At 58.7% G+C, this 44587-nt stretch carries 38 protein-coding genes; 8 read left to right on the forward strand and 30 right to left on the reverse strand.

The window, feature by feature from the left end:
• Positions 1–1605: non-homologous end-joining DNA ligase (ligD, locus tag VG146_21105; GenBank protein ID HEV2394856.1), on the reverse strand; the 1605-nt coding region annotated here is incomplete at its 3' end.
• Positions 1606–1624: 19 nt separating this feature from the next.
• Complete coding sequence (locus VG146_21110; protein ID HEV2394857.1) at positions 1625–2329, reverse strand: DUF72 domain-containing protein; 705 nt, start codon at positions 2327–2329, stop codon at positions 1625–1627.
• A gap of 247 nt (positions 2330–2576) precedes the next feature.
• Here VG146_21110 and VG146_21115 point away from each other — a divergent pair, with 247 nt between their 5' ends.
• On the forward strand, positions 2577–3143 hold the full coding sequence (locus tag VG146_21115) for an NADPH-dependent FMN reductase (protein HEV2394858.1): 567 nt from the start codon (positions 2577–2579) through the stop codon (positions 3141–3143).
• A 14-nt stretch (positions 3144–3157) separates the two neighbouring features.
• On the opposite strand, the gene VG146_21120 is transcribed toward VG146_21115, so the two are convergent.
• The 26 genes from VG146_21120 to VG146_21245 all read right to left on the reverse strand — a co-directional run bounded on the left by VG146_21120 (position 3158) and on the right by VG146_21245 (position 31775).
• Positions 3158–3730 (reverse strand): hypothetical protein, encoded by a 573-nt coding sequence (locus tag VG146_21120; protein HEV2394859.1) that lies wholly within the window; start codon positions 3728–3730, stop codon positions 3158–3160.
• Positions 3731–4073: 343 nt separating this feature from the next.
• Positions 4074–5573: an efflux transporter outer membrane subunit gene (locus tag VG146_21125; GenBank protein ID HEV2394860.1), complete on the reverse strand. Its 1500-nt coding sequence runs from the start codon at positions 5571–5573 to the stop codon at positions 4074–4076.
• Positions 5570–8755 carry a multidrug efflux RND transporter permease subunit gene (locus tag VG146_21130; protein ID HEV2394861.1) on the reverse strand — a complete coding sequence of 1062 codons (3186 nt, stop codon included), beginning with the start codon at positions 8753–8755 and terminating at the stop codon, positions 5570–5572. The genes VG146_21125 and VG146_21130 overlap by 4 nt, the downstream gene beginning before the upstream one ends.
• A 12-nt stretch (positions 8756–8767) precedes the next feature.
• Positions 8768–9985, reverse strand: a complete 1218-nt coding sequence (locus tag VG146_21135) for an efflux RND transporter periplasmic adaptor subunit (GenBank protein ID HEV2394862.1) — start codon at positions 9983–9985, stop codon at positions 8768–8770.
• Positions 9986–10014: 29 nt separating this feature from the next.
• Entirely contained in the window at positions 10015–10722 is a 708-nt protein-coding gene (locus tag VG146_21140; protein HEV2394863.1) for a TetR/AcrR family transcriptional regulator, read from the reverse strand.
• Between the two features lie 267 nt (positions 10723–10989).
• Positions 10990–12417 (reverse strand): NAD(P)-dependent oxidoreductase, encoded by a 1428-nt coding sequence (locus VG146_21145; GenBank protein ID HEV2394864.1) that lies wholly within the window; start codon positions 12415–12417, stop codon positions 10990–10992.
• 20 nt (positions 12418–12437) lie between these two features.
• Positions 12438–13934, reverse strand: a complete 1497-nt coding sequence (locus VG146_21150) for an NADH-quinone oxidoreductase subunit N (GenBank protein ID HEV2394865.1) — start codon at positions 13932–13934, stop codon at positions 12438–12440.
• 148 nt (positions 13935–14082) lie between these two features.
• Entirely contained in the window at positions 14083–15585 is a 1503-nt protein-coding gene (locus VG146_21155; protein ID HEV2394866.1) for an NADH-quinone oxidoreductase subunit M, read from the reverse strand.
• A gap of 3 nt (positions 15586–15588) precedes the next feature.
• Positions 15589–17382 (reverse strand): Na(+)/H(+) antiporter subunit D, encoded by a 1794-nt coding sequence (locus VG146_21160; GenBank protein HEV2394867.1) that lies wholly within the window; start codon positions 17380–17382, stop codon positions 15589–15591.
• Between the two features lie 6 nt (positions 17383–17388).
• Entirely contained in the window at positions 17389–17700 is a 312-nt protein-coding gene (locus tag VG146_21165; GenBank protein HEV2394868.1) for a hypothetical protein, read from the reverse strand.
• Complete coding sequence (locus VG146_21170; protein HEV2394869.1) at positions 17697–19172, reverse strand: monovalent cation/H+ antiporter subunit D family protein; 1476 nt, start codon at positions 19170–19172, stop codon at positions 17697–17699. The genes VG146_21165 and VG146_21170 overlap by 4 nt, the downstream gene beginning before the upstream one ends.
• A 2-nt stretch (positions 19173–19174) precedes the next feature.
• Positions 19175–19501 (reverse strand): NADH-quinone oxidoreductase subunit NuoK, encoded by a 327-nt coding sequence (gene nuoK / locus VG146_21175; GenBank protein HEV2394870.1) that lies wholly within the window; start codon positions 19499–19501, stop codon positions 19175–19177.
• 191 nt (positions 19502–19692) lie between these two features.
• Complete coding sequence (locus VG146_21180) at positions 19693–20226, reverse strand: NADH-quinone oxidoreductase subunit J (GenBank protein ID HEV2394871.1); 534 nt, start codon at positions 20224–20226, stop codon at positions 19693–19695.
• Positions 20223–20771 carry an NADH-quinone oxidoreductase subunit I gene (locus tag VG146_21185; GenBank protein HEV2394872.1) on the reverse strand — a complete coding sequence of 183 codons (549 nt, stop codon included), beginning with the start codon at positions 20769–20771 and terminating at the stop codon, positions 20223–20225. The genes VG146_21180 and VG146_21185 overlap by 4 nt, the downstream gene beginning before the upstream one ends.
• Positions 20768–21781 (reverse strand): NADH-quinone oxidoreductase subunit NuoH, encoded by a 1014-nt coding sequence (gene nuoH, locus VG146_21190; GenBank protein HEV2394873.1) that lies wholly within the window; start codon positions 21779–21781, stop codon positions 20768–20770. The genes VG146_21185 and nuoH overlap by 4 nt, the downstream gene beginning before the upstream one ends.
• A gap of 18 nt (positions 21782–21799) precedes the next feature.
• Positions 21800–22936: an NADH-quinone oxidoreductase subunit D gene (locus VG146_21195; protein ID HEV2394874.1), complete on the reverse strand. Its 1137-nt coding sequence runs from the start codon at positions 22934–22936 to the stop codon at positions 21800–21802.
• Positions 22933–23499 (reverse strand): NADH-quinone oxidoreductase subunit C, encoded by a 567-nt coding sequence (locus VG146_21200; GenBank protein ID HEV2394875.1) that lies wholly within the window; start codon positions 23497–23499, stop codon positions 22933–22935. Before VG146_21200 ends, VG146_21195 begins: the two co-directional genes overlap by 4 nt.
• Before the next feature lie 50 nt (positions 23500–23549).
• Positions 23550–24062, reverse strand: coding sequence for an NADH-quinone oxidoreductase subunit NuoB (nuoB, locus tag VG146_21205; protein HEV2394876.1), 513 nt, complete (start codon positions 24060–24062; stop codon positions 23550–23552).
• Positions 24035–24442, reverse strand: a complete 408-nt coding sequence (locus VG146_21210; GenBank protein HEV2394877.1) for an NADH-quinone oxidoreductase subunit A — start codon at positions 24440–24442, stop codon at positions 24035–24037. Before VG146_21210 ends, nuoB begins: the two co-directional genes overlap by 28 nt.
• Before the next feature lie 123 nt (positions 24443–24565).
• Positions 24566–25240 carry a DNA repair protein RecO gene (recO, locus tag VG146_21215; protein HEV2394878.1) on the reverse strand — a complete coding sequence of 225 codons (675 nt, stop codon included), beginning with the start codon at positions 25238–25240 and terminating at the stop codon, positions 24566–24568.
• Complete coding sequence (locus VG146_21220; protein HEV2394879.1) at positions 25237–25935, reverse strand: DUF502 domain-containing protein; 699 nt, start codon at positions 25933–25935, stop codon at positions 25237–25239. Before VG146_21220 ends, recO begins: the two co-directional genes overlap by 4 nt.
• Positions 25936–25980: 45 nt before the next feature.
• Entirely contained in the window at positions 25981–26472 is a 492-nt protein-coding gene (ybeY, locus tag VG146_21225) for an rRNA maturation RNase YbeY (GenBank protein ID HEV2394880.1), read from the reverse strand.
• A complete protein-coding gene (locus tag VG146_21230; protein HEV2394881.1) occupies positions 26469–27452 on the reverse strand; it encodes a PhoH family protein in 984 nt (327 codons plus the stop codon). The genes ybeY and VG146_21230 overlap by 4 nt, the downstream gene beginning before the upstream one ends.
• A gap of 26 nt (positions 27453–27478) precedes the next feature.
• Complete coding sequence (locus tag VG146_21235) at positions 27479–27982, reverse strand: HIT domain-containing protein (GenBank protein HEV2394882.1); 504 nt, start codon at positions 27980–27982, stop codon at positions 27479–27481.
• Between the two features lie 114 nt (positions 27983–28096).
• Positions 28097–29287, reverse strand: a complete 1191-nt coding sequence (locus VG146_21240; GenBank protein HEV2394883.1) for a response regulator — start codon at positions 29285–29287, stop codon at positions 28097–28099.
• A gap of 1 nt (position 29288) precedes the next feature.
• Positions 29289–31775 (reverse strand): response regulator, encoded by a 2487-nt coding sequence (locus tag VG146_21245; protein ID HEV2394884.1) that lies wholly within the window; start codon positions 31773–31775, stop codon positions 29289–29291.
• A gap of 301 nt (positions 31776–32076) precedes the next feature.
• On the opposite strand from VG146_21245, the gene VG146_21250 reads away from it, so the two are divergent.
• The 7 genes from VG146_21250 (at position 32077) to VG146_21280 (ending at position 37621) form a co-directional block, all read left to right on the forward strand.
• Positions 32077–33117, forward strand: a complete 1041-nt coding sequence (locus VG146_21250; protein HEV2394885.1) for a thiamine pyrophosphate-dependent dehydrogenase E1 component subunit alpha — start codon at positions 32077–32079, stop codon at positions 33115–33117.
• 4 nt (positions 33118–33121) lie between these two features.
• A complete protein-coding gene (locus VG146_21255) occupies positions 33122–34087 on the forward strand; it encodes a transketolase C-terminal domain-containing protein (GenBank protein HEV2394886.1) in 966 nt (321 codons plus the stop codon).
• A 13-nt stretch (positions 34088–34100) separates the two neighbouring features.
• Positions 34101–35309, forward strand: coding sequence for a dihydrolipoamide acetyltransferase family protein (locus VG146_21260; protein ID HEV2394887.1), 1209 nt, complete (start codon positions 34101–34103; stop codon positions 35307–35309).
• An 8-nt stretch (positions 35310–35317) separates the two neighbouring features.
• Positions 35318–35719 carry a hypothetical protein gene (locus tag VG146_21265; GenBank protein HEV2394888.1) on the forward strand — a complete coding sequence of 134 codons (402 nt, stop codon included), beginning with the start codon at positions 35318–35320 and terminating at the stop codon, positions 35717–35719.
• A gap of 204 nt (positions 35720–35923) precedes the next feature.
• Positions 35924–36187 (forward strand): hypothetical protein, encoded by a 264-nt coding sequence (locus VG146_21270; GenBank protein ID HEV2394889.1) that lies wholly within the window; start codon positions 35924–35926, stop codon positions 36185–36187.
• Positions 36187–36621 (forward strand): type II toxin-antitoxin system VapC family toxin, encoded by a 435-nt coding sequence (locus VG146_21275; GenBank protein ID HEV2394890.1) that lies wholly within the window; start codon positions 36187–36189, stop codon positions 36619–36621. Before VG146_21270 ends, VG146_21275 begins: the two co-directional genes overlap by 1 nt.
• 121 nt (positions 36622–36742) lie before the next feature.
• Positions 36743–37621: a sugar phosphate isomerase/epimerase family protein gene (locus VG146_21280; GenBank protein ID HEV2394891.1), complete on the forward strand. Its 879-nt coding sequence runs from the start codon at positions 36743–36745 to the stop codon at positions 37619–37621.
• A gap of 147 nt (positions 37622–37768) precedes the next feature.
• Here the strand turns inward: VG146_21280 and VG146_21285 are convergent, their stop codons facing one another.
• On the reverse strand, positions 37769–38440 hold the full coding sequence (locus VG146_21285; protein HEV2394892.1) for a VPDSG-CTERM sorting domain-containing protein: 672 nt from the start codon (positions 38438–38440) through the stop codon (positions 37769–37771).
• Positions 38441–38466: 26 nt separating this feature from the next.
• Positions 38467–44469 (reverse strand): MBG domain-containing protein, encoded by a 6003-nt coding sequence (locus VG146_21290; protein HEV2394893.1) that lies wholly within the window; start codon positions 44467–44469, stop codon positions 38467–38469.
• Positions 44470–44587 lie beyond the last annotated feature (118 nt).

Consider the following 44587-nt stretch of genomic DNA (forward strand, 5'->3'; position numbering starts at 1 on the left):
GGTTGCCCGGAAGGCTTGCTCCGGGACCTGCAATTCGGGAAATTGTGTGGTGATATCCAGCCCGTTCCGGCCATGAATCCTTAGTTCGCCTTCATCCAGGGCGACCATGGCGCGAATGCCATCCCATTTCACTTCGTAAAGATAATCCGTCGAGGCGGGTGGTTTATCGAACGCTCGAGCCAGCATGGGCTGAACGGGGTCGCGCAGCCAATCCAGTTGGGGGGTGTCCACCCGCTCGAGGAGCCACTGGTTTTCTTTTGTGTGATGGATGCGGTATTCGGCATTCAACTCGCGGGATTGCAGGCGGAAATAAAATCCATCCTTTTTCTGTTTGCTGATTTCGTAGCGCCCTTGCGCAAATTTCCACATCATACCGCCGCCGTATTGACCTTTGGGGATGGCCCCTTCGAAATTCACGTATTCCAAAGGGTGATCCTCGACATTAACCGCCAGCCGCAGGATACCCGGCCTGGGTGGCAGACCTTTGGGCACAGCCCAGGACTTCAGCAGACCGTTTTGTTCCAAGCGCAAATCATAATGCAGGCGGGAGGCATGGTGCCGATGAACTACAAACGCGCTCCCGTCTCCAGCAATTTGAACCGGCGGCGGCTCCGGTGTTTTATCAAAGCTGCGCTTGCGGGAGTATTGGGAAAGCTGCTGAGGGGTTTTGCGCGTTCGGGCCGGCTTGAGTATTTTCAGCAAGGGTCTGGTGATTTTCTTATCGGTGTGGAGGGGGGTGGCATAAGCGTCGATTACTTCCCAGGGATCGCCGTTTTGCAAGATGCGTTGCGGCACATTGTGAATATCCAATATCTTCGGGTTTTCGACCGAGCCCAATTCTTCCCAAGTCAGCGGGGTGGAAGCCGGTGCGCCGGCGAGTCCGCGCAGGCTGTATGCCGAGATAATGGTTTGCGATTGCCGATTGCGATAAATATCCAGGAGTACTTTGCCTTTTCGGTATTCTTTCTTTATCTGCAAGGTCACGATTGAAGCGTGAGAATCCGCAAATGGCTGGGCGACGGCCTTGGCTGCTTCAAAGACCTTTTGGAATTCCCATTTCGGCTCAATCGGGGTGACCACATGCACGCCCTTGCGGCCGGTGGTCTTTACGAAGGCATGATACCCGAATGGCTCGAGGTGTTCTTTGAATTCGAGCGCCAGTGCGGCAACGTCCTGAAACCTAAAATCCTCCGGCGGATCGAGGTCATACACGATGTAGTCAGGTGTGTCAAAATGCGGGGCGCGCGCGTGCATTTGGTGCAATTCGATGCAGGCCAGGTTTGCCAGCCAAACAAGCGAAGCTTCTTCGGTTGCAATAATGTAATCCTTTTTCTCATCCCCGAGTATCACATGGTCCAGCCAATCGGGCGCCCAATTCGGACGGTTCTTTTGAAAGAACGATTCTCCATCTATCCCGTCCGGAAACCGCACCAGCGAAAGGGGCCGCCCTTTGACGTGGGCCAGGATTGTGGGCGCAATCTTAAGATAATACTCGACCAAGTGCGCCTTGACGATGCCCTCGCCCGGGTAAAGAACCTTTGTCAGATTGGACAGTTCCAGTTTCCGTTTCCCGATCTGGGCTATTTGAGAGGAGGGTGGCGACATTGAGAACCAGAGTTTACGATCAATCCAATGCGGTCTGCTCAAGGAACCTCCGGGCCATTTCGGGCCCCTTGCCTTCCTCCTCATGTTTGAAGAAAACGAAGGCCTCCCGCCACTGCTGCTGTTTGACTCGTTTGGCCCATGCCTTCAGCGCCGCATCGCCGTAATCAGGACGCCGCAATCGCATGTAACCCCAGTCCGCCGTTGATACAAAGGGAATCTCCAGGTCATTTTCCGCCTCGGCGATGCAGAGCACGGCCTGATGCTGATGCAATAGATCGAAAATCTCAGGGTCGAACCAGGATTGGTGGCGGAACTCGAAAGCGGCCCCCGGTTGGCGCGGCAGCAGCCCCAGAAAATCGCGGAACCGGGGCAAATCCTTCTTTAGGTAGGGGGGCAACTGAAACAGCAGCGGTCCCAATCGTTCCTTCAGTGCCGCGGCCACTTTGAGCAGATACGCCACTGAATCGCCGGCGTCCTTAAGCCGCTGCATGTGAGTAATCCGCTGCGGAGCTTTAAGCACAAATTTGAAATCTGAAGGCACTTCGCTCCCCCATGCCTCCAAGACGGATTCCTTGGGCATCCGGTAGAACGTGTTGTTGATTTCGACAGCTCGAAATCGCGCGCCATAAAAGCGGAGCATTTGCTTTTCAGGCAAGTCCTCTGGGTAAAACGTCCCCTTCCACTCCTTATAAGAGTAACCGCTGGTGCCGACGTAGAGGTTCACAGGTGTTGATGCCTTTAAAGCCTTGCGTGAGCTCCGGTTATGCCCTGCCTTAATGCGCTGGGGGAACTCACCATGCCCAGGAAAATATTACGCCTCGCTCGAATTGTCCACACCAAGTCTATGCTTGCGTGCTTGCGCTCCCGCAATGAGTGCAGATGTAGAAGAGTCAGGAAGTCAGGAAATTCGGCTTGCACGGCAGCATTTCCCGCCTACTTTAATGGAACAAGAAAACCCAAACAGGAACTGATTGCTGTACATCCCTATAATCGCCGGGAGCACGCGCCGTGATCGGCAAAGCATCAAGGTAGCGCGTTTTGTTTTCGCGCGATTGAAGGTGCGCCAGGGAGTTGAGACGGAATTGCTGGACCTGCTTGACTTCGATTTCCCGATTATGGAGGAACGGCTGCATCGGCGCAGCGACCCACCACCGCGCTTGAGGGAGTTTGGTGAAAAAATTGGCCGCGCCGATTCGTTCGTCATCGTCACGCCCGAGTACAACAATGGTTATCCCGGCGTTCTCAAGAATGCGCTCGATTACCTGCTTCCCGAGTATGAGCGCAAGCCGGTCGGCATTGTGACCGCTTCAGCGGGCGGCTTCGGCGGCATCAATTGCCTGGCACAGCTCCGGTTAGTGACTCTTGGGATGGGCGCTTTCCCAATACCTGAAAACCTCGCGGTGTCGCATGTTCAAGACAGTTTTCGTGAGGATGGCACCCCAAATGACTCTGCCTATGAAAAACGCGCTGCTGTTTTTCTGGACGAGGTCGTGTGGTTTGCCGAAGCTATTGCCGACCGCAAAGCCAAAGGGACTTGAGCCTGCTTTGTAAACTATCGCGGCTCCAGGGCCGCTTCCGGAATGAGCTTCGTTATCGTGACCTCCCGCAGGTAGTACCTGCTGTTATTCGTCGAGTCCGAGTCAAAGGAGAAATGGTACGCCCAACTGCCGACGAATTCGTCATCGGCAATATTCCATGTGAGTGTGCGCCATTTGTCTGCGCCCGGACCCGAATTCCACCCGATGCCCTTGCGCCCTGCAGCAGATTCGTATTTCAAGTTAAAGCCGGGGTGATCGGCAGCCGATATCTTTCGCACGATAGCTCTGATTTGGATGGGGGTGTGGGTATAAGATAGGAAATTCGGATCTACGGCAAATGCGATCCCCGGGGTTTTGCTGCAGTCGCGAGCGGTGACTCCGTCAACGGTCACCTCCGGGAGCGCATCCGGATTAAGCAGGTGCAGTCCTTTGGCGACTTCAGGCTTATCCATCACAATCGAGACGGACGAGGCACTGCTGTAATCGCCGACCCGCTCACGTTGAGCCGATTGGCCGCAGCGGTATTGAGAATTGAATCCATTAGGGACCATCTCCACGTTGCCGGAGAGGGTTCGATTTGTTCCCAAGACGGGAAGATCCGGACCCACTTAGCACCGGCAGCGGCCATCTTAGGCATCCAAGCGCCGTAACGGCCCGAAGCTTCGGCTGAAGAGCCGACGCCAAAGGGGCTGGGGTCGTCAGGGCCGGCAAAAGCCGAAGAATTGGTGGCGATGAGCAGAAGGCACAGCGCATTGAGAGCTTGTTTTAAAATCCCGCGGGGTCCTTTTTTGCAGCATTGGGTCTTTCGAATCATGCTTCATCACGAAGCCTGAGAATGCCTGGATTGTCAATGCGGGGCGGCTCTCAGGACGACGAGGAGAGAAGTCTCGCCATTTTTAAAACAGCTCCGAGACATTCCGGCAGCGGGATCTATCGGGGCTGGCGCTGGGCGATTTGCTTGGGTTGCTCGATTTCCCAACCGCCGCCCAGAGCTTTATAGATGGCCACAAGACTGGTAGCGGTGCGGGTCTCGCTTTGGGCTAACTGCGCCTCGTCTTCGAGTTGAGTCCGTTCGGCATCCAGGACCGGAAGAAACTCGGCTATGCCGCTTTCGTAACGCTGGCGAGCCAGGGCCACGGCTTGCGTTGCCGAATCCACGGACTGGCGCAGGTACTCACGCCGGGCCTGTTCGCGACCGAAATCAACCAGCGCGTTTTCTGTTTCTTCAAGCGCGGTTAGCACGGTTTTTTGATAAAAAGCAAGCTCGGCGTCGGCCTGGGCGTGAGAGGCTCGAATCCGGGCGCGCACGTGTCCAAAGTCGAGCGCCGCCCAGGTAATTTGAGGACCGAAGGCGTAGGAATCTGTCGCGGGTTTGCCGAGCCGGCCAATGGTGTTTGCCGAGAAACCCAGATTCCCATTGAATGTGACGCGCGGGAACAGGTCTGCCGTGGCAATACCGATACGGGCGGTGGCTGCAGCCAGCGCGCTTTCCGCCGCGCGAATGTCCGGGCGCCTTCGAAGCAGACTGGCTGGGTCGCCGATGTTAGCCAGGGCCGGCAACGCGGGAATCGGGGCTGGCTCTGAAAGCTCGGGCGCCAGGGCCTGCGGTTGTTGTCCGGTCAGGACACTGAGCCGGTGAATGGAATGTTTAATCGCCCCCTCGAGTGATGGGATACTGGCCAGAGTCGAGTTCAACTCCGCCCGGGCACGAGCGGTGTCGAGTTCGGTAGCGCGGCCCGCCTTAAATTTCGCTTCCGCCACATCCAAGGTCTCTTGCTGGTTGGCGGCGTTGCGGCGCGCAACGGCCAATTGATTCTGTCCACCGCGCAATTCGAAATAATTCCTCGCCAGCTCGGAAATCATGGTGACCAGCACGTCCTGCCGATTCGCTATGGTTCCGCGCAGTTCGGCATTGCTGGCTTGAATTGAACGCCGGACTCTGCCGAAAATATCCAGTTCCCATGTAGCATCAAAGCCGACGCTGTAGAGATCGAGTTCGCGTTGGGAGCGGGAGAGAGGGAACGGGGTGGTTTCCTCACTAAAAACGGATTTCGAGTAACTACCAGTCGCGTTGATGACGGGCAATTCGTCGGCAATGGCGCCCATGCGCAGAGCGCGGGCCGCCTGCACGCGCGCGGTGGCGATGCGCAAATCCTGGTTGGCGCTGAGCGCGTGCTCCACCAGTCCGTCCAGTTGGGCATCCTTGAACCCGTGCCACCAATCGACCGCGATTCGGCCAGAACTAAGATTAGTCTGCTCCCCATTGGCGAACCCGGAATCCACCGTGGTTTGAGGTGGATGGAAATTGGGTCCAAACGCGCAACCGCCGAGGGCAAGCGATAAGGAGGCCAGGAGGCCAAAGGATTTGGAGAACAGAACGCGAAAGGCCGAAAAGTCAGCACGTGGACGAAAGGGTTTCAACTCGTTCATATAGCGGGCAGCGTGTTTTCGGGCACGGTTTGCGTGCTCGATTTGGTTTTGTGTTCCAGGAGGCGGCGGATGGTGACATAAAACACCGGGGTGAGCACTACGCCGAAGAAGGTGACCCCCAGCATTCCGAAAAAGACAGCAGTCCCGATTGATACCCGCATTTCTGCCCCGGCGCCGTGCGAAAGCATCAGCGGGATGACGCCAAAGGTAAAGGCAAACGATGTCATCAGGATTGGACGCAAGCGCAGGCGTGAGGCCTCGATGGCCGCTTCGGTTCTATTGCGGCCAGCATCCTGGAGTTGTTTGGCAAATTCAACGATGAGAATGGCGTTTTTACAGGCTAATCCCATCAAGACCACTAGTCCAATTTGGGTGAAGAGATTGTTATCGAGCCTGCGAAGCCACACTCCCCCAATAGCGAAGAGCAGGCACATCGGCACGATGAGAATAATGGCCAGGGGCAGCGACCAGCTTTCGTATTGGGCGGCCAGCACCAGAAACATCATCAGCACACACAACGGGAAGATGTAGAGAGCCGTGTTGCCGGCCAGGATTTGCAGGAGGGTTAATTCAGTCCATTCGATGGTCATGCCGCGCGGGAGCACCCGGTCGGCCAGGCTCTTCATGAGTTGGATAGCGTCGCCGGTGCTCACGCCGGGTGGCGTGCTGCCGGTGATCTCAGCGGTCGGGAACATATTGTAATGGCCAACCAGGACCGGGGCATTGATATCCTTGATTTTAACCAGAGTTCCCAATGGCACCATCTCGCCGCGGGCATTGCGTGTCTTGAGGTTCTTTACGTCGTCGGGCCTGGCGCGGAATGGGGCGTCGGCTTGGGCCGTGACGTGGTACGGGCGGCCATAGAGGGTGAAGTCGTTTACGTAAAGGGAGCCCAGATAAATGGAGAGGGTATCCCACACGGTGTCCAAGGGCACCTGCATCGACTCGGCCTTGGCCCGATCGACATCGAGATAAACCTGCGGCACACTGGCGCGGAAAGTCGAGAGGGCACCGGAAATCCGCGAGTCACGGGCGGCGGCGCCGGCCAGTTGGTAGGTGGCTGTCTGTAGCGCGCTGTAGCCGAGATCGCTGCGGTCCTCGACTTGCAATTTGAATCCGCCAAGAATTCCAAGCCCGTCCACTGGCGGGGTGCCGAAAACCCCCACATAGGCCTCCTGGATATCGGCTGCTGCGATCGTATGCCTTAGATTATTAATAATTACATCGGCGGTGAGTCCCTCCTGGACCCGTTCTTCAAATGGACTCAGGCGAATGAACATGCTCGAGGCATTCGCACTGTTGCCCAGCGAAACCAGCGACAGACCGGCGAACTCGGACACCGCCGCGATACCTTTAGTGTGTTGGACCAAATCCAGCACCCGCTTGCTGACCGCCTCAGTGCGTTGAAGCGAGGCGCCATCGGGAAGCTGGAGGTAACAAAAAATGCTGCCCTTATCCTGTGAGGGGATGAAGCCGGTGGGCACATGCTGAAAACCGAACCAGGTCAACGCCAGCAAGCCTGCGTAAAGAACCATGGTAACGCCGCAATGACGCAGCACCCTCGAAAGCGCCCGGACGTACCCAGCCCGCCCGCCCTCGAAAAGGCGGTTGAACCCGCGAAAGAGCCAATCCACCGAGGCGTGCATGGCGCGTCCGATGAAATCCTTTGGGGCGTGATGAGGCTGGAGCAACAAGGCCGCCAGAGCCGGGCTGAGCGTGAGCGAGTTGAAGGCGGAGATGAGCGTTGAAACTGCGATAGTTAGGGCAAATTGCTGGTAGAATTTACCCGTGATTCCGCTGATGAACGCTGTGGGGATAAACACCGCGCTCAGTACCAACGCGATTGCCACGACCGCCCCGCTCACTTCGTCCATCGCCTTGTGGGTTGCGGCAACCGGCGAGAGCCCTTCGGCGATATGGCGCTCGACATTCTCGACTACCACGATGGCGTCATCCACAACGATCCCGATCGCCAGCACCAGGCCGAACAAAGAGAGATTATTGATGGAAAATCCAAACGCGGTCATCGCCGCAAACGTCCCTATGAGCGAGACGGGAACCGATATCAGGGGGATCAGGGAAGCCCGCCAATTCTGCAGGAACAACACCACAACAAAAACTACCAGGATGATTGCAACAATCAGGGTATGAAGGACCGCCCGGATGGATTCCCGGATGAAGGCGGAGGTGTCGTAGGCAATGCGGTAATCGAGGCCATCAGGGAAGTCCTTCTTCAGCTCGCGCATGGCCGCCTCGATGGCATTGGCCGTCTCAATGGCGTTCGAGCCGGGTTGCTGGAACAGGGCAATCGCTGCAGCCGGCCGTCCATCAAGCTTGCTGTCGATGCTGTAATCGTTGGCGGCCAACTCAACACGGGCCACATCACGAAGCCTGGTGATTTGGCCGTCTGGCTGGGCCTTGAGCACGATGTCTTCGAATTCAGCGGGTGTGACAAGGCGGCCTTTGGTCCGGACAGCCAGTTGGAAGAGGTTGCCTGGCGGCTGGGGCGCCTGACCAACGAGACCCGCCGCCACTTCGATATTCTGCCTGCGAATAGCCGAGACAATGTCGCTGGCTGTCAGGCTCCGCGCCGAGGCCTTGTTCGGATCGATCCAAATGCGCATGCAATAGTCGCGCGCGCCGAAGATGATCGAATCACCGACGCCCGGCAACCGCGCGAGCACGTCCCGCACGTGGAGGTAGGCGTAATTACTCAAATAAACAGGGTCGTACTTGCCCGAGGGAGAAATCAGGCTGACCAGCATGGCAATGGTCGGGGAGCGTTTGCGCGTGATCACACCCAACGTTCTCACCTCCTCAGGCAGCCGCGGCAAGGCGCCATCAACCCGGTTTTGGACCAGCACCTGGGCTGTGTTCGGGTCGGTCCCCACTTTGAACGTCACTGAAAGGCGCATCGACCCATCGCTGCTGCATTGTGCCGACATGTAAAGCATGTTCTCGACGCCGTTGATTTGCTCTTCGAGCGGAGTCGCCACCGTATCGGCGACCGTTTCGGCATTGGCCCCGGGATACGTGGCCTGGACGAAAATAGTTGGGGGCGTGATTTCCGGATACTGGGCGACAGGCAATGTGAACAGGCCGATCACACCCAGCAGAACGATGAAGATGGACAAGACCGACGCGAAGACAGGCCGGCGGATGAAGAAATGGGAGAATTTCACTGGGGCCTCGCTTCAGGATTTGCGGTTCGGTTCACCGGTTGCGGGTTGGTGACCTTCCTGGCTGCCACCCGATGCGCCGGCCCTGACAGCCGGCTCCTGTCCCTTTCCTTCCACATCCACTTTGGCCCCGGGCCGGAGCATTAACAGCCCGTTGATTACAACTTGATCGTCCGGCGCCAAGCCCTTCGTGACTGCCCGTAGTGAACCATAGTTGCGGCCCGTCGAGATAGGACGCGCCTGAACGGTGCCCTCATTGCCGACAATATAAACGTATTTGTATCCCTGGTCGGACAATACGGCCACGTCCGGGATGAGCATCGCCGGTTCCGGGGCGCCGGCCAGCACCCGCAGGGTAGCAAACATTCCCGGCACCAGAGTTCGGTCCGCATTTGGAAAAACGGCGCGCAGCCGAATTGTGCCGGTCTGCGGGTTGACCTGGTTATCAAAAAAGTCGAGCCGCCCACGATGAGTGAAAGTCTCCTCGTCAGCCAATTGCAGGTCGCAGAGGGCGCCACCGCCCTGTTCGTCGGAGTTAGTAGCCTGCTTCATTTTGGCGCGGTATTTCAGAAAGGCCCCTTCGTCCACATCAAAGTAGCAGTAGATCGGGTCCATCGAGACGATGGTGGCCAGGACCGTCGCGCCGCTGTTGCCCTGCAGTTGAACGAGATTGCCGACCGTTACGAGGCGGCGGCCAATTTTGCCGCTGACCGGGGCTGTAATACGGGTGTAATCCAGGTTGAGCTGAGCGGTCGATTCTGCTGCGCGCGATGCAGCCAAGGCCGCCTCGCTTTCGCGCACGGCCTTGTTCCGGCTGTCGTACTCCTCCTCGGAAATCGCTTTGGTTCCACGCAAACTTTCTGCACGGCGCAGGTCGCTCCGGGCTAATTCCAGACGAGTTTCGGCCTGCTGCCTCTCGGCAGAAGCGCGGTCCAGGTCCGCCTGGTAGGGCTTGGGGTCAATCACGAACAGCAGGTCACCCGCCTTGACCTCGGTCCCATCTTCGAAATGGATGGATTCCAGGTAACCCGAAACACGCGGGCGCAATTCGACGGTCTCAACGGCCTCAATGTGGCCCGGATACTCATCCCAATTGGTGACGACCTCGGTGCGGGGATGGCTCACAGTGACTTTGGAAGGCGGTGGACTGGCCGGCGGCTTGTTTGGCGCGCACGCGCTCAGAAGCGGGGCCAAGCTGCCGATGATCAAGGCGTGAACGATAAAATTTCTCATAAATTTGTTTCGGTTGACGTGGCTGGCGATCAAGATTTTCGGATTTGGAGTTTCGAGGCGTGCAAAACCCTGGGCCGTCTGGGGCGAGCTTCCCCGCTTGTCTCCGCGCAAAAGCCCGGCGAGAAGAATCGGATCATCTCCGCGAGCACCCGCTCGGTATCGACGGGATTGCAAGCGCCGTGGGTCTCCTGTTCGAGTTTGTGCGGGTTGCACAGGATGAACGCCAGCGCGCCCCACACAAATTCCAGGCGCCAGCGCAGATTGGCTTCCGGCACGCGCGGCAGACTCGCCCGAAGCGCCTTGAGAAAGGCTTCCCGCACATCCGCATGCTGGCTGCGAAGAATCTTCTGTGTCTCCGGGTCCGGCTCCGTCACGATGCGCCCCAGCAGCCGCCTCACTGCCTGGGGACCGGGGGAGGACTTTACCGCAAGGCGCAATGGCGGCAGGAGCATCGCTTCGAGTATCTGCTCCACCATGAGCGGCCGGCCTGCTGCGGCGCCTTCGAGCCTCCGCAGCAGTTCGAGGTGCTCTGCCCGCAGCGGACCAAAGCGCCGCTTGAGCACCGCTTCCATTAAACCGTTTTTGGATTGGAAGTAATAGTAAACCGTCGCCAGATTCACCTGCGCCTCCAGCACAATGTGGCGCAACGACGCCCCGGCAAAGCCATGCTCGGCAAAGGCCTGTTCAGCGGCATCCAGGATTCGCTCTCGCCGGCATTGTTCGGCTGCGGGTGTCATTTCATGTTAAACGCTCGTTTAAAACGAACGTTTGACCATACTCACTACCACAGTCCTCGTCAAGGGTTCTTGTCCGCGCGAAGGGTCGTAAACTGCGTCAGTCCTCTGTCGCTTTGGAGGGTTGCCTAGGACTCTGTTTACCAAATTGCGACCGTTTGGAGGGTTATCTTTTCGTTGCCGAGTTGACCGGAGGGTCGGCGCCGCCGGCTCAAGCAAGCCGATCTCTGGCTGCAGGTGGCGGGATTCCCCGTGGCCACCCACATCCGCTCACGGGCTGGGCGGAGAGGTTTGAGCCAGATAAGAATGAATGCGGGCGGCTGCCAGGCGCGCATCGCGCACGGCGTGCAGAATCGAAGTGGGCCCGCGCACGATGTCGCCACCGGCGAAAACTCCCGGCATCGAGGTCATGAGGTTTGAATCGACGGCAAGGCCCCCCCAATCGTTCCTTGCGAGCATGTTGAAATCATCATCCTCCGAGGAAGGCGCCGGCATAAATCCCAATGCCAGGATCACGCAATCGGCGTCTATCTCAAATTCCGTTCCGGGTTGAGGGCTAAAGCTGAGCCGTTCGGTCCCTGCCGATTCGAGCCGGGTGCGGATCAGGCGCAAACCGGACACCGACTCGGTGCCGCGTCCGAGTACGGCGACGGGCGCCGCCTGGAAGAGGAACCGCGCCCCTTCTTCGCGGGCATTGCGATATTCCTGCCTCGAGCAGGGCATTTCGCGCTCGCCCCGGCGATAGACACAAAGGGTCTCACGCGCTCCGTACCGGATGGCAGCGCGCAAACAATCCATGGCGGTGTCGCCTGCGCCCAAAACGACCACCCGCTGGCCGGTGATGTCCAGCGCGGACAGTTGCAGGGGAATCGACGTATTCTTTTGCAAAAGAAAGGGCAGCGCCTGGATGGCCCCTTTGAGTTCCGCACCCGGCACATCGAGTGGGCGCGCCTGGCGCCAATCGATCCCGATCATCACGGCGTCGAAACCGGTTCGCAATTGCGCAAGGGTGATATCCTTTCCTGGTTTCAGGCCGAGGCAAAACGCAACCCCGCGCTTTTTCAACAAATCGATGCGGCGTTGAACGATGGATTGGTCCAGCTTGAAAGCCGGAACGCCGTTGACCAACAACCCGCCCGGAACCACATCGGAATCAAAAATGCTGACCGCGTAGCCCTTCTTTGCCAGCTCCTCGGCGCAGGCGAGGCCGCCCGGGCCGGAGCCCAGAACCGCGATCTTCAGCCCGTTGGGCGGAGCGGTGCTGGCATCGACCTGGCCATGGGCAAAGGCATACTCGATGAGAAACTGTTCGAGGCCCTGGATGGAAACCGGCTCCGAAATCGATTCCAGGATGCAGGCTCCCTCGCAGAGATGGTCGCTCGGGCAGACCCGGGCGCAGATTTCGGCCATGTTGGTGACCGAACCCAGGACTGCCGCGGCTTCCAGAAAGCGGCCTTCAGCGGTGAGCAGCATCCATTCGGGGATAGGGTTGCACAGCGGGCATCCCATCACACAACTGGGGTTGGGGCATTGGATGCAGCGGCTGGCCTGTTCACGGGCGGTGGCCTCATCATAGAGCCCGTAGATTTCGAGAAAATCAGCCGCTCGTTCGGATGCGGAGCGTTTTGGCAATCCCTGGCGGGTTAATTCGCGCCAGGCGTATTTCGAGTTCAAGTTCGTTGCGCCAGTCTCGCTCATGGGACAGATGGGTTATGGGTTTATGGTGGAGCGGGTTTCATTTCCTTCGATTTAACTTCGACTGCCAGGACAGCGGTTGAGGGCGTGAGGTTTGCCCGGGCGACCGATGTCGAGATGGTATCCAGCACGCGGGCCGGCACAACGCCCAGGGCAAGAATGCCTCCAATGAGCAGAACACACAGGACGCGAGTCGGCCAATCCAGCCTGATCGGCGGCAACTCGCCGGGGTCACGGAACCAGGCCTCGCGTACGACGCCCAAATAGTAATAAATAGCAATGGCAGCATTGACGACCGCGATGATAACCAGCGCCAGATGGCCCTTGGCCAAGGCGGCGGAGAGCAGGGTCAGCTTGCCCATGAAGCCGACGAAAGGCGGCATGCCCGCCAGGGCAAACACCCCGACGGCCAGCGTCAGCGCCAGCAAAGGCGCCCGGCGGTGCAGGCCGGCTAATTCCTCGATGCGCACATTCGAGCCGTCGCGGGAGACTTTGCAGATGACAACAAAGCACGCCAGGACCATCAGCACATAGCCGATGATATAATAGAGGGCAGCAGAGTAACCGGCTTCGTCCAGGGCGACCAATCCCATCAAGGCATAGCCGGCGTGGGCAATGCCGGAGAAGCCGAGCATGCGTTTGAAATCCTTTTGCATCAAGGCGATGAGGTTGCCGTAGAACATCGAGCTGGCTGCCAGGACGGTCAGGAGCAAGGCGATCGTCGTGTGGTCCGGTGTCGCCAAAGACACAAAGCGGACCAGCACCGCCACCCCGCCGATTTTGGGCAGGGACGCTATCAAGCCGGCGGTCTCATTGGCGGCGCCTTGGTACACATCCGGCGTCCAGAAATGGAATGGGAAGATGGCGAGTTTGTAGTAAAGACCGACGAGCATCATGGCCAGGCCGACGATCGCCAGGGGCGAATGGATGACCGGCTGGAGCCTGAGCAACAGGCTCGGCAAGGATGTTGTCCCGGTCAGGCCAAAGAGGTAACTCATCCCAAAGAACATCACGCCGTTGGCCGCCACGCCGAACATGATGTACTTAATAGCGGACTCCATTTGGCTGCGCTGGCCCTGGCGTTCGCGCCGCATGGGGACCATGAGATAGAGGGGGAACGCGGAGATCTCGAGGGCTACCACCAAAGTAATCAAGTCGATGCAACTGACCAGCATCGTCAACCCGCTGACACTGATGGTCAGGAACAGGTAGTACTCCGGTTTAACATCGTCGCGGATATCCGAAAGGTTGCCGCCTAGCAACAGGATCAGCAGCAGTCCACCACTCAGGGCCAGCTTGAGCACCTGGGAAAACAGGTCCACCCGATAGGCGCCATAAAAAAGAGCGCCTTCCTGGCCGAAGCAAAACAGGCAAGATGCAATGGAGAAGCCGACAATGACGAGCGCAGCAACCCGGGTTTTGCTCGTCTGGGATTCGCCTAAACTCAAACAGAACAATACCAAGGCCCCTAGCAGGAGGACCGTCTCAGGCAAAAAAAGCAGGATGGTGGAATTCGTCATGGGTTTAGTCGGTTCCAAACCTTTGTAGGAGACGACGTGAGGAGTCTCTGATAAAGGATGTCTGTCGGCCGCCTTTGCTTCACCCGGGAGTTGCGGATCAGAGACTCCTTACGTCGTCTCCTACAAAGAGCATAGCAATGCGCCTGTTTCATTTTGGGTCCAGGACGGCCAGCCCGGTGGCGGGGTGAGTTTGTTCCATGAGATGTTGGACACTGGCCTCCATGACCCGTGTCAGAGGCGCGGGATGCAGCCCAATCCAGAAAACCAGCACCAGCAGGGGCGCCAATGTGACGACCTCGCGCACGCCGAGATCGCTCAGATGCGAATGGTCCGGATTTCGAGTGCCCCCGTAAGCGACCTTCTGGAGCATCCGAAGCATATAAGCAGCGGCAAGAATGACCCCCGGCACGACACAGACCATCATCGCTTTGGAAACCGCAAAGCCGCCGCTAAGCACCAGGAACTCGCCAATGAAGCTGTTTGTGCCGGGGAAAGCCAAAGAGGACAGGGCGAAGACGCCGGCAAAGAGCGCGAAGATAGGCATGACCTTGCCCATGCCCGCCGCTTGCCCCAAATCCCGGGTGTGCAACCGCTCGTAAATAATTCCCACTACGATGAACAGGGCGCCCGTGGTGACCCCGTGATTGATCATCACAAGGACAGCTCCCTCGATGCCGACCTTGTTCAGGGCAAAAATTCCCAAGGTGGCAAAGCCCATATGCGCCACGCTCGAATAGGCAACCAGCTTTTTCAGGTCCGTCTGGGCAAGGGCCGTCAGACCGCCGTAAAGGATGGCTACCACGGATAATGCCAGTACGTACGGCGTGAACACCGCGGTCGCGTAAGGCGTCATTGGCAGGGAAAAACGCAGAAAGCCATAGGTGCCCATCTTGAGCAGAACACTTGCGAGCAAGACGCTGCCGGCGGTAGGGGCTTCCACATGAGCTGCCGGCAGCCAGGTATGGAATGGGAACATCGGCACCTTAATCGCAAAAGAGATAAAGAACGCCAGGAATATCCAGCATTGAAAACTCTGCGGCAACGAGCGGCCCATGAGTTCGGGGATGCTGAAGGTGCCGGTCTTGAGATACAGTGCGATAATGGCCACCAGCAGGAAGACCGACCCAGCCATCGTGTAGATGAAAAACTTAAGTGCCGCGTAGATTTTGCGCGGCCCGCCCCAGATGCCAATCAGCAAGGCCATCGGGATGAGCATGGCCTCCCAAAAGACAAAAAAGAGGACCAGGTCCAATGCGCAAAAAACACCCACCATCGCCGTCTCCATGATCAAAAGGCAGATCATGAACTCCTTGACCCGGGTCTGGATGTAGCGCCAGGAAGCCAGCACGCATAAGGGCATCATGAGCGTCGTCAGCAGCACCAGCAGGAGGCTGATTCCATCGATGCCCAGGGCGTAATGGGTTTTGAGCGCCGGGACCCAGGGCACGTCTTCAACAAACTGAAAATTCGCCGTTGAGACATCAAATCGCCAGAACAACGGCAGGGAGAAAAGGGCGGCGGCTGAGGTGAAGAGCAACGTCCACCAACGCAACAGGGTTTCGTTCCTTACGAGGACAGCGATGGCCGCCGCGACCAGCGGACTGAAGATCAGGACACTGAGCGCCGTTTCGTTATAGCCGGAAAGGATCATGGTTTATCGGTTCGAGTACCAAATCAGCGCCACGATAAGCATGGCTGCGACCGCAAAGGCAAACGTCAGGTTCTCCTGCATTTGGCCGCGCTGGGCGGAGCGCAACCGCCGGCCCACACCGCCTATACCGGCTGCCAGGCCATCGACCAGACCGTCAATAACGCGGTTATCGAAAAGGCCCGCCAGGCGCGCTGAGAACATCAGCGGGATGAGACCGGCCAGCCGATACAGTTCGCCCACGAACGTATCGGCGCCCTGGACCGGCTTGCGCGCCAGCCAGAAGAAGGCGCGCCCGCCCATGCGATAGAACCAGTCCATGTCCAGGCTGATGGTGGGCTCGGGCACAAGTTTTTTGAGCAAGAGGAAGAAACCCAGCCCGGTGAAAAGGAGAATCTGCAGCGTCTCGAATATGTGATAAGCCGTGTAGGGCTGATATTTCAGCGCCTCTTGAGGGTAAGGCAGCATCTTGTACAGATAAGGCGTATAGCAGCCGATAAAGATGCAGAGGGCTGCGGTGATGAACATGGCGGCGTTCATGTTCCACGGCGGTTCAGCCGCCTTGTCCAAGACTTCCTGCCGAGGCTTGTTTTTCCCGAACCAAATGAAGTATGGGACTTTCAGGCCAGTGTGGAGGAACGTGCCGGCTGAGGCCAGCAAGAGCAGGAATCCGACCCAGAATTTGTGTTGTTCAAAACCAGCGGAGATGATCATCGATTTGCTGACGAACCCGCTAAAGAGCGGGAAGGCGGATATGGATAGGCCGCCTATTAGCGTGAACAAAAATGTCCAGGGCATTTTTTTCCAAAGCCCGCCCAACTCGGTGAACTTGCTTTCGCCGGTCATGTGAAGAACGGCTCCGCAACCCATGAACAACAGGCCCTTGTAGAGGATGTGGGCGAAGGCATGGGCACAGGCGCCGTTAATGGCCATCTCGGTGCCCAGGCCAACGGCTGCGACCATGTAACCGACCTGGCTGATGATGTGATAGGCCAGCAGCCGCCGGCTGTCGTTTTCCAGCACCGCGTACACCACGCCATAAAGCGCCATGATAACTCCCAGCGGCACCAGGATGCCCATCCCCGCAAAACCCCGGCACAAGGCGTACACGGCGGTTTTCGTTGTAAAGGCGCACATGAACACCGCGCCGTTGAAAGTAGCTTCGCCGTAGGCATCGGGCAGCCAGGCATGCAGCGGCGGCACGGCCGCATTGAGGATGAACCCGATCATAATCAGGTAAATGGCCGGTGTCGGGTGTTGAACATCCAGCGCGTTAAAGGCCCAGTTCCCCTGAGCCCTGCAATGCATTACTATGCCCATGAGCAGGGCCAGGCCGCCGGTGACGTGCACCAGCAGGTAGCGCAAGCCGGCTCCGAGCGATTGCCGCCTGCCCCGGAACCAAATCAGGAACACCGAGGAAAAAGCCATTAATTCCCAAAAGAGGAAGAGCGTGATGAAGTCCCCGGCGTAGATAGCGCCAATGGAACCGGCGACATAAAACCAGGCGGCGATATGCTGCGAATCCTCTTTGACATGCATCCCGTAAAGGGTCCCCAGGATGCACATCAGGCTCATAATATAGCCGAAAACAAGGCTCAAGCGGTCCACGCGCCCAAACACCAGTTCCCAATCAAGAAATTGCACGTGGCCAAAACTGCCAGCGGTCATGGTCAACGTTCGGGCAAAGACCAGCACCGGGATGAGCAGCAGGTAACACTTCTTGAGACGGGCCGGCAGGAATGGCAGCAGCAAGCTGCCCAGGATGAGAATCAATGCAGGATGAAGCCAAAAATGAGTCATAACGGCTTAGTGCTTCTCACCAGAATCCTGGGGACTCGCAGGGCTCGTCCCCCCTGGTTTGGTTGAGACCTCGTAGTAGTCCTCTCGCGTCATAATTCCGGCGTGGCCATACCATTTCGAGAGGAGGATAATGAGCACGCAACCCACAAAACCGAACAGGGACCAAAAGCCTGGCACACGTTCCATTTGGGTATGGGCGTGGCCCTTGTTCACAAAAAGGCCGTCCGCCAGGATCAGCAGCGCCAGAAGCGCCAGGCAGATTCGCACCACGCTCTTGAGCCGCTTGCGCAGAAATTCGATGAATTTGACCAGGTTCATGAGATGAGATGCTGCACGAAGCGCATGAAAAATGCGGGATAAAGGCCAATCAGGACCGAGATGACCGCGGTGATACTCAAAGGAATAACCAGGGCGGGATGCGCCTCACTATATTGATGGTGCGCGTCGGCTTCGGAGCTTTTTCCAAAAAAGCCCTGGTAAACAACTGGAGCGAAATACGCCGCATTGAGCAGCGTGCTGGCCAGGAGTATCACGATGATCCCGATCGAGCCCGCGTCAAACGCGCCATTGAGCAAATACCATTTGGTAACAAACCCGGCTACTGGCGGAGCGCCAATCATACTCAGAGACGCCAGCGCGAAGGCCCCGAAGGTGAACGGCATCGCCCGGCCCAGACCGCTCATCTCAGAAATGTTTTTCTTATGAGTCGCGACGTAAATGGCGCCGGCGCAAAAGAACAATGTGATTTTAGAAAAGGCATGATTGGCGATATGAATCAAACCGCCCTCAATGCCCGCAGGGGTCAACAGCGCCACGCCCAGGATGATGTACGAGAGCTGGCTCACAGTTGAATAGGCCAGCCGCGCTTTCAGGTTGTCTTTGCTCAACGCGACGATTGAGCCGACGATAATGGTGAAAGAGACGAAGTAAGCGGTCGGCAGCCCCAGATTCAACGCGTGCATGCAGTCCACGCCGAACACGTAAAGCATCACACGCACGGTGGAAAAGACGCCGACTTTGACGACCGCGACGGCATGGAGCAGGGCGCTGACGGGGGTAGGAGCGACCATGGCGCTGGGGAGCCAATTATGGAACGGCATCACACCGTTCTTGGCAAACCCAAGGATGCAGCAGACATAGAGCGCCGCGATGATCCCGTGGTGCACGTTCGGCGGGATGATGCCGGTGCGGATGTTGGTGGCGAAATCCAGGGTGCCCGAGAGCACGTAAATGAGAACCATCGCCGGTAGCACGAGGCCCTTGGCTGTCGCCGTCAAATACACCAGGTATTTCTTTCCGCCTTCATACCCTTCCTCATCCTGATGATGGGCGACCAGCGGGTAGGTGCAGATGCTGACGATTTCGTAAAACAGATACAAGGTCAGCAGATTATCCGAGAAGGCACAGCCGATGGCGCCGAACAAGGCCAGAGCGAAACAGGTGTTAAAGCGGGTTTGGGCGTGCTCCTCGAGACCGCGCATGTAACCGGCCGAGTAGAACACGGTCACTACCCACAGAAATGAGGCCGATAATGCGAAGACCATCGACAGGGCGTCGGCTCGCAGCGCGATACTCAAGCCCGGCAGCAATTGAAACACCACAAAATGCAAGCGGACGCCAGCGAGGACTGCGGGGATCATCGATGCAGTGATGGCAAACAGGGTCGCGGCCGCCAGGAACGAGCAGGTCTCGCGCAGATTGGGGCGTTTGCCGAAGAGCATGACCAGGCCGGCGCCAATGAGCGGCGCCAGGATGGCCAGCAGAAGCCGGATGTCGGTTGTGGGTGTCATTGTTATCCCTTGAGTTCGTTCAACCCGGCAGTTTTGACCGAGCGATAATTGCGATAAACGGCGATGATGATGCTCAAGGCAATCGCCACCTCGGCGGCAGCCAACCCCATAATGAACAGGACAAAAATCTGGCCCGCCGCGGGGTCTGAGGCCGTAAAGCGGTTAAAGGCCATCAGGTTTAGCGAGGCCGCCGAGAAGATCAACTCGCCCGAGATCAACATCCCGATCAATGTGCGCCGCCGGATAAGCCCGTAGATGCCAATGGCCAGCAGCAATGCCGCAGCCATTAAAAAGATGTCGAGCCGGTCGTAAATAGGAGAGAAATTCATAAGATGTTATGCGGGGTCAGGCTCTCGTTCCCCCAGCGAGAGACCCGTTTGGGACTCCGGAGAGACTTCCATCCCGGCTGGTTTCTCTATTTCCTGAGCAGAGGACGGCGCTTGTGGCATTCCGGTTTCCGCAACCCGAGCGCCTGCCCTGGAAGCCTGCGCCAGAATCTGACTGAATAATTGGAGCGTGGTCATGGTTGAGTCCTTCCGGGTTTGGCAATAGCCAGCGCGCCGACGATCGCTACGAGGATCGCCAGAGAGATGAGTTCAAACGCGAGGCTGTATGTGGTCAGCAGGGCACGCCCGATTGCCTTGATCGAGCCGTCATTGGCCACCGCTGGAATCGAGGTCCAGGTCGCATGCGTGCCGACCCAACCCAAGGCATAGAAAATCGCTACTGCGGCGACCAGGCCCACCCCGCCCCACACAAATGCCGAACCGCTCGTGGCGCCGGCGGGCGGCTCGTCGGCTTCGGCGAGCATGATAGCGAAGATGATGGTCACACAGACGGCGCCCACATAGATGAGAATCTCCATCAGAGCGAGAAAGGGGCTGTTGAGGAAGTAGTAGAGCCCGGCCAAGCCGAACGAGCAGATGGCCAGCCCGCAGACGCTGCGAATCAAGCGCGCGCTCAGCACTGCCAGCAAAGCGCCGGCGCTCATAGTAGCCACGCAGACCAGGAAAATCCCGTTGGCGATCAGTGATGAAGCCGGGAACGGGTTCATTTGGTCTCCAGTTTGAGCCCCCCGCCGACCCCGGCAGGTTCCTCTTTAGGCGCGCTGGTCGCGGGGGGAGGGAGGGCGTTTTGTGAATTCAGCGCGCCAGCCGGGGAAGCCGTCTCGGCTTCGAGCCGTTGAAACAAATCCATGATGAAATCTTCCTTATGAGTGCTGGCCAGGTTGTAGTCGTGGGAGAAACGGATAGCCCCGTCGCGGCAGGCCTCGACGCAGGAACCGCACAGGCTGCATTTGGTGAAATCGAGACGGTACTGGGTAACGGTCTTGCGTTTGGCGCCTTCAGGCTTCACGCCATCGACCGTGATGCAATCGCTGGGGCAGGCCCTCTCGCAGAGTTTGCAAACGAAGCATTTGGGTTTGCCCGTTGCTGGGTCACGCACCAGCTCGATATGCCCGCGGAAGCGGGCGGGCATCTTCAGGGCCTGGTGTGGGTACTGAACCGTGACAATCGGTTTGAAGAATTGGCCCAGCGTAATACGCAACCCGATGACCAGGCTTTTGATTCCGCCGTAAATTTCTCGAAACGCGTTCATGCCCTGAAAAGTTTAACCATGGCGCTGGAGAGAATTAGCGTGAAGAGCGCTACCGGGATGAGAATCTTCCACGAAAGATTCAACAGACCGTAGAACTGCGTGCGGGGAAACGTCCAGCGAATCCAAACCACCGAAAAGACCAGCAGATAAAGCTTCACCAAAAACCAGAACAACCCCGGCAGAATCCCAATCGGGCTTTGCCAGCCGCCTAGAAACAGAACAGTCCCCAGGCTGCAGCCCAGCAGGATATTGGCGTATTCCGCCATGAAAAAGACTCCGAAACCCATTCCGGAATACTCGGTGTAGGCCCCCGCCACCAACTCGCTTTCCGCTTCGGCCATATCGAACGGCGCCCGGTTTGTCTCAGCGAGCATGCAGATGAAAAAAATCAAAAAGGTAACCGGCGCCAGCGGATTGAGGTCCAGCCGGAACAAGTACCATTTCCAGAATCCCCCGGCCTGGTTATTGACGATGTCATTGAGATTCATCGTGCCGGTGACCATCACCATCGTGATGACCACCAGGAGCATCGGGATTTCATAGGCGACGTTCTGCGAAACCACACGCGCAGCCGAGATGATCGCGTATTTGTTCCGCGAGGACCATGCCCCGAGCATTATCGCCATCACATTGATAGAGCCGAGGGCAAAAATCATCAGCAAGCCGACGTTGATATTTCGAACCGCCAGTCTCGCGCTAAAGGGGATGACCGCCAGGCTCGCCAGGGCAGGGGCCATCACCAGCAAGGGCGCCATCCGAAACAGTGTTCGGTCCACGCCCGCCGGGACGATGAGCTGTTTGGAGAGCAGTTTGACCGCATCCGCTATGGGCTGGAGCAGGCCCGCCCATCCCACCTCGGTCGGGCCTGGACGCCGTTGAAAACGGGCGGCGCCCTTGCGCTCGACCCAGACCAGGTAAGCCGCGTTCAAACCGACGAAGGCCATGATCGCAACCAGCGACAGAACGAGCCTGAATGGTTCGTCCGAGAGTCTATGGAGCAGTTGGCGCATGTTCAGGGGTGCGAGGGGTTATCGGTCAATATCGGGGATGACCAGGTCCAGGCTGCCCATCAAGGCCAAGGCGTCTGGCAGCAGCATTCCGCGCGAAGCCTCCTCGAACAGACTCAGGTTTGAGAGGCACGGCGTCCGGAGCTTCACCCGGTAGGGAATCTCTTTGTTATCGCTGACCAGTCGCACCATGAAACGCCCTCGCGCCGCCTCGACCGCATAGCAGTAATCGCCGAGTGGCAATTTGAGCACGCGCGGGACCTTTTCAGCCATCACCGGACCCACCGGCAGTTTATCCAGCGCCTGTTCGATGATGCGCAGGCTTTGGGCAATTTCTTCCATTCGCACCAGGTATCGCGACATCGAGTCACCTTCGGGGAAGGTGGGGATCAGGAAATCGAATTCGGGATAGGCAGAGTAGGGCTCAATCTTTCGAACATCATAGGCAACACCCGAGCCGCGAATCACCGGACCAGTCGCCCCATAGCCCCGGCACATCTCGACTGTGATTGGGCCAATCCCAATCAGCCGTTTGCGCAGGATGATGTTTTCCGTCACCAACTCCCGGTACATTTTGAGACGGGGACGCATGTGCGCCACAAAGGCGCGGGCGCCCTTGAGGAATTGGTCATCCACATCGTTGTACAGGCCGCCGATACGGAAATAGGAATAAGTGAGGCGTGCCCCGGTAATGCCTTCGAGCAGGTCGAGGATTTTCTCGCGATCGTCGAAGGCGTACAGCAAGGGCGTGAATCCGCCCAGGTCCAGCAGAAACGCTCCCCACCAGACCAAGTGGCTCGAGATGCGATTGAGTTCCGAAGTAATGACCCGGATATACTCGGCGCGCGGGGGCACTTGCAGCTTGGCGGCGCGTTCCACCGCGCCCACGAATGCGTGCGTGTAAGTCAGCGCCGAGAGGTAATCGATGCGGCTGGTGTTCGGCAGAAACTGGGCGTAGGTGCGATTTTCGCCCATTTTCTCCTGCATCCGGTGGATGTAGCCGCAAACCGGCTCGGCGCGCACGATGTACTCGCCGTCCATGGTCATCTTGACCCGCAACACGCCGTGCGTGGCCGGGTGCTGCGGCCCCAGGTTCAGGACAAACGTCTCCTGGGGCGCCTTTTCGGCAGGTTGAGCAATATCCGGTTCGGCAATCACACGCTGAAATCTTTCCGCAATGGATGAAAGGTGGCGTCCTCAGGCAGCAAAAACGGGATGAGATTGGGGTGTCCCAGGAAATGGATGCCAAAGAAGTCATGTGTCTCGCGTTCGTGCCAGTTGGCGCCGGGAAACACCGCCGAGATGGTGGGGATTTCGGGATGGTCTCTGGGAATTCGCGAACGCACCACGACCCGCAGCAATTGAGTAGGATGGAAGTAATCATAGACCACTTCCATTTGGCCCGCGGCGAGCCAATCCACACCGGTGATGGTATCGAGGGCAAACCCTTCGCGAGCTAGCTCGCGCGCCGCAAAGACCACCTGGTCGGGTTGAACCGTGGCGTTCAGATGGTAACCCTTCATCAAATAATCGATCACCTGGAAGGGAATCGGCAGATGCGACAGGGCGTGAGTGGAAGGCTGCCGCGCATCGCTTGCAGTGACGCTCTGGAGTTCCGCCACTCCCGCCTGCCCGGGGGCCGTTGCCGAACCAGGCAAAAGGGGGCTCTCTGCCGGGCCGGTTACAGAGGTTTGACTGGAGGTTTTTGTCTCGGGATTCATTGCCGGGCTGTAGAGAGGATGTTCGGGGGTTGCGGGGTGTAAAAAAGGGTTTACTCCGGTTTGACCACCGGCCAGCGTCTTTTGCCTGTCAGTTTCTCTTCCAGTTTCAAAATCCCTTCGATCAGCCCCTCAGGCCGGGGCGGGCAGCCGGGTATGAAGACATCGACCGGAAAGAGCTTGTCCACGCCCTCGACCACCGCGTACTGGCCGGGAAACACGAACGGCCCGCCTGAGATAGCGCAATTGCCCATCGCAATGACCCATTTGGGTTCAGGCATTTGGTCGTAAAGGGTCTTAACTGCGGCGGCCATCTTGTGGTTCACTGTTCCCGCCACGATCATTACGTCGGCCTGGCGAGGCGAGGGGCGGAAGACCTCCGCCCCAAAGCGGGCGATGTCAAACCTCGAGGCCCCAGCCGCCATCATCTCGATGGCACAGCACGCCAACCCGAAGGTGAGAGGCCAGAGCGAGTTGGCCCGCCCGAGGGCGAGCAGTTCATCCAGCTTGGCGAACCTCACCCAGGGCGAACAGTCCTTCAGCAGTTGATCTTCTTGCGTTTCCATTCAAAAACGCCCTTCCTCCAGGCGTACAGAATCACCATCGACAAAATGCCCACGAAAAGGATTAGCTCACAGAAATCACGAACAAAGAAAGCCCCGACGTCTTCTCTATAAACCAACGCCACTGGGAGCAGGTACAACACATCGACAGCAAACGCCACGAACACCAAAGCGTACAGGTAGTAAACCGCGCTGTAGCGAATCCACGCATCCCCGATCGGGTCCATGCCGCATTCGATGGCTTGTTCGGTCTTATGGGCGTAGTTGCGCGTACGGCGCGCCGAAATCAGATGGACCAGGACAATCGGTCCGAGGGCAAATACCAGGCCGCCCAGGCAAAAAGCCACGACGTAAATCAAATCGCCTAAAAGGACATCGTCCATACTGCGGCTATCTCATTCCAGGGCGGCTGGAGCGGCAACACAAATGGTGTCTTTTGCTCACCGTTTTTTGTCCTGGCGACTGCATCAAAGGGCTGATAAGCGCAGAACCCGGCGATATGTTTTCTAATGTCTTACCTGCGTCTCGGGGTGGATAAGTCCTAATCCTAAAGCCGCCTGTCTGAATTTTGGCATGCTCGTCAGGTGAAAGATTAAGAACCCGTGCAAAAATCGGTTGAGGTTGTTGACTTGCGGGGCGCTGAGTCTCAGGCGGGCGATGGCGGGCCAATCAGATTCCGTTAAGGCCCTCACCACCTGCCGCAGCCCGGCATCCAGCTTTGTCTGATTCAAGTCCGGTTGCAGTCCCAAGTGGTTTAACAACTTGAGTTCGAAAGCGAAAATGGTCTGAGGTTCGGGGGGGTGGCCGGGCAAATAGCACAACAGCTCCTCGATCAGAGCGAAGAAGGCTGGAAGCGGTGTGTCGGTTTCAGTTGTCTGTTCGACTAATCCCGCGCAATAGGCAGCCTGGCGGAGATAGCCGAGGTCGGTCCGCAGGGCCGGGTGAGTGTCCAGGACGTTTACTTCGCGCAGGGTGTGGAGGTCCGAACGGCGGCTGCGATTGAAGCTCAAATCAACCCGATAAAACAGGTCCAGCTTGCCGCGAAAAGGCGATTTGGCCCGGCGCGCCCCTTTAGCAACAGTCGCCAGCCGCCCCAGGTCGCGCGTGAGCCAATGGACAATCAGGCTGGTCTCGGTGAGGCTCCGGATGCGCAGCACCAAGCCGGTGGCCGATTCGGTCATGACCCTACGGGCGTCAGGTCCGGTGGGGCGCCCTTGAGGCGTGGCTGCACGGCAGGGGCGTAATCGGGCAGAATGGACCCGAGGCTGATGATATACTTAATACCTTGCGAGACGGACATGTCGAGTTTGGTGACCTTATCCTCGGCCACCATGAGCAGGAAACCCGAGGTGGGATTGGGGGTGGTCGGAACAAAAACGCACACGAACTTCTCATCGCTGCCGGTCTTGAATGTGGCCTCTTGTTCGTTGGTGATGAACCCGATGGAATAGACGCCCTCTCGCGGGAACTCGACTAGGACTACGGTGCGGAAGGCATTCTTGTTGGTCGAAGAGAACGCCTCATTAACCTGTTTGGTGGCGGCATAAATCTTATTAAGCAGTGGAACGCGCAGCAGCGTGGCATCCACCCATTCAATCATCTTTTTGCCAAAATAATTGCGGGCCAGCAATCCTACCACTCCAATCAACGCCACAGCCAGCAGCAGCGCGCACAGACTCCAATACCAGTACATCGGCCCGGCGCCCATGTCCTGGTGGGTGAGCTTGTGCGGCAGAAACAGCAGCAGCGTATCGGTTATCCTCGAGGCGGTGCCAAAAAGCCACACCAGCACGGCCACCGAAATCACCCCAGGCAAAACGATCGCCAAACCGGCCCAAAAATTGGCCTGCCATGTTGCGAGGAGCTTTTTCTTCACCGGACCATTCTAAGCGCAGTAAGCAGTCCGCTCAAGGAAACAATGTCAGCCCAAACCCTTGAAGGAGAACCGGCGGCTCAATTCTAAGAGCAGTCTCTTCTCAACCTGTTTCATCTCCCGGCGAGCACCGGCTTTCTGGTCGTCATAGCCGCACAAGTGGAGCACTCCATGGACGGTGTAGCGAACCAGTTCAGTTTGCCAGTTTGTCCGGAATCGCCGCGCTTGTTTCACTGCTTCGTCCACGCAAACACAGATTTCCCCGGCCAGGGCTTCCGGTTGGGCCGCGCCGGTGTAATCGAAAGCCAGGACGTCGGTTGGCCCTTGATGTTTTAGGAATTGCTCGTTGAGCCTGGTAATCCGGCGCGCATCGACCAGCAACACATTGAGGTCAAATGCGTCTTTGCCCAACAGCTCTTCCAATAAAGCGCGGGCGATGCGGCGCAGAAGGCGCGAGGCAACGGGTCGAGTGTGTTGGAGGTTGCGCACCGCCAAGCTGCGGCGCGGTGCTTTTCCCGGCGCGCCGGCAGCGGCGCTCATTGCTCTTCCTTGGGGATTTGCCCACGCGCTTTGCCGCGGTGCTCCTCGTAAGCGGCGATGATCCTCTGCACCAGGGGGTGGCGCACTACATCGCGGCGGGTGAATTCGACAATGCCAATCCCTTCGATGTGCTTGAGGGCGCGATGGGCCTCGAGCAACCCGGAGCGCTTCTGCGGGGGCAGGTCGATTTGAGTTTCGTCCCCTGTAACGACCGCCTTTGAATTGACGCCCAGCCGGGTCAGAAACATGAACATCTGCTCGGTCGTCGAGTTCTGCGCCTCGTCGAGGATGATGAACGCATGATTGAGCGTGCGCCCGCGCATGTAGGCCAGGGGCGCAATCTCGATGACCCCGCGTTCGGTGTTTTTCTGAATCTCCTCTGCCGGAAGCATATCGTGGAGAGCATCATGTAGTGGGCGCAGAAAAGGCATGATCTTTTCATAAAGGTCCCCCGGCAAAAAACCAAGGGCTTCCCCGGCCTCGACCGCCGGGCGTGTGAGAATGATGCGCGAGACCCGGCCTTCGCGCAAAGCAGCCAGGGCCATCGCCACCGCCAGGTAAGTCTTGCCTGTTCCCGCCGGCCCAACCCCAAAGGTGACGTCATGGCGCCGAATGGCATCCAAATAGCGTTTCTGCCCGACGGTCTTTGCCGTGACGCTCGGTTTTTTCTCGGAGGTTTGGATGCGATCGCTCAGGATGTCCTTGAGGATCGACACTCCCTCGTTTTTCACGATGTTGAGCGCGTGGGAAAACTCCCGCTGCCGCACTGGGTTGCCGGCATTGATCGAGTCTTCCAGCATCAGGAACAGGTGTTTGGCCTGGTCCAGCGCGCCGGCTTCCCCTTCGAGCTTAATCCAACCCTCGCGGGAGGTGGCCTTGACCTGTAGTTGTTCTTCAATCGCCTGCAAATTGCGCGGGTCGTTATTATAAAGCTGCTGCGCCAGACGGGCATTTTCGAAATGGAGCGTTTCAACAGGCATGGAACAATTACGCTTGTGTCGAACCTTCAACCTCCCTGGCTTGTGTCACTGGCTAAAGCCGACCGCAATTGGCCCGCGAGTTCCCTCAAGGCTTGCGGAACAACGGTTGTGCTCGCCAGCACCGGCATGAAGTTGGTGTCCCCCTGCCAGCGGGGGACTACGTGAAGGTGCAGATGCTCCAAAATCCCAGCGCCGGCCACCTTGCCTATGTTAATCCCGATGTTGAAGCCTTCGGGCTTCATGACCCGGGAGAGGGCGTTTTGGCAGCGGCGAGTGAGCTTGAGCAGGTCGGTTAATTCATCGTCCGTCAGCCCATTTAAATCCTGCACCTGTTTGTAGGGTACGATCATTAGATGTCCGCCGGTATAGGGATAGGTATTCAACAGAGCGTAGCAGGTGCGCGCGCGCGCGATGACGCAGTTGGCTTCGTCCTCATTGGATTGGGCAATGCGCGAAAAAAGGCTGTCGGAGAGGGTGGGTTTGGGCGCGAGAATGTACTCGATTCGCCAGGGCGCGTGAAGGCATTCCATGGGCAAAGACTAGTGACACAAACCGGCAAAGTCAAAAGGCCAGCCCTTTGGAGTTTGAAATCTCTTTTCCATGAGAGGCAGTCGGTTTGCTTTGTTCAAGCGAGTCCGGGACGGCTACTTGGCGGGCATGCGCCGGCGCAGCACGTAAACCAGCGCTTTGACGGCCAGTTCGATAAAGAGGAAAGGTTTGGCAATGAAATCGTTGCCGCCGCTCATCATCGAGTTGGCACGGCTTTCGAAGTCGTTCAGGCTGGTGACGAACACAACAGGGGTCTTCTTATGAGCCGGCAACGCGCGCAACTTGGAACAGAGCTCGAACCCATTCATCCCCGGCATATCCACATCCAAAAAAACAAGGTCAAAAGCATTTTCCAACAGCAGGTTGTAGGCCGCTGTCGGGTCCTCCACGTTCACCGACTTGAGCTTCGCCTTGTCCAACGCGTAGGTGACCGCCCGTCGCGAAATGGCTTCGTCATCCACTACAAGGATATTCGCCGGATCGTTGTCCTGCTTCTCAGTAAAACCGCCATGCTCGAAGAGCACACCGAGAAAATCGATGGTGGTAGCGACCGTTCGGAGAGTCGAGGCAGTAATGTTTTTTGGCTTCTCGTAAAGTTCCTTGAGCAGGGCCTCCAGGGCGTCAGCCATCTGGGCAATCTGGCTCATCCCGGTCAGAGCTGCATTGCCCGTCAGCGCATGGATGCGGCGGTACATGTCGTGACTGTGCTTAATCTGGGCTACTTGAGTGTCCGCCTTAATGAGACCTTGGAGCAACGCCCTCAATGCGGCCAGGTGCCCTGGCAGGCCCTCGAGAAACGACCGGCGCAAATCCGCCTGGAATTCCGCATCCGGGTCCCCGGTGACAACCCGGTCGCTCGCCCTTTTGGGGGCTTCCCCCTCGGTTACAGCGGGGGAGGAAGATTCGGTTGGAGCGGCGCCGTTCTGGAGGGTGCTGCGCACCAACTCGATGACTTGCTTTGGCGTGCAATTGGCCTTGGAGAGACATTTGGTGGCCCCCGCTTTCCAGGCCTCTTGCACCATGTTGGTCAGATACGTGTTCGAGAAAACGATAATAGGGGTCTTCTCGAAAGCAGGATTGGCGCGCACTTTTTTCATCAGCTCCACACCGGAAAGCTTGGGGAGCATCAAATCCAGGAGCACCGCATCGGGGTGGAATTTGCTGAGAATATCCAGGCCGGTTTGGCCATCCATCGCTATCTCTACCTGGTAACCTTCAACCGAGAACTTGTTCCGGTAGATGTTGGCAACGATCTGGTCATCCTCGACGATAAGAATCTTCTTCATGCTAACGCTTCGAGGCAAGAGCCCACTGGCGGTCAAGGTAGTTTTTCAGGTAATCGTTGACCCTCTGAAATTCCAATCGCGCCTGGTGGCACAGTTCGGCGGGATTAACCAGCTTGGCTTCGCGGCCCTGGCGCTCCAATTCGCGCAGCAACAGCACCAATCGCCGTACGCCGCAGGTGGCGCTGGCGCCCGCGCAACTGTGGGCCAGACGCCTGATCTCCGAGGCGTCACTAGTTTCTACCGCAACCGCCAACTGCTCGAGTTGCTCTTGTGTCTGCTCGATGTACATCCCGGCCAGTTCGCGAAGATTATCCGGGCTGCCGTCGGTGAATTCCAGAAGCCGTTGCATATCGACGGGGGCATCCTCCGAATCCATATCGGGCGGCTCTTGCTCCAAGGCAAGCGGCGGCGCAGCAGGCGCCTCCGGAAGCCCCATTTCCGTTGCTTCCTTCCGGCCGACTTGAGCGCCCCATCGCTCGACGATGCCGCGCACGTCTTCCGGTCGAACTGGTTTGGCGATGTAATCGTCCATCCCGGCCTCGATGCATTTCTCTCGATCACCCTGCATTGCATTGGCGGTCATGGCCACGATAATAGGCGAGTTTTTGTAATTAGGAAACCGGGATTTTTCCCTTTGTCGCTGGCGAATGATGCCGGTGGCTTCCAAACCGCTCATTTCGGGCATCATTACGTCCATGAAGATCAGATCGTAGGCCTGCCGGTCCAGAGCAGCCAATGCTTCCAACCCATTAGCCGCCACGTCGGCTTTGTAACCCATTTGTTGCAGCAGGCGCAAAGATACTTTTTGATTGATCGCATTATCATCGCACAGCAGGACTCGCAACGGCAAGCGGCTGGCCAGGGTGGGGTCCAGTTTTGGCTGGGTCACGGCTGGGCGGGGCGGGGGTTTGGCTCCGGAAACAGCGCGGATGAGGACCTCCTGCAGTTGGGCTGGTTTAATCGGTTTGGTAAGGCAGCTTGCGAAAGAAACGTTTGAACTGTCGAGGGTCTCGGGGCGCACACCCATCGAGGTGAGCAAAATCAAGGGCATGGCCGCCGCGTGCGGCACTTTGCGTATCTCGGAGGCCAGGCTTAAGCCATCCATGCCGGGCATTTGCATATCGAGGATTGCCACATCGAAGCGTTCGCCGCTGCGGAGCCATTCCAGGGCCTGGGCGCCGGTCTGAGTCTCGCGCGCAGTCACGCCCCATTTGCGGGTCTGCAAGCTCAGAATCCGGCAGTTGGTCGCATTGTCGTCCACCACCAGCAGTCGCAAGTCCGATAATCCTGCAGGACGGCCTGACACTTGGGCGCGCGCCGGTTGGGCCACGCCGGGCAAGGATAATGTGAAATGAAACGTCGAGCCCTTTTGCGGCACGCTCTCAACCCACATCTTGCCGCCCATCAGCTCGACCAGCCGCTTGCTAATCGCCAGGCCCAAGCCCGTCCCGCCATAATGCCGCGTCGTCGAGGCATCTGCCTGGCTGAACGATTTGAATAAACGCGCCAGCCGGTCCACGGGAATCCCGATGCCGGTGTCACGCACAGAAAAATGCAATGGCCACGGTGTCCCGGGGGGACGCTCATTGGACTCGCCTGGAATCGCGGTCACCTGCACCACAACCTCGCCGGCTGCGGTGAACTTCACCCCGTTGCTGAGCAAGTTGACCAGCACCTGCTTGAGCCGCGTCAAATCGCCTAATACACAGGCCGGCAGGTGGTCCTCCATCTGATAGACCAGGTCCAATTTCTTTTCTGCCGCCTTGGGCGCCAGCAGGTCCAGGGCTTCTTCTACGCATGCCCGCAGATCAAAAGGATGGCTTTCCAGTTCCAGCTTGCCGGATTCGATTTTTGAAAAGTCCAGAATCTCGTTGATGATGGTCAGCAGCGATTCACTGCTGGAATAGATCGTTTCGAGGTAGCCGTGCTGTTCGCGATTGAGCGGCGTCTCCAGCAACAGCCCGGCCATGGCGATGATCCCATTCATCGGGGTGCGAATTTCGTGACTCATGTTGGCCAGGAATTCTGCCTTGGCCCGCGCGGCGGCCTCCGCCGCCACTCGCGCCGAGAGCAGGTCGCGATTGGCCTGGGTCAGCTCGTCCTGAAGATGTTTGGCGCGCAGGGCCGCGCATAGCCGGGCCCGCAGTTCCGACGATTCAAAGGGCTTGGTCAGGTAATCCACCGCTCCCAATTCAAACCCGCGCAGCTTGTCTTGGGTGCTGTTCCAGGCCGTCAGCACAATGACCGGGATCGACTCGGTTTCGGGTGTATTCTTGATTTGGCTAAGAACATCGAACCCGTTGATGCCGGGCAACCCTAAATCAAGCAAAACAAGGTCGAATTTGGTTTCATGCAGCCGGCGCAGGGCTTCAGGGCCGTCCTTGGCGCTGCTGAGCGTGATCTGGTCATCATGCAGCAATCCCGCCAGCACCTCGGGCATGCGCGGGTCATCCTCAACCAATAGCACTTGAGACGCGGGCAGTTTCATAACCTCGCGGTCGCAACGGTCTTCATTTCTAAGCTTTTGTCGGAAATAACTCGATGCTGATAAAGCACATTCAGCACCAAGCTACTCACCCAACACCTTTCTTGCGATACCTCGGAATCGGCTCTGTCGGTTTAGCTCGCTTCACCTCGGGTTGTCAAGCCCCCCACCCTGCTTCCAAATCTTAAATTCCTCCATGCGCCGTTTGGTCGAGGGGTCTGGCTTATCCGTCGAGTGTCCTAAAAGCGGACAGCGCGCAAAGAAACATTGCAGAACGTTCTAAAATCCGGCTAAATATCCATCCATGGGTCATGCTTTGCTCAATCATGGCACGGTGTCCGATCTCTCCTCTGTTCGTCATGCGTATGTGAAGGCCTTTCGGCTCATGCTTTTGGCGCGCATCTTGGACGAGAAGCTCGCCAGCCTCTATCGGATGGGCAAAATCCACGGCGGCGTGTTCATCGGGCGCGGACAGGAAGCGTTGAGCGTTTCGGTTGGGCTGGCTTTGCAGAAAGGAGACATCTTCGCGCCGCTCATTCGGGACACTGCAGGGAGGCTGGCTTTTGGCGAATCGATACTGGATGCTCTGCGCACGTATCTGGGCTCGGCCCAAGGTCCCATGCGCGCGCGAGATGGAAATGTTCATCGTGGGAGGCCAAAGGAAGGTCTGCTGCCAATGATTAGCCATCTCGGGGCGATGATTTCCGTTGTGAACGGGGCGTTGCTGGCGCACCGGCTCAAGGGAGTGTCCGGAACTGTCGGAGCCGCCTGCATTGGTGATGGAGCTACCTCGACGGGTGCATTTCACGAAGCCCTGAACCAAGCCGCTGTCGAGAAACTGCCCTTGGTGCTGGTGATTGCCAACAACTTCTATGCCTATTCAACCCCCAACGAGCGGCAGTTCGCATGCCGCGCGCTCCAGGACAAGGCCGATGGGTATGGCGTTCAGAGCCACTGCGCGGAGGGCACCGAGTTGGCGGAGTGTTTGGCAACCTTATCCGAGGCCGTCACTCGCGCCCGAAGTGGTGGCGGTCCTCAACTGGTTGTCGCGCGCCTGCTGCGATTGTGCGGCCATGGCGAACATGACGATGCGGCCTACATTGATGCTAAACTCAAGTCTTCACCTGCGGGCAGGGATTGTATTAATGTGAGTGAAGAGCAGTTGGTCCAGAAAGGCTGGGCCGATCCCGCGGCCCTGGCGGATTGGAGAAATGAAGCGATTCAGCAGGTCGAGGAGGCTGTCGCTCAGGTGCAGCGTGAACCCGGCCCGGACCCCTATAAAGAGGACTGGTGTGCTCTGGCCTCCAAACACCTGAGCGAGGGAGCCGAGCAACCCGCCGAGTAGCGCAATGCCCATCACTTACTTAGATGCTATCCGCGAGGCGCAGGCGCGCGCCCTGGCTGAGGACCCGCGCGTGTTCATCTATGGGCAGGACGTCGGCTCGTTTGGCGGCGCGTTTAAGGCCACAAGGAACCTCGCTCAACAATTCCCCGGACGCGTCATCGACGCGCCTATCAGTGAAGATGCCATGCTGGGCCTGGCCGTCGGGGCGGCCATCGAAGGCATGCGCCCGATTATCGAAATTCAGTTTGCAGATTTCTCTACGATTGGTTTTAACCAACTCGTCAACCAGGCGGCAACACTCCATTGGCGGACCCGGGTGCCGTGTCCGATAACGCTTCGCTTGCCTGGCGGCGGCACTTCCGGGAGCGGCCCATTTCACAGCCAGAGCATGGAAGCCATTTACGCGCATTATCCAGGTCTGATTGTCATGACTCCCGCCACGGTCGAAGATGCCTATAGCATGCTGCTCGAAGCCGTGGCCATTGATGACCCGGTAGTCTTTTGTGAGCACAAATATCTCTATTACCACCTCAAAGCCGAGCGTTTGCCAACCGAGGCCATGCCCGTTGGCAAAGCCCGCATCGCGCGCCCGGGACGCGATATGACCATCGTCGCCTACAGCGCGATGGTCCATGAGGCCCTGGCTGTGGCGGAGGAATTGGCAGTTGAACGAATTGAAATTGAAGTCGTGGACCTGCGTTCGGTCAAGCCGCTCGACACCGATACCGTGATGGCTTCGGTGGCGCGCACGGGCCGGCTTTTATGCGTGGGCGAGGCCTGGCCTTGGGGCGGCGTCACCGCTGAGGTGGTCGCTCGAGTGGCCGCCGAGGGGTTTGCGCTTCTGGACGCCCCGCCCCAGCGGCTCAACGCCAAAGATACACCGGTTCCTTATCACCCGAAGCTCTGGGCAGCTCACCGGCCAACCGCGCACAGCATCGCCGCGGCCGCCCGCCGCCTCTTGCGCCTTTGAACCACACCGCCCTATGCCCTCTATTCCGATTATTATGCCTCAACTCGGCGAATCCATTGCCGAGGCCATGGTCGTTAACCTCCTGGTCCGCGTCGGTGACTCGGTACAGACCGATCAGGACATTATTGAAGTCGAGACCAGCAAAGCGACGATGAACGTCGCCTCTCCTTGCACGGGCCGCGTTGAGACGCTCCTGGTCAAACTGAACGAGAGCTACCCCGTTGGCACTGTTCTGGGTTATTTGGAGGCCAGCACCGAGGAGGCCGCGCGCCTGGGCTTGGATGCCCAACCACCCGAAAAGAACGGCGATGAAACCGAGCCCGGTCATGGCCGCGGCGGCCCCATGCAAACCGATGGCGCCAGGAAAAGAGTCGAGCCCACGGTGCGCGGCCTGCCAGTCCCCGCAAACGCCACGGGCGCCAGCTATATGTCCCCTCGCCTTAAAGCCCGTATGATAGAGTTGGGCTTGCACGCCGCCGATTTGGCTGGATTGCCCGGCAGCGGCGCTGCCGGGCGGGTCACCATCCAGGATTTCGAAAAATTTATCGCCAATCTCGAACAAAACAAACTCAGCCAGGCCTCGAGCATGCGCGTGGCGGTGGCCGATGCCATGCGCCGCAGTTGGACCCGCCCTCTGGCCACCGTCGCCCTGCCGGTGCGGTTCGATTGCCTTCTGGAACATCGCAAGAGCTGCAATCCCCGGCCCGGCCCGGCGCTCTACGCGCTGCGAGCGCTGGCGGTTGCCCTGTCGGAAAATAGCGCCCCGGCTGGCCGCCTGATCGGCCACCAAATTGTGCGACCCCACGCCATCGACATCGGTTTTGCTGTCGAAGCCGAAGACGGCGTGCTGGTGCCGGTGATTCGAAACGCCCACAAACGGTCGCTGCGCGATTTGGTGCAGCGTTACGACGAACTCATTCAACTGGCCCACAAACGCAAACTCCCCGCCGACGCCACCGGCGGCTCCATCGCCACCGTCACCAATTTCGGCACTTTCGGCCTGACTTGGGCCACGCCTATTCCTTTGCCCGAGCAAACCCTGGTGCTGGGGATGGGCGCCGCCCGGCGAGTGCCCTTCTGGGACGAGGCCCAGGAGCGGTTCGTGCCCATCCTCGAGGCCAACGTCACCCTGAGCTTCGACCACCGCGTCCTGGATGGCGGCGCAGCCGGCCGGTTGCTCGCCCGGGTCAGCCAACTGCTCGCTCAGCCTGAAAAACTCTAGATTTGATTATGATGCCTGCCCGAAAAAGCAACCCTCGAGCCGAATACCGCCTGCTCCACGTCGAGCGTGTCAACGCCTCGCTCAGCCTGGCCCGGAAGTTTCCCGGGTTGAAATCCTTAACCCTTAACATCGAGTACTTTGATCCGTCCGGCTTGACCCGAAGCGGGGGGATGAAGGTCAAGGCCAATCTCCAAATGGCAAAATCCCTTGTTCGCTTCAATTGTCCCCACGGCGACTGCGCCGGGGGCGACTACGATTTAAGCGAAGAGCTCTCGCAGGCCATTACCGCCGGGCGAACCAGTGTGACGGGAGAAAAGCGCTGCCAGGGTGTGCGCCATAACAGAGACAGAAAAGAAAGCGTTCCCTGCCGCAATCTCTTGCGCTACAAACTGCGCCTGGCTTACGTCTAACCTGGCGCACCCCAGAGCAGATCAGGCTTTTCGCTTTAATGTGCTGGCCTTGTCCCTGGCTTGTGCAGACTAAAGTCCTTAGATTTATCGCAAAAAAATTCGTGTTAATTCATGAAATTAGTGTCTGGCTCCGCGCGGCCTGAGGTCGCGCCTCGCCAGTAAACTGGACAAATCATCCGGGGTGTGTCACGGTGGGACACGGATATGAAAAGCATAACGATTCGGGAGTTGCACGAGCGAACTGGCAGATGGCTGCGCGAGGCGGGCCGCCGTGGTCAAATCCTGGTAACGTTCAATGGCAAGACAGTGGCAAAAATTCTTCCGGAGAAAGACAAAGCGGCCACCCCGTATTTTTCTCGCCGGAAGTCGAGCCCATCTTTCAAAAGGCGCTTTGAAAGCGGCCGGTTTGGCGCGGGCGGCGCCGATAGCACCGCAGCCATATCCGAGGACCGTGAGGACCGCGTTTAATGCTCTACCTTGACGCCAGCTCCATCGTTCGCTTGTATGTGAACGACCCCGGTTGGGAACGGGTCAAAGCACTGGCCGAAACCGACTCTGTTGCCTGTTCTGTTCACGGCCAGGCAGAGACGGTGGCCGCCTTCCATCGCAAATTTCGGGAAGGGATTTTCAGCACAAAGGATTTTGCCTCTGCGCTTGGGCAGTTTCGGGAAGATTGCCGCTATGGGGCCTATGAGTGGCTGCCCGTGTCGTTGGACGTGGCGGCGCGGATCTCCGCCGTTTACGAAACTTTGCCTGCCTCGATTGCTTTGCGGGCATCCGATGCCGTGCACCTTTCGGCGGCCGCTGAGAACGGTTTTAAACAGATCTACTCCAATGACGTGAGGCTGATCGGCGCATCAAGCGCTTTTGGCTTGAAAGGGCTGAACGTCATCTCAGCATGATTTTTTCGCAACAATTCCGAACAAAACCGGCCCCAAAATGGCCCGCCATTCACATAGCGAGAATCAAGTATCTCTAAAAAAATCCAGGTTTCCTGAAGAATCAAACGGAAAGCCCACTACAATGCGAAATGTTATTTGTTTCCTGATGTCTTTGTTGCTGCTGGGTGGACCCCGCCTGAGCAGCGCAGCAGACAACCATCCGTCCGGGACCTTCACCAATGCGTTCTTTCCGTTTTGCATTGATTGGCATGATTCCAAGAAGCGCAATTTTGAACAGCAGAGCAACATGCTCAAAGAATTGGGCTATTCGGGCATGGGCCACATCTGGCTGGACAAAGTTGACGAGCGCCTCAAGGCCTTGGACGAAAATAATCTGAAGCTCTACCAGATCACCATGACGGTGGACATCAAACCCGATAAACCCGTCTGCGACCCCCGCCTCAAGCACGTCATGACCCTGTTGAAGGGGCGTGGCACCCAAATCCTTCTGCTCATCAACGGCATGAAACCGTCCGATCCTGCCGGTGATGACAAAGCGGTCGCCCTGGTCCGGGAAATCGCCGCAATGGGCCGTGACTCCGGCGTGCAGATTCTCCTCTATCCCCATACCGGTCTATGGCTCGAGCGCTTTGAGGATGCCATGCGAATCGAGAAGAAAGTGGCGCGGCCCAACGTGGGCACCATGTTCAACCTCTGTCACTGGCTACGCGTTAGCAAGGACCGTAATTACCGCCCTCTGCTGGAAGCGGGCAAGGACAAGCTCTTTGCGGTTTCAATTAACGGGGCCGATGAATGGGACCCACAACCCGGTTGGGCGCGCTATATCCAGCCCCTTGGCTGTGGCTCGTTTGACGTGCTGGCCTTTTTAAAGACACTCAAAGAAATCGGCTTTACCGGTCCGGTCGGCCTCCAGTGCTATGGCATCGGGGGGGACGCCAGAGACCACCTTGCCGAATCCATGGCCACCTGGCGGGATTACTGCCGCAGGCTCAGCCAGTGAACGCAGCCGTTGGTGGTTTTAGGCAAGCCCGCCGACCATACATTCAGTTACCGAATCTTTTAGCTTCTGTTACGCCGGCTTGCCTTCCCTCACCGTCGGCAAGCGCCAGCGAGCCAGATTACCAAAATCTAAAATCTTTAGGCTCCCTTACGCCAGCTTAGGCCGGAACGCGATTAGTCCTGCCAAGCCCATTCCCAGCAGGCCAAGAGTGGCGCCGCCATCCGGCACGCCAACCGCCCCGTTGCCATCCACTGTGAGGCTCCAACTGTCCAGCGTGCCCACACCCACGGGCGACACGTCCGCAATGTACAACGTCCAGGCCCCGTTGGCGTCCATCCCGTTGAACGAACTCAAAAAAGCGGTTCGCGGGTCGGTATCCAACGCCGTCAGCGGATTGACGTTGCGTGCGTCCGGCTGCCACGCTCCAGTCAACGCGCCCCCGCCCGCGCTGCCCAGGTGGCTGTCGCCGTTGGCCGCGCTGTCGCTGAATGTCACGTTGAGCCCGCTGTCAGACGAGCCATACGGATTGCCGCTGGTGCTGCCCACGCGATTGAGCAGCACGGCAAAACCGGTGGCACCGTGGCGCAAGTAGGCATAATAATCACCGTTGTAACCGCCGGAGATGTCCAGCGTCACCGTCACGTCGCTGATCGAAGTAATGGTCGTGCTGAGGTTGATCGTATCGGCCACGCCGTTCAGGTCGTTATCAGGGATGACCACCCCGGGCGACGAGGTGGCGGTGACGGGCAGGGCCCGTGCCGATGGAGCAAAGGCCTGCGCGAGGCAGAACATCAAACCGGCAGGTAAAAGGAGTCTCATTTTCATAGTCGTGCAAGGCAACTGGGTCATGGGCCAACGCGCGTCCGGTAGAAGCGAGGCGAAGTAGGGTTGCTGTCGTTGTAAATGATCAAACCGGTGGCGTCGGCTGTCAGCGTACCGGACAAATCGGTCCATGGGCCGCTGCTCGATGAGGCCGATTGGATGACGTATTGGAACGTCGGGATGCCGGCGAACTGGAGGAAATTCGCGCCGGAGTTGGCCGTAATCGAGATCAGATTGAGCGTCGGCCCGCTGGTTGAAGTGACCGTAACGGCCACAGTGCCTTGGGCGGTGCAGTGGCCATCGCTGAGCGTGTAGGTGAACGTATCGAGGCCCGCAAAGTCATGCGCCGGCGTATAAGACACCATCGTGCCGCCGCTTGTCAGCGCGACGGCGCCGCCATGGGCGCTCGATGAACTGACACTCAGGATGCTCAGCGGACCGTGGATTGAGCTGCTGTCGTTGGCGAGGAGTTTAACAACTGGCGCGTTGACCGCCGTGTTCTGCACAGTTCCAAGGGTGTCGGCCCCAGCCACGGGCGGCTCATTAAGGGTTATCGTCACCTCCGCGCTGGAATCCGGACAAGGCGGATTAGAGATGGTCCAGCGCAAGACAATCGGACCCGTGCCGGCGGTGTGCGTGAAGGCTGCATTTGGATCGTTGGCGCTGCTGAAGCCGCCGACCCCGCCGCGGACAATCGTCCAAGTGCCCACGCCGACGATTGGGGTATTGCCCCCCAGGGCCGCTGATGTGCTGCCAGGGCAAATCGTTTGCGGCCCACCCACCGTGGCGGTTGTCGGCGGGAGATTGATGGGCACATCAACGGAATTCTGGGCCGTGCATCCGGAGCTATTGCCCACCACCAGGGTGAGGGTCACGAGGCCCGAGGCCCCGGCAGTGTAGGTGACGCTCTGCTGATCGAGCAGACCCGTGAGAGCGCCGTTGCTGATGGTCCATGAATAGGTGGCAGCGCCGGCCGGGCCGCTGGCCGTATTGCCGGTGGAATCAGCGCACACGCTGGCGTCCGCTGTAATCGCGGGCGTGGACGGCAGCGCGTTGACGGTCAGCGCAGCGGGGAGTGAATCCACCGGACCGGAGGTGTTGGTAAACACCGCGCGATATTGGTTGCCGCTCTGCGAAACTGCCGCTGTAAAGCTGAGCGTACCCGAAGTTGCGCCGGTAACGTCATTCCAAGTCAAGCCGCCATCAGTGCTCACCTGCCATTGGACGGTGGGCGTGGGGGTGCCACTTGCTGTTGCGGTGAACGTCGCAGCAGCTCCGTCACATACCGTGGCGGCTTGCGGTTGCTGGGTCACGAGAGGCGCCGCGCCCTGGAATTCAAGCGCGCCCATGTCCACGATGCTGCTGAAAATGCGCGGAAAGCCTGGGCCGCGCTGGTCGTCCGGCGACGCCTCGGTGGTGTTGCCGTTGGCGTTTTGATCGGCGTAGTCCTGCGGAATGAGCGCGTTGTCGCCGGCGTCAATGGCCGGGCTGTTGACCACCAGCGCGTGCGTCAAGGTGGGACCGCCGTTGTTGGCCAGCGTGGTGTCCAAAACCGTAGTGAGGTTAATCGTCCCGCTTCCACTGTTGCCGACGATGTTGCCGTTGACGCCATTGCCAATGCCGCCCGCGCTGCCGGCGTCGCCGATCAAATCGTGGCTGGCCGTGCCGATGGTGCCGCCGAGGTCGTCCGCTCCGCCGCTGTCGGAGTTGCCGGCCACGATGCTGTTGTTCAAGGTCCCGGTGACCGCCGCGTCAATTCCCCCGCCGCTGCCCGCGGCGCCAGTGGCGCCGTTGCCGGTGATGGTCACGTTGGCCGCAGTCCAGGTGGCGGCGTTGGCGAGGTTAATCCCGCCACCATAACTGGCCTGGTTGCCGGAAATGGTGCTGTTGGCCACCGTCAGAGTGCCCCCATTGTCAATGCCGCCGCCGCCGTTGACCGTCACGAGGTTGCTGGAGATGGTGCTGTTGGCCACGATGAGCGTGCCGCTGTTGCAAATGCCGCCGCCATTGGGCGCTTGGTTGCTCGAAATGGTGCTGTTGAAAACGCTCAATACGCCAAGATTGTAAATGCCCCCACCGCCGGCGGCAGGTCCCGCTAGGTTGCCCGAAAGGATGCTGTTGGACACCACCAGCGTCGCGTTGTTGTCGTTGAAAACGCCGCCCGCCCCGACAGCCTGGTTGTTGGTGAGCGTGCAATTGGCCAGCGTCAGGCTGGCGAAGGGGCTATTGGACACCGCGCCGCCAAACTGGCCGCTGGCGCCGGCGCTGGCATTCTCAATGGTCAAGCCGCTGATCAGCACCGTCGGTCCGGGATTGGCCTGGGCGGTGTTGATGCCGAACACGCTGGCGTTTCCGTTCCCGCCGCCGCTGACGGTGACCAAACTCGCTCCGTCGCCGATAATCTTCAAATCCTTGTTCACGGTGAGCTCGGCGCCGGGCGCGTAGGCGCCGGCCTTGACGAACACCATGCCACCAGCGCAGGCCGCGTTTATGCCCGCTTGAATGGTCTGCTTCGCCGTCGCCAGGCTAGTGCCGTCGTTGGCGTCGTTGCCGCCGGACGCTTCCACGTAGATGGCCGGCGAGCACACCGTAATAGAGACCGTCGCCGCCGCCGAAGAGAGGGTGCCGTTGTTGACGTTGAACTGGAGGCTGTCCGGGCCGGCGTAATTGTTGTTCGGTGTGTAGGTCAGGTTGGGGGCTGCGCCCGAGAGGGCGCCATGCCCCGGGTTGACGGTCACGCTATACGTCAGCGGAAGCGGTGGCGAGTTCGGGTCGGCGCCGGTCAACGTGATGGTCGCGGCCGTGTTCTCGGGAGTGGTGACGGACTGAGGGTTGGCCGTGGGCGTGCCGACCACGGTGATCGAGACCGTGGCGAGCAGAGAATCGACCGCTCCATTGTTGACCTTGAACTGCAAGCTGTCCGAACCAAAATAACCGCTGTTCGGGGTGTACGTCAGGCCGGGCGCGGTCCCGGAAATCGAACCGTGCGTGGGCCCTGTGGTCACGATGTAAGTCAAGGCAAGCGAATTTGGATCACTGCCCGTCAGGGTGATGGGCGTCGCCGTGTTCTCGGACACGGTCACGGATTGGCTGTTGGCCGTGGGCGTACCCGGATTGGTCACGGTGAGCGTGCCGTCGTTAATCGTCACGTTATAGTTGCCCAGCTTGTTGCCGGGATCTACCAGGGCTGGCACGATCGGATAAGTGCCGACGGCGCTGCTCGTTGTCGCGATGGTACTGTAGGTGGCAGTGATGTTATCCTCGTTCTGAATGCCGGCAATCGTGCCCGTAAAGGCCGGGTTCGCCGTGCCGAAGGAACGCGAGGCATCGTGGGCCGTCACCGTTAGCGGCGCAGCCGTCACCGTGAGCGTTCCAGCGACATAGCTGATGTTGTAGTTGGCGTCCACCGCGCCGGTGGCCGAAACCGTATAGGTGCCCACCGGGCTGCTGGCGCTGCCGGTCGTGGTCAGGGTGGGTGCCGTGGTCAGGCTCGACGCCGTGTCCCCGTTGACCAAGCCGCTGTAGCTGGCGGTCAGGGTCGGCAGGGCGGCGCCATAAACTTTGCTCTGGTTGTTGGCCGTGATGGTCAAGGAGGCGGGCGTTACCGTCAGGGTGCCAGGCCCATAACTAATGTTGTAATTGGCATCCGCCGCGCCGGCGGCCGTAATCGGGTAAGTGCCCACCGCGCTGCTGGCCGTGGCAGTCGTACTCAAGGTGGGCGCCGTGGCCAAACTCGCCACGGTGTCCCCATTAACAAAGCCGCTATAGCTGGCCGTCAGGGTTGGCAAGGCCGCGCCATACACTTTGCTCTGGTTGTTGGCGGTGATGGTCAATGAGGCGGGCGTCACCGTCAGGGCGCCAGGCGCATAGCTGATGTTGTAATTGGCATCCGCTGCGCCGGTGGCCGTAATCGGGTACGTCCCCACTGCGCTGCTGGCCGTGGCAGTCGTGCTTAAGGTGGGCGCCGTTGTCAGACTCGTCGCGCTGTCCCCATTGACAAAGCCGCTATAATTGGCCGTCAGGGTCGGCAAGGCCGCGCCATACACTTTGCTCTGGTTGTCGGCTGTGATGGTCAATGAGGCGGGCGTCACTGTCAGGGTGCCAGACGCATAACTGATGTTGTAATTGGCATCCGCCGCGCCGCTGGCCGTAATCGGGTAAGTGCCCACCGTGCTGCTGGCAGTGGTAGTCGTGCTCAAGCTGGGCGCCGTAGTCAAACTCGCCGCCCTGTCCCCATTGACAAAACCGCTATAGCTGGCCGTAAGGGTCGGCAAGGCTGCGCCATAAACTTTGCTCTGATTGTCCGCGGTGATTGTCAACGGAGCAGGCGTTATGGTCAGCGTTCCGGGCGAATAGGTGACGCTATAGTTTGCGTCCAGCGCGCCGCCAACCGTGATCGGGTACGTCCCGACACCGCTGCTGGCGGTGGCAACCGTGCTCAGGCTGGGTGCCGTGGTCAGACTCGCTACGGTATCCCCATTAACAAAGCCGCTATAGCTGACCGTCAGGGTTGGCAAGGCCGCGCCATAAACTTTGCTCTGGTTGTTGGCTGTGATGGTCAATGGGGCGGGCATTATCGTTAGTGTCCCGCTGACGAAGGTAACAAACGAGTAATTGGCCGCGCTAAGGGTTCCCAGCACCGGCGTAATGGGATAGGGGTCCACGGGGCTGGCCGACGTCGCGGATGTGCCAAAGCCCGGCGTCCCGCTCACGACCAACGGCGTGTCCCCATTGACAAACCCGGTGATCGTCGCTGTGAAAGGCGGGTTGATGCTGCCATACAACCGGCTGGCGCTGTTGGCCGTTACCGTCAACGGCGCCGGATTCACCGTCAACGTTCCGTTCACATAAGTGATTGCATAATTCTCCGCCGCGAAGGTCCCGCCTGTGAGCGCGCTGGGAACGATGTCGTAGCCGCCGACTCCGGACGTTGCGGGCGAACCCGCGCTGGACAACGTCGCGGTCCCCACCGTCTCGCCATTCTGCAAACCAGCCGTCGCAAACTCGGTACCTTCAAACGTCAGCGTTTGGCCATAGGTTTTGCTCGTGCTATTGGCCGTTACCGTCAACGGCGCCGGATTCACTGTCAAATTCCCGCTCAGGTAGGTGATAATGTAATTAGTCAGCCCGGGGTCCGGACTGCCGACAGCGTTGTTGATTATGATCGAGTAAGGCGATTCGGCCACCGAGGCCGTCGGCGCGGCCCCTGCGGTGCTCAATGTCGCGCTTGTCATTGTGTTGCCGTTGACCAGGCCAGTGGTGGTGAATTCCGTCCCCGCAAAAGTGAAGGTTTGGCCGTAAGTCTTGCTGGCATCATTAGCGGTTACGGTCAGAGGCGCCTTCAGGACATTGATCGTCACTTGTTTGCTGGCAGTGGTCTGGGCGGGATCGCTCGGCGTGAATGTGGCCGTCAGGACCTGGCCGTTACCCGACTTCAGCACCGTGCCGAGCGGCGGATTGTAAGTGAAAGTTCCAGCGACAGCCGAGGTGGCCGGGTTGGTCACGGCGTTCAGTTGGCTGGCGCTCAACGCCGTTCCATAAGTGATGTCCGCCGGGTTCGCCCAGGTGATGACGCCGACGTTCGTCAAGGTCAAGGTCGTGGCGGTGTAACCGGGCTGCCAAATCCCCCCTGACGGCGAAGCAATGTTATTAAACGCGCTGGAAAGCGACCCGGCAGACAACACCGTAAAGAAACTCCCGGGGGTGGGAATAAAGCCGTTGTTTAAATCGGCGCTGAACGTGCCGTTCAAGCCCAGAGCACCGCTTCCCGTAAAAGCGATCTTGCCAAAGTCCGTTGCGGTGTTCAAACGGACATTCAACGTGCTGGCCGCTTCGAGAGTCAGGTGAGCAGGAAACGACAATGTTCCCTGCAGCGCGCTGATGATGCCCTGGTTATCGTTGGTGTCCGCCATGCTGATAGACACTGTGGAAGCGGAGCCGATCTCTTTGGTGATGGTTCCCTGATTGATCAGGTAATCGTCACCTTGGGAGCCTTGAAAGCCCCCCGTGCCCCAGAAGTTAATCATCGCCCCGCTCTCATTGACTAACCCTCCAAGGTAATTGTTAGCGTTGCCATTGTTGAAAATCTGAAACGTCCCATTGGTCAGGTTTATGGTACCATAATTGGTACATGGGCCTTCCAAC

The sequence above is a fragment of the Verrucomicrobiia bacterium genome (assembly GCA_035946615.1).
Taxonomy (GTDB): Bacteria; Verrucomicrobiota; Verrucomicrobiia; order Limisphaerales; family UBA8199; genus DASYZB01.

What these genes read in the sequence shown, in the direction of transcription:
- VG146_21155 (HEV2394866.1), bottom strand. Translation starts at nt 15,585, where the DNA reads ATGATCCTTTCCGGCTATAACGAAACGGCGCTCAGTGTCCTGATCTTC.
- nuoK (HEV2394870.1), bottom strand. Translation starts at nt 19,501, where the DNA reads ATGAATTTCTCTCCTATTTACGACCGGCTCGACATCTTTTTAATGGCT.
- VG146_21200 (HEV2394875.1), bottom strand. Translation starts at nt 23,499, where the DNA reads ATGAATCCCGAGACAAAAACCTCCAGTCAAACCTCTGTAACCGGCCCG.
- VG146_21265 (HEV2394888.1), top strand. Translation starts at nt 35,318, where the DNA reads ATGATGCCTGCCCGAAAAAGCAACCCTCGAGCCGAATACCGCCTGCTC.
- VG146_21185 (HEV2394872.1), bottom strand. Translation starts at nt 20,771, where the DNA reads ATGAACGCGTTTCGAGAAATTTACGGCGGAATCAAAAGCCTGGTCATC.
- VG146_21160 (HEV2394867.1), bottom strand. Translation starts at nt 17,382, where the DNA reads ATGACTCATTTTTGGCTTCATCCTGCATTGATTCTCATCCTGGGCAGC.
- VG146_21210 (HEV2394877.1), bottom strand. Translation starts at nt 24,442, where the DNA reads ATGGACGATGTCCTTTTAGGCGATTTGATTTACGTCGTGGCTTTTTGC.
- VG146_21140 (HEV2394863.1), bottom strand. Translation starts at nt 10,722, where the DNA reads ATGACACCCGCAGCCGAACAATGCCGGCGAGAGCGAATCCTGGATGCC.
- nuoH (HEV2394873.1), bottom strand. Translation starts at nt 21,781, where the DNA reads ATGCGCCAACTGCTCCATAGACTCTCGGACGAACCATTCAGGCTCGTT.
- VG146_21260 (HEV2394887.1), top strand. Translation starts at nt 34,101, where the DNA reads ATGCCCTCTATTCCGATTATTATGCCTCAACTCGGCGAATCCATTGCC.
- VG146_21145 (HEV2394864.1), bottom strand. Translation starts at nt 12,417, where the DNA reads ATGAGCGAGACTGGCGCAACGAACTTGAACTCGAAATACGCCTGGCGC.
- VG146_21255 (HEV2394886.1), top strand. Translation starts at nt 33,122, where the DNA reads ATGCCCATCACTTACTTAGATGCTATCCGCGAGGCGCAGGCGCGCGCC.
- ybeY (HEV2394880.1), bottom strand. Translation starts at nt 26,472, where the DNA reads ATGAGCGCCGCTGCCGGCGCGCCGGGAAAAGCACCGCGCCGCAGCTTG.
- nuoB (HEV2394876.1), bottom strand. Translation starts at nt 24,062, where the DNA reads ATGGAAACGCAAGAAGATCAACTGCTGAAGGACTGTTCGCCCTGGGTG.
- VG146_21240 (HEV2394883.1), bottom strand. Translation starts at nt 29,287, where the DNA reads ATGAAGAAGATTCTTATCGTCGAGGATGACCAGATCGTTGCCAACATC.
- recO (HEV2394878.1), bottom strand. Translation starts at nt 25,240, where the DNA reads ATGACCGAATCGGCCACCGGCTTGGTGCTGCGCATCCGGAGCCTCACC.
- VG146_21270 (HEV2394889.1), top strand. Translation starts at nt 35,924, where the DNA reads ATGAAAAGCATAACGATTCGGGAGTTGCACGAGCGAACTGGCAGATGG.
- VG146_21290 (HEV2394893.1), bottom strand. Translation starts at nt 44,469, where the DNA reads ATGATTAACTTCTGGGGCACGGGGGGCTTTCAAGGCTCCCAAGGTGAC.
- VG146_21285 (HEV2394892.1), bottom strand. Translation starts at nt 38,440, where the DNA reads ATGAGACTCCTTTTACCTGCCGGTTTGATGTTCTGCCTCGCGCAGGCC.
- VG146_21180 (HEV2394871.1), bottom strand. Translation starts at nt 20,226, where the DNA reads ATGAACCCGTTCCCGGCTTCATCACTGATCGCCAACGGGATTTTCCTG.
- VG146_21235 (HEV2394882.1), bottom strand. Translation starts at nt 27,982, where the DNA reads ATGGAATGCCTTCACGCGCCCTGGCGAATCGAGTACATTCTCGCGCCC.
- VG146_21150 (HEV2394865.1), bottom strand. Translation starts at nt 13,934, where the DNA reads ATGACGAATTCCACCATCCTGCTTTTTTTGCCTGAGACGGTCCTCCTG.
- VG146_21165 (HEV2394868.1), bottom strand. Translation starts at nt 17,700, where the DNA reads ATGAACCTGGTCAAATTCATCGAATTTCTGCGCAAGCGGCTCAAGAGC.
- VG146_21250 (HEV2394885.1), top strand. Translation starts at nt 32,077, where the DNA reads ATGGGTCATGCTTTGCTCAATCATGGCACGGTGTCCGATCTCTCCTCT.
- VG146_21230 (HEV2394881.1), bottom strand. Translation starts at nt 27,452, where the DNA reads ATGCCTGTTGAAACGCTCCATTTCGAAAATGCCCGTCTGGCGCAGCAG.
- VG146_21135 (HEV2394862.1), bottom strand. Translation starts at nt 9,985, where the DNA reads ATGAGAAATTTTATCGTTCACGCCTTGATCATCGGCAGCTTGGCCCCG.
- VG146_21245 (HEV2394884.1), bottom strand. Translation starts at nt 31,775, where the DNA reads ATGAAACTGCCCGCGTCTCAAGTGCTATTGGTTGAGGATGACCCGCGC.
- VG146_21275 (HEV2394890.1), top strand. Translation starts at nt 36,187, where the DNA reads ATGCTCTACCTTGACGCCAGCTCCATCGTTCGCTTGTATGTGAACGAC.
- VG146_21280 (HEV2394891.1), top strand. Translation starts at nt 36,743, where the DNA reads ATGCGAAATGTTATTTGTTTCCTGATGTCTTTGTTGCTGCTGGGTGGA.
- VG146_21125 (HEV2394860.1), bottom strand. Translation starts at nt 5,573, where the DNA reads ATGAACGAGTTGAAACCCTTTCGTCCACGTGCTGACTTTTCGGCCTTT.
- VG146_21170 (HEV2394869.1), bottom strand. Translation starts at nt 19,172, where the DNA reads ATGACACCCACAACCGACATCCGGCTTCTGCTGGCCATCCTGGCGCCG.